Genomic DNA, 55,624 nt, shown 5'->3' on the forward strand with positions numbered 1-55,624 from the left:
CGATGGGGGACACGAGGAGGCGGGCAGGATCGGGAGGATGGACGGAGACGGCGCCGGGGCCGATGTCGTCGGGGCCCGGCATCCGGCTGCCGGGCAAACGCACAGCGGCGGCGCCCCAGGCCAGCGCCCGCGCCAGCGCGTCCGGGCCGCGCCCGCCGCCGGCCAGGAACCCGGCCAGCATGGCGTCGCCCGCGCCGACGGAGCTGCGCGGCTCCGTCGCCGGCGCCTCGCCGTACCAGATGCCGTCCTCCTCGACGAGTACGGCGCCGTCGGCGCCCAGGCTGGCCAGCACCGTGCGCGCGCCCGCGGCCCGCAGCTTGCCCGCGGCCTCCACCACGTCGCCCAGCCGGCGGATGGGCACGCCGGTGGCCGCCGCGAGCTCCTCCAGATTGGGCTTGACCAGGGTGGGGGCCGCGGCGAGCGCGCAGGCGAGCGCCGGCCCGCTGGTGTCGACGGCGACGTGGATCCCGGCCTCCGCGAACCTGCGGCACAGCCGGGCGTAGACGTCGGCGGGGACCTCGGGCGGCAGGCTGCCCGAGGCGACCACCCAGTCCGCCCCCTGCTCGCCGGAGTGCGCGGCGGCCAGCACGGCCTCGGCGATCGTGTCGAGCTCGGCCGCCGACAGCGCCGTGCCCGGCTCGTTGATCTTGGTGACGGTGCCGTCGGGCTCGGCCAGCGTGACGTTCGACCTGGTCGCGCCCGCCACCGGCACGGTGACCATGTCGAGCCCTTCGGCGGCGAGCAGGCGGACGAGCTGCCTGCCCTCGTCCCCGCCGAACGGCACCACCGCGCGCGAGGCGACCCCGTTGGCGAGCAGTGCGCGCGAGACGTTCACGCCCTTGCCGCCCGGGTCGAGATGGGCGGCCGCGGCGCGGATGACCGCGCCCCTGTCCAGCGCGCCGATCTCGATCGTGCGGTCGAGGCTCGGGTTGAGCGTCAGGGTGAGGATCATGCCCTGATCACCTCCGGCCCCGCCGCCGCCACGTCGGCGGCAAGTGCGGCGTCGAGCCCGGTGTCGCTGATCACCACGTCGATCTCGCTCAGCTCGGCGAACGTGGCCAGGTACGTGTTGAAGAACTTCGTGTGGTCGGCCAGCAGCACGCTGCGCTGCGCGGCCTTGACCATGGCCCGCTTGATCGCCGCCTCCGCGGGGTCCGGCGTGGTCAGGCCCCTGGCCGGCGAGCAGCCGTTGGTGCCCATGAACGCCACGTCCACGTTGAGGTGGGCCAGCGGGCGCAGCGCCCAGTCGTCGACCGTGGCGAGGGTCTTGCCGCGCAGCCGGCCGCCCAGCACGATCACGTGCAGGTTGGCGCGGGCGGCCAGGACCGTGGCCAGCGGCGGCGAGTTCACCACGACCGTGAGCTCCCGGTCCGCGGGCAGCACCTGGACCAGCCGCCCCGTCGTGGTGCCCGCGTCGATGATCACCGACCCGTCCTCGGGCAACTCGGCGAGCGCGGCCTTGGCGATGCGCTCCTTCTCGCCCGTCATCACCTCGTCGCGGGCGGCCAGCGCGGGCTCGAACCCCAGCCGCTCCACGGGGATCGCGCCCCCGTGGACCCGGCGCAGCACGCCCGCCCGCTCCAGCGACGTAAGGTCGCGGCGGATCGTCTCGGTGGTGACGTCGAGCTCGGCGGCCAGCGTCACCACGTCGACGCGGCCCGCGGACCGCGCCCTCCGCAGGATCTCCTGCTGCCGCTCCTCGGCGTACATGATGTTGATTCACCGCCGTTTCCGTTTGGTTTCTTCTGTGTTTATACCCGCTTTCGTTGGCGGGTCAAGAGTATGCCGCCCGAATCTGGTAGTTATAGGCGAATGCGAATGAAGCCCCTGGCCGCCGCGGCGGCGGTCGTGCCCCTCGTCGTCGGACTCGCCGTGCCCGTCCAGGCGGCCGCCAAGCCGCCGCGTGTGCCGGCGGGGACCACGGCGGCGTGGGTGGTGTTCGACCGGCAGGCGGGCAAGTTCGTGGCCGCGCGGAACGCGCACCGCAAGTACCGCTCGGCGTCGGTCATCAAGATCCTGATCGCGATCGACTACCTCGAGCGGCGCAAGAGCGTGCCCGCGGCCGACGCGAAGCTGCTGAAGGTCATGCTGCGCTCCAGCGACGACGACGCGGCGTCGGCGTTCTGGGACCGGGGCGGCAAGGGGCGGATCGTCGTCAGGATGGCCCGCAAACTCGGCCTCGCCGACACCGCGCCGCCGCCCGCGTCCAGACCCGGCTTCTGGGGCTACAGCTCGCTCAGTGCGTACGACATCGTCCGCACGTACCGCTACCTGCTGGACACCGCCGACGCCCAGGTCAGGGACACGATCCTGGGCCACCTGCGGCGATCCACGCCGTGCGGCACCGACGGCTTCGACCAGACCTTCGGCATCCCGGACGCGATCCCCAGGCCGTGGGCGGTCAAGCAGGGCTGGTCGGGGTTCGGCACGACGCCGCCGATCCGGTGCGATGCCAGGGCGGTGGCCGCGCCCATCTCGTGGATCGCCCAGCACGCCACCGGCTCGGGCGTGCCCGACTACGGCCGTCCGGTGCTGTACACGACGGGCCTGGTGGGCAAGGGCGAGCGGTACGTCATGGCGATGCTGACGGCCCAGCCGGCGGGCAGCACGTGGAGCGCCTCCGTCAAGCGCATCACCGCGCTGACCAGGGGTCTTTACCGCAGCGTGTCTTAGGTGCTCCGGCTCTGTGCGACCCGCGCCTTGCCGTCGGTGTCTTCTATCTGTTAGATATATCTGCCAGATAGGAGGCTCTTCGATGGCACGACGAGATCAGACGGAGATGGCGGTCCTGGGGGCGCTGAGCATCCAGCCGATGACGGCCTATGCCCTGCGCGAGGCCATCAGGGAAGTGCTCGGCCACTTCTGGAGCGAGAGCTTCGGCCAGATCTACCCCACGCTCAACGCCCTGGAGAAGGAGGGGCACGTCCAGCGCCAGGAGGGCCCGCGCGCCGGATCGTCGATCTTCCAGCTCACCGGCTCCGGCCTGGCCCGCCTGCGCGACCTGCTGAACGAACCGATCAAGGCCGTGCCGCCGCGCAACGGGCTCCTGCTGCGCCTGTTCTTCGGCCGGCAGCTCGGCGTCAGCCGCTGCCGGGAGCTGCTCCAGGAGGCCAAGGCCGACGCCGAGCGGCGGCTGGCCGAGTACGACGCGCTGGTGCGCACGGTCTCCGAGGAGGACCGCGGCTCCCCCCACCTGCCCTACACCCTCATGACCGTCTCCGCCGGCCGGCACGGCGCCGAGGCGGCCATCGCCTGGGCCGAGGAGGCCCTGGCATTGCTCGACACCCTTCCCGAGAACGGAGACTCCCCGTGACCGCCGTCATCCCGGCCCCGCCCGCCGCAGGCCCCTCGCGCCTGCGCACCCGCGTCAACTTCGCCGTCTTCGCCGCCGTCGCCGCGGGCGGCGGCTGGCTGTTCGCCGCCCTGGACCGGGCCACCGGCCAGCTGGCCGGCGCCGCCGACACGACCTCCGCCAGCGGCAGCACACCGGGGCAGGGGCTGTGGCTGCTGGTCCCGGCGCTGACGGCGCTCGGCCTCCACTTCCTCAGCCGGGACGGCGCCGGGCCGCTGGGCCTGACGTTACGGTTCCCAGGCCGCGCCCGCTGGTTCGCCTTCGCGGTCGCGCTCTTCCCGGCCGCGGTCGCCCTGTGCGTGGCGCTCGCGGCTGCCACCGGTGCCGCGACGTTCTCCCTCGCGCCCGCCCAGGGCGAGCCCGCCCTGTTCGAGGCGTTCGCCACCGCGCTGGGGTTCCTGCTGATCAAGAATGTGCTGGAGGAGTTCATCTTCCGCGGGTACGCCACCCGCACCGCCGTGGCGCTCGGCCTGCCCGGCATCGCGCCGCACGCACTCGTCGGCGTGCTGTGGGGGCTGTGGCACCTGCCGCTCTACCTGGTGTGGATGCGCCCGGCCGACTTCGCCGCCACCACGAGCCTGCCCTGGTCGTGGTACCTGCCGACGTTCTTCGCCGGCATGGTGGCCCTGGCCGTCCTGTACGGCGTGATGCGGGTGCGTACCGGCTCCATCTGGCCCGGCGTGGCCCTGCACACGGTGAGCAACGCGCTCGCGACGCCGCTCCTGCTCAACGGCCACCTGCGCCTCGACGGCCACGCTGACGCGTGGTTCGGGATCGCGCCCAACTCGATCGCCTCGATGCTGATCTTCGGGGGTCTCGGACTCTGTCTCTACCGCCGCTCCTCGTCGCCGGTCAAAGAAGCTTAAAGAAACTTTACTAATAGTTGGAAGGCGTGTGATACTCGCCCACCAGAATCCCCGAGAAAGAGGATCACATGCGCCGACGAGAGATCATCATCGTCTTAGGAATGATCGCGGCCCTGGCCCCCGCAGTCCCGGCGGCCGCGGCCGAACCCCCCGTGACGCTGGTCGGCCAGGCCTCCATGCGGTGCCTGACCGTCCAGGGCGCCAGCATCGAACGCGGCGCCAAGGCCATCGTGTGGGACTGCAACGGCAAGACCAACCAGGAGTGGACCTACACCGACGCCCAGGAACTGCGCGTCTACAGCGGCGGCGACGTCAAATGCCTGGACGTCCAGGGCCGCGGCACCGCGCCCGGGACTGCCGTGCAGACCTGGACCTGCACGGGGGCGACCAACCAGAAGTGGGCGCTCAATGCCAACGGGACGATCTCCAGCAGCCACTCGGGCCTGTGCCTGGACGTCACCGGCGGCGGCGCCGGCCCGAACGGCACCGAGGTGAAGATCCAGACCTGCACGACCGGGGCTGAGCAGAAGTGGGCCCGGCCCGCGGCCGATCTTCCCGCCGGCGTCTTCTTCCAGGACACCGGGACTGTGACCGGCTGGAACAACTTCCCGCAGAAACCGCAGAAGCAGGGCGTGCTGCGCACGGTCGGCAGCCCCGCGTACAAGGGGACCACCGCCATCGAGGCCCGGCAGACCTACGTCAACGAGGGCGGGGGATACCATTCCGAGACCGTCCAGCACGGCGCCCAGGCCGTGGGCGAGGACCGTTACTACGGCCAGGCCGTCTACCTGCCGCCCACCTGGCGGTTCCACAACCAGAACGTCACCTTCCAACAGTGGTCGCCCGAGGACCCCGAGGGCCCCTGGGAGTTGATGTACGTCCAGAACGACGAGCTCAGAATCGGCGGTTCGGGCGGTTTCTCGGCCACCCTCGCGAAAATCACGAACCTCCGGGGAACGTGGATCAGGATCGTCACCCGCCTCAAGCTCCACGCCACCTCGGGCGCCTTCGAGGTCTGGGTCAACGGGCAGAAGGTGTGGAGCAGGACCGGGGTCGCGGTGCTGCCCAAGACGTCGCAGACCATCCGGTGGTCGTCGGGCATCTACTGCACCGGCTGGCGTGAGGGCACGCCGAGCGGCCAGAGCGTGCTGTCGATCTACCACGATCACGCCAGGATCGCCTCTTCCTACGCGCTGGCCGAACCCGCCAACTGGTGACGCCCGGGCGCGGCGTGGTCGCGGGCCATTCTGAGGATGATCGACGTTGGCCGCGGTCGGACGTGCCCGGCGGCTGTAGGATCCGCGACTTGGCACGTGAGGGACCTGTGGGGCCCAGGACAGGTACTTGCGGCACACATAAGATGATCGCGTGGAACAGGATGACCGGCTAGTTCTCAGCTCGTCGTTCGGTGCAGCAGCGGCCGCTTACGCCGAGCACCGCCCGGACTACGCGCAGGCCGCGGTGTGCTGGGCGCTTGAGCCCGCGCCCGGGCAGCGGGTGCTCGACCTCGGCGCCGGTACCGGCAAGCTGACCGCGACGCTGGACGCGGTGGGCGTCGGCGTCGTTGCGGTCGAGCCCGACCCGGCGATGCTGGCCGAGCTGCGCCGCGCGCTGCCGGCTGTCCGTGCCCTGCCGGGTAGCGCCGAGGCGATACCGCTGCCGGACGGGTCCGTCGATGCCGTGCTGGCCGGCAACGCCATGCACTGGTTCGACATGGCCGTCGCGGGACCCGAGATAGCCAGGGTCCTCGCACCCGGCGGCATCCTGGCCGGCCTGTGGAACGTCCTCGACGACCGGGTCGACTGGGTTGCCGGACTCGCGCGGGTCAGCGGGAGCGCGGCTGTCGGCCCACGCGACACGCCCACCGGCTGGCGCGCCGAGACGGCCGGCATGCACCTTCCCAAGACGGGCGTGGCCGCCCGGTTCGGCTCGTCGGAGCAGGCGGAGTTCCCGCACGGGCAGCGCCGCACCGCCGACTCCCTCGTCGAGACACTCGCGACGAGGGCGGGGATGCTGGTCATGCCCGAACAGGAACGAGAGGCCACGCTTGGTCAGGTCCGCGCCTACCTCGCGAGCCGACCTGAGACCGCCGACGGCGAGTTCACCCTCCCGATGCTGACCTGCGTGCTGCGCGTCCGGCGGCTGTGAAAGTCATCGACCGTCCGATATCCGTGTATGCGAGTCGCGGTTCGTCGACGAGCAGCACGGCGTCAGAGCGCGCCTGTGAACGTGCCGGCCCGACGTGGTCGGTGCCGGCCCGGCCGGGGGCGTCCCCGGCGCGATGAGTTCCGGCCGGGTCGTGAGTCTGTTCTGATGACCGTCGTAGGAAGTCGTACGTCGCTGCCCGGTACGAGACACCACGGAGGACACCATGACGACCACGCCGAATGACCCGACCACCGCGCTGCCCGGCCGCCCGCCCGTCGTTGACCTGGCCACCTGGCAGGCCGCCCGTGACGAGCTTCTGGTCCGCGAGAAGGCCCACACCCGCGAGGGCGACGCCATCGCCGCGGCCCGCCGCCGGCTGCCGATGGTGGAGCTCGACGGGACGGTCGAGGTCGTCGGACCCGACGGCCCGGTCCCGTTCCTGGACCTGTTCCAGGGCCGCGACGAGCTCGTGGTCTACAAGCACATGTGGTACGACGGCGCGCCGCACCAGGGGCAGTGCGAGGGCTGCACCACCACGGCCTGGCACCTGAAGGACGCCGTCTACCTCAACGCCCGCGGCGTCTCGTTCGCCATTCTGACCACGGGCCCGTGGGACGAGGTGGCCTCCTACGTCGAGTTCATGGGCTACACCCAGCCCTGGTACTCGGTGCGCGACGTGGACGCGCCGGTCGGCGGCAGCATGGGTTCCATCACCTGCTTCCTGCGCGACGGCGACCGCGTGTTCCTCACCTACTCCACGACGGGCCGTGGCAACGAGCCGATCAACGGGTCCCTGGGCCTGCTCGACATGACGCCCTACGGCCGCCGCGAGGCGTGGGAGGACAACCCCGAGGGCTGGCCCGAGGCGCCTCAGGCCGGCTCGCCGGTCGGTGGGCATGGCTCGCCGATCTGCTGGTACTGGCGCTCGGACGCCGACGGCGTCGCCACCTGGGGCCCGACCAGCCGCCCCGTACCGCAGTGGACCCGCCCCGGCGCAACCCCCGTGGAGACCCTCGGCCGGCACGGCCACCACCACTGACGCGTCCTCGTCGACGGCGTCGGCCAAAGGTGTTGGGCGCCGGGCGGAACCTCCAGACGATGCGAACGCCGCCCCGCGGCTTCTTCGTTCCGTCACAACCTGCCGAGCTGTCCGGTCTGAGGGTGCAATGACCGACAACGGGAAGGAGTGCATCATGGCTCTCCTCCACACGGTGGGGGTATCGGTCGGCTGCGTCCTTGCCCTCGCACCGGCCCTGCTGCCCTCCGCACGTCCCACCAGGAGGTGGCCGCACGTCGTCATGGCGCTCGGCATGGCGGCCGGGCATCTGGGCGGCTTGTTCCTCTCCGTCGCGGTGCTCGCGCTGCTGACCGCCGGCTGGCTCTGCGGCTCCCCCTCCCGCCGCGCGGAGACCGGTCATCACATCCAGGACTTCGTGGTCATGCCCATCCTCTTGGTGCTGACGGCGCTCAGCGGACCCCCTCTCGCCGGCGCTCCGTCCGGGCACCCGCATGGAGGCGGTTCGCTGGCCGCAGTGGCCCTGGTCATCGGGCTGGCCTGGACCTGCGCTCGGCTCATCCGCGTTCTGCCCGAGCGGGGCGGGAATCGAAGGGTGCTCGGCCAGGATCTGTGCTCGGCCGGAATGGCGGCGAGCATGGCCTTCATGGCCGCGTTGTCGCTCTGATGGGGTCAGAGCCACGGCGCCAAAGGACAGCGCTCCTACGCCTGGGCCCCGGCGTTCCGGCCGCCGTCAGGGGCCGCCGAGAAGGGCTCGCTCGGCGGCGAGCTGCTGCTCCACGCGCACCTTCTTCGGCACGCACATCCGCCACGCCTCCAGCACCAGCTCGCGCATCTCCTCTGCGTCAAGGGCGGCCATGCGCGCCACCACCCAGTTGAAGCGCAGGTCGGACTCCCTCGGCATGAGGAACTTGTCCGGCTCGGCCGCCACCAGCGCCTCGCGCTCCTCCTTCGGGAACCCGAAGCCCATGAGCGTCTCGTCGCGCGAGAACGCCACGTACACGATCTTGCCTACGCGGAACTTGACGCGGTCCCGGATCAGGTGCTCCGACGAGCGGGGGAGCGTGCGCGCGAACTGGCGTACATCGTCGACTGTGACCACACGGCCACGTTACTGCTCGCCTCTACCGGTTGCCTTCCGCGGCCGAGATGTCGGCGAGCGCCGAGTTCGGGTCGCGCTCGAGCGCGAGGTCGCCGAGGCTGACGATGCCGACGGCACGGCCGTCCTCGACCACCGGCAGGCGGCGTACGGCGTGCGAGCGCATGAGCTGGACGGCCTGGTCGATGCTGGTGTCGGGCCCGACGGCCTCCACGGCCGGGCTGCACGCCTCCCGGATCGGCGTCTGCGGGTCCTTGTCGTCGGCCACCACGCGCACCGCGATGTCGCGGTCGGTGATGATGCCCTGCATGCGCCCGTTGTCGTTGACGATCACGGCGCCGGCGTCGTTCTCGCGCATGAGCGCGGCCGCGACGGACACCGGCTGGTCGGCCTCGACCGTCGCCGGGTGCGAAGTCATGACATCAGCTACGGTTTTCGCCATGGGAAGCCTCCTGTAGGTCGGTCGGTCGAGCCGACCCCCTACCCGGGCGAATGAGCGATTCACGCTCACGGCTGGACGGTCTTGGCCGCCAGGCGGATCTCGTCGAGCAGGACGGCCAGGTCCCGTTCGGTGGTGTCCGGATGCAGGAAGCAGGCCCGCAGCGCCTCGCGGCCGCCCAGCCGGGTGCCGGTGAGGAACGCGTTCCCGCGCGCCTGCACCGCGCCCGGGATCGCCCGGTTGAGCGCGTCCAGCCCGTCACGGCTTTCCTGGCGGTACCGGAAGGCGGTGATCGACGTGGTGACGGGGGCGAGCAGCTCGAAGTCGGCGGCCTCCTCGACCATGGCGGCGAGTGTGCGGGCCAGCCCGGTCGTGTGGTTCACCAGGCGGGCGACGCCCGATCGGCCCAGGTGCGACAGGGTGGCCCAGGTTTTCAGCGCGCGGAACGGGCGGGTCTGCTCGGGCCCGTACTCGGCGAACCAGCCCAGGTCGCCCGCGTTGTCGTCGATCAGGTACGACGGCACCAGGCTGAACGCGGCCCGCGCGGCGGCCGGGTCGCGCAGCAGCGCGCAGCCGCAGCCCACCGGCACGCCGAGCCACTTGTGCGGGTCCAGGGCCAGGGAGTCGGCCCGGTCCAGGCCCGCGTAGTGCGGTGCGGCGCCGCCGGCCAGGACGCCGAGCGCGCCGTACGCGCCGTCCACGTGGAACCAGAGCCCGTGCTCGGCGGCCACGTCGGCGATCTCGCCGAGCGGATCGACGGCGCCGGAGTTGACGGTGCCCGCGCTGCCCGCCACGCAGAACGGCCGCAGCCCCGCCTCGAGGTCCTCGGCGATCATGCTGCGGAGCGCGCGCACGTCCATCCGGTACGCGCCGTCCACCGGCACCGTGCGCACGTGCCGCGTCCCCAGGCCGAGCAGGTGGGCGGCCTTGTGCAGGCAGCTGTGGCCCTCCTCGGTGACGTACAAGACCATGGGCGGCCGTCCGGACAGCCCCTCCTCGCGAGCGTCCCAGCCGTCGGCGAGCGCGGCCCGCTGGCGGGCGGCGGCCAGGCAGATCACCGTGGCCATGGACGCGCCGCTGGTCAGCAGCCCGCCGCCGGGCGGATGCGGGAACCCGACCAGCTCGGCCAGCCACCGCACCACCCCCCGCTCCAGGTGCGGTCCGGCGTGGTCGCCGCCGGCGCAGCTCGGGTTGAGCGCGGCGGCCAGCGGCTCGACGAGGACGCCGGCCGGGTTGGGCGGCGAGTTCACCCAGCCGAAGAAGCGGGGGTGCCCGTTGCCCATCGGGTGCGGCAGCACGTGCGTGCGGGCGTCCTCGAGCAGCTCGTCGAGCGCACGCCCGGTCTCGGGCATGTCCTGGCCGTTCAGCCAGTCCCGCTCCTCGCCCGGCACCGGCTGCCACACCGGCCGGTCGCCGACGCCGGCGAGATGCTCGACCATGATCGCGGCCGCCTTCGCGCCGGCCGCGCGCAGATCATCGCCGTACGAGCCGTCCCCGTTTGCCTCGGCCACGGACAGGCTGTCCCCGTTTGGTCCGGACGCGCACAGCTCATCCATCTCGCGATTCCTTCCGTGGTTCGTGCTGCCCGACCCCGCCCAGCTCCATCGCCAGGTAGTAGACGCAGTCGGTGGCGCCGTCGTTGGCGAAGGCGTGGCGGCAGTCGCCCGGGTAGTAGGCCGAGTCCCCGGCGCCCAGCTCGTACGGCCTGCCGTCGATGGTCAGCCGCAGGCTGCCGTGCTCGACGGCGAGGTATTCCCGCGACCCCGGCGCGTGCGGCATGAACTCGCCCGCGTCCACGCCCGGCCCGATGGTCGTCCGCATGAACTCGAACTCCACGTCCCCGAGCACCGGCGACAGCACCCGCCGCTCCCAGCCCGACGGGTCGCGCAGCACCCGCTGCTCGGCGTGGCGCAGCACCCGCATCGCGCCGTGCGCGGGCTCGTCGAGCAGCCGGGCGATCGACGTGCCGAGCGCCGTGGCCAGCCGGTCGAGCACCAGCACGGTCGGCGTCTTGGCACCCCGCTCCACCTCGGAGACCATGCTCCGGCTGATGCCGCTCAGCTCGGCCAGCCGCTCGATGGACAGCCCCCGCGCCCGCCGTTCGGTACGGATCCGCTGCCCCAGCTCGCCCATCGACAGGCCGCTGGACAGGATCCCTTCGCCTGTCATTCCTCCACTATAGCGGTGAAATATCTGCGATAGTGGAATGTGCCTCTTGGTACGCGGCCAGCACCTGCTTGCGGCGCTTGGCGGGCAGGCGATCGATGTACAGGTAGCCGTCGAGGTGATCGGTCTCGTGCTGCAGGCAGCGTGCCAGCAGCCCGGTGCCCTCGACCGTGACCGGATCGCCGGCCGCGTCGAACCCGTGCACGATGGCGTGGTCGGGCCGGGGGAGCGGCGCGTACTGGCCGGGGACCGACAAGCAGCCCTCGTCATCGGCGTCGAGGCGGCGCTCGCCGACCTCGGGCAGCTCCAGAGCCGGATTGACGACGACGCCCTTGTGGTGCTCGCCGTCGGCGTCCGGGCAGTCGTAGACGAACACGCGCAGCGGCACGCCGATCTGGTTGGCGGCCAGGCCCACGCCCTCCGCCGCGTACATGCTCGCGAACATGTCCTCCACCAGCGCCACCAGCTCGCCGTCGAACCGGGTGACCGGCTCGCACGGGTGATGCAGCACGGGGTCGCCCACGTGCACGATCGGCCGGACCTCTCCCACGACCAACGCCTTCCTCAAAGTCGTGAACCTTGCGCACAAGTCTACGAGCGAATTGATCTCATATGTCAAGACATTTCTTCTTAAATGATGAGACTCAGGCTAGGGTCATCGGCATCGGAACAAACGAGGGAGTTCGCCGATGGACGCCGTCTACACGCATGGCCACCACGAGTCCGTGCTGCGCTCGCACCGCTGGCGCACCGCCGGGAACTCGGCCGCCTACCTGCTGCCCCACCTGAAGCCGCACATGAAGGTCCTCGACGTGGGCAGCGGCCCCGGCACGATCACCGCCGACCTCGCGGCCCTGACCGGGCACGTGACGGCGTCCGAGGTCACCGAGGACGCGCTCGGCCTGGCCAGGGCCGAGGTGGCCGCCAGAGGGCTGGGCAACGTGGAGTTCGCCGTCGCCGACGTCCACGCGCTGCCGTACCCCGATGACACGTTCTGCGTCGTGCACGCCCACCAGGTGCTGCAGCACGTCGGCGACCCGGTGCGGGCGCTGCGCGAGATGCGCAGGGTGACCAGGCCCACCGGGTACGTGGCGGTGCGGGACAGCGACTACGCCGCGTTCGCCTGGTATCCGCGGCTGCCGGAGCTGGACGAGTGGATGGCGCTCTACCAGAAGATCGCGCGGGGCAACGGCGGCGAGCCGGACGCCGGGCGGCGGCTGCTGTCGTGGGCCAGGGCCGCGGGCTTCCAGGACGTGACCGCCACCTCATCGACCTGGTGCTTCGCCACGCCGGAGGACCGCTCCTGGTGGGGCGGCATGTGGGCCGAGCGGATCCTGCGCTCGGCCATGGCCGAGCAGGCTCTGGCGATCGGCGCCGCCACGGAGGGCGACCTGCGACGGATCTCGGAGGGCTGGCTGGAGTGGGCGGCGGCCGAGGACGGCTGGCTGTCCATCCTGCACGGCGAGATCCTCTGCCGCGTCTAAGGGCCTCGCGTCCGCGTCCTTCGCCGCGGCTCAGGGCTCACAGCACAAGGGGCTCAGCGTTACAGCCCAGGGGCCCAAGGGGCTACAGCCCCAGAGTCCGGGCCCGCTGCCACTGCGGGTCTCGGTAGAGGACCATGTCGGTGCCGAGCATCTCGTCGGGTGCCGACAGCATGGTGATCTCACCCGCGACCTGCAACTGCAGCAGCAGGTCGCGCACCCGCGGCCCGACCGGCAGCCGGCCCGTGGGCAGCCCGAGACCGGCGCGGACCGTGTCGGCGATCTCCGACAGGTGGAACGGCCCGTCGAAGCCGGACACGATTCCGCGTACCACGGTCATCGTGATCAGGTGCTCGGCCTCGGCGTAGGCGAGCTGCCAGGTGATCTGCTCCTTGCGCCGCCCGGTCCCCGCGCACGCCGTGCAGTCGCGCGCCACGTCGGGCGCCACCTGCTCCAGCGCGGAGCCTAGGCAGACCGAGCACAGGTTGTTCTCGGCGGCGTGCAGCTCGGCCGTCATGCGGCCGACCAGGACGACGCCGCACTCACAGGCGAACGCCTCACCCATGATGCCGGTCTGTGGGGAGATCGTATGCTTCGTCACCGAGCCGACTCTACCGGGACAAGCTCGCGAGCCGCGGCGCCTTCACGCCGCGACGCGCCCGACGGCCGCTCACGCCGGCACGCGCCCCACCCGCTCACGCTGGGATGCGACCGCCGGTTGAGGAGCGCCTCATGTGCGCAGGTCCGTCAAGCCGCGCAGCCGCCGCAGTGCCTTGCGGGCCGCGGCGGCGACGCGTTCGTCCGGATGGTGGTCGATGAACACCCGCAGCACCGGCCCCGTCCACGGGTGATCCCCGAAGGCCAGGATCGCGATGGTGCCCGCCTGCTCGTCCGAGTTCATCCCCATGGCGATGGACTTGATCACCTCGCCCGCCTCGTCCCCGAACTCCAGCAGCGCCGCCGCCATGTCCACCAGCACCCAGCCGATCTCCTCGGGCACCGGCTGCCGGTCCTGGCGGCCGGTCCTGGCCGCGATCACCGCGCCCAGCTTGGGCTCCTCCAGCAGCCTGGACAGAGCCAGCCGGCCCTCCTCGCCGAAGTCCGACCACAGCAGCTCCACGCCGACCGCCCGGCTCAGCGGGCTCACCGTGCCCAGCACCGAGGCGATCTCCGTCACCGCCGCGTCGGCGTCCCGGCCCTTCAGCCAGCCGGCCAGCTCCTCGCCTCGCTCGGACTCGGGATAGGACCGCAGGCCGTGCAGCAGCCCCGCGGCGTCGCTCTCCGCGAGCGAGCCCATGACCGGGATGTCCTGTCCGGTGGTGTCCGCGATGATCTGCCGCGCCACCCAGAGGCCGAGCCAGCTCAGCGTGTACGGCTCCGCCTGGCGTACCAGCCCGAGGCCCGACAGCGTCTCCGGGACGTCGCCCTTGAGCGGCTCCCGCGACAGGAACAACCTGATCAGCTCCAGCAGCAGGCCCTCGTCGGCGGCCAGCCGCTCGCGGCAGTGATCCGCCCAGGCGGTCAGCACCTCCGCGTCGTCGCCCGCAGGTTTCAGCTCTTCGGCGAGCGGGGCGGCGCGTACGGCCGCGGCGAGCGTGGCCTCGTCGGGCAGCCGGATCGGTGGCTGCAGAGGCAGCGTGTCGTCGTCGTAGGACATCACGAGCCCATCCTGTCGCGATATTTCAGTTAGAGTGCCCTCCGACGCCGAAAAGTCGGAAGAAAGGAGGCGCTGAGATGTTCCGCACTACCCCGGGCGCTCACCGCGCCCGCTTCTACTTCTCGGAGGAATCGTGCATTTCCGTCCCGCGGTCGAGGCCGACCTAGACCGCCTGCTCGGCTGCGTCGTCGACGAGTCCATCAGCTGGGCCCACCCCGACCGCCTCCTGTCGTTCCTGGAGAGCGGCAACTACCGCTACGACCACATCTGGCTTGCTCTCGCCGAGGACGGCGAGGAGATTCTGGCCCGCGCCGTCTGGTGGGGCTTCCCCGGCGGCAAGCCGCTCGCGATGGACTGCCTGTACGTCCATCCGTCCGCCGACGACCGCGTCGACCTGGCCGCCGGGTTGCTGGACCACGCCCACGCCGCCTTCGGGCAGCGGCCCGCGTACCACGTGTTCGTGTCCAACGGCTGGCGTGACAACCCGAAGGCCGCGGCGGCCATCGCCTGGCGGTGGGAGGCCGCCGGCCGGGCCGGGCTGACCGAGGAGCTGGAGCGCCTGCGTTACGAGTGGACGGCGGACGAGCCCGTGCCCGAGTCGCCGGACCGCCTCGTCTTCCACGGGGATGACGACGACGAGGCGTTCGTGGCCGCGTTCCGGCGGGTGGCCGAGGGCACGCTCGACTACTCCACGCGGCAGGCCCTCGTCACCATGGATCCGGAGGCGCAGGCGCGCGAGGACGTCAACGACTACAAGTCCATGCCGGGGGACCGGTCGTGGTGGCGGCTGGCGTACGCGAAGGACGGGGACCTGGTCGGGGTCGCGCTGCCGTCGGCCAACAACGGCGGGCCCGTGGTCGGCTACCTCGGCGTGGTGCCCGAGCACCGCGGCCACGGGTACGTCGACGACCTGCTCGCCGAGATCACCCGCTTCCACGCCGAACGGGGCGTGCAGCGGATCGCGGCCGACACGGACATGGGGAACGCGCCGATGGCCAGGGCGTTCGAACGGGCCGGGTACCGCAATTTCGCCATCCGGCTCGTCCTGTCGGCCAAACCTGAGATCGCGGCCGAGCCCGCGGAGCCAGCGGAGGTCGAGAATCCCGTGAACGCGGGATAGCGCGCGGGCCGTCGTACCCGTCATCGTTGATCACATGACGTGGGACATCGAGAAACTCGACCTGGACGCGTACCTGAGCAGAATCGGCTACGACGGCCCGCCCGCCCCGACGCTGCGTGCCGTGCACCTGGCGCACGTCCAGGCCATCCCTTTCGAGAACCTCGACGTGCTCCTCGACCGGGGCAACCGCCTCGACCTCGGCAGCCTGCAGGACAAGCTGGTGACGGGCGGGCGCGGCGGGTACTGCCATGAGCAGAACCTGCTGTTCGCCGCCGCGCTCGAACGCCTCGGCTTCACCGCAAAACGCCACCTGGCCAGGATCCGGCTCGGCCGCTACCACCTGCCGCGCTCCCACGCCACGCTCACCGTGACGGCCGACGGCCGTACCTGGCTGGCCGACGTGGGGTTCGGCGGTGAAGGGCTGGTCGAACCGATGCCGTTCGAGGAGGACGCCACGCTGGAGTCCGGCGAGTGGCGGTGGCGGCTGGGGCGCGACGGCGACTTCTGGGTGCTGCATTCGGGCGAGACGGAGCTGTACGCCTTCCGCCCCGACGAGCCGCACTATCCGAGCGACTTCGAGGTGGCCAACTTCTTCGTCTCGGAGTACCCGCAGTCGCCCTTCCGGCACCACGTGCTCGTCCAGCGGACCACGGCCGGCACGCGGATCCGGCTGGAGGACCTGCCGGTAGCGACCGTGGAGGAGCTGGTGGCGTCCCTGCGCGACCGCCTGGGCATCGAGATCACACAGGAGGACGCGCAGGCTGTCCTGCCCAAGCTCGCGAACTGACCGTCCACGCTCGTGGGTCAAGAGAGCCGCGGATCGGCAACCGGCCTCCGGAGCCGGGTGCGCAGGCATCTGATCTGCTTAAGGTGTCAGTCCCTTGCTGAAGACGAGGGCTTGCTGGGGAGCGTTCAGCCAGTCCAGGTCCAGATGGGCCCCGCTGTCCATCTGGACGAGAGCCATGGCGCTCGCATGCGACAACCGGGCGAACGGCTCTGGCAGCAGACGGAGAAGGTGATCCAAAGCATGGGGGTTCGAGCCATGAGCCTCGCGTGGATCCAGCCTTGGCATAGTGAGGCGTGGGCGCCCATCAGCGGCGTAGACCAGGCATGAATGGCCGTTAACGTTCCATTCCAGGTGCCACACCCGAGCACCGACGCTGAGACGCTCCAACGGCGCGGACTCGTACGGCGAGAAAAGCCCACCCTCCAGATCAAGGATCATGATCGACGGGCCGACCTCGTCGATAAATGCCTCTAATCCTTCAACGTCCCTCTCCTGGAGCTCAGCATCGGGGCCACCGATCAACTCGGCCACCTCGACGATGTCCATCGGCTCGTCGAGCGGCTGGATGACAGTCCAGGACATGCCGACGTCGAGCCATTGCGCGGCATCGAGAAGGCGCTCGTAGTGCGCAACGACACGGTCCTCCTGTGACATGGAGGGATGATCGCACGAGCAGCGGACAAATTCGCTCGACGAGCCGAGCGGCTGTCACGCTCTCATGCCCAGGCTGACTGCTGGCGTGAAGGGGAGGCCACCTGTTCAGCGAAGGAACGCCTTTTGCAGGCAGTGACGCAGGCAGCCGAGCATCCGGTTGAACGTGTGCCGAAGTGCGCTGGAGTGCCGATCGCCTTCGGCACGCCGGCGGTCGTAGTGGGCTCTGGGTCCGGGTGCTCTCAGGGAGGCGAAGGCCCACACGTAGCCGGTGGCGGCGAGGCACCCGCCGGCCCTCCACCACGACGCCCCCCGATGCCGCCGCCAGCATGCCGTCGACGACCCGGAGCGGGCCATCCCTGCCCACCACGGTCACAGCGGTGCCCTGGTGCCGAGCCGCGCCCGTACCACCAGATCGTGCAGCGCCTCTTCCGCCGTGGCTCGCTCAGGCAGTGCCGAGGCGTCCTGGGCCTCCTCCAGCGTCGCGGTCATCCGCTCCACGTCCGCCTCCAGTCCCGTGACGGACGGCGACCGCCCGTGTTCGGTCTCACTCTTCGCGGCCACCAGCTCGGGCAGGTACGCCGGCCCGTACGCGTAGAGCCGCGTCAGATCGGCCTCCAGCTCCCCGGTACGCATGAGATGCGTCCCCGTGGCCAGCACGCGGAAGGTGTACAGCAGCGGCTTCAGCTCCAGGGTCTTCCCGAACAGCCGCCACTGCGTACGCGCGAACCCCAGGTAGTGGTGGGCGTGATGCCGCGTCAGGCACCCGGGGGCCAGCGCGGCGAGCTCCTCGTGGACCGGTGACGACGCGACGACCAGCGGCGACAGCAGCTGCTCCAGCACGTAGCCGTTGCGGCCGAGCAGCAGTCGGCAGAACTTGGCCAGGTCGTGCGTGACCAGGTCCATCTCCACACCGTCGCGCGTCCACATCCGCTCCAGCGTCTCCGGCCCGGTCCGCAGCCCCGCCACCTCCTCGACCGGCAGCACGTGCACGCCCCGCAGGTCGACGTCGGAGTCCACCGACGGGAACCCGTACAGGTGCGCGCCGCTCACCGTGGCGAACGCCAGCGCGTACGGCTGCTCGCCCGGGATCTCGGAGAGCCAGCCAGGCAGCCCGTTCACAGGTTCTCCTTCCGCACTCCGACCAGGAAATCCTCCACCCGGTCGCGATCCGGTGAAGCGCGCAGGACGCTCGGGGCGGCGGCCAGTTCGGCGGACAGCGCGGCCCGCCAGGCGTCGACCTCGGCCCACGGCAGCTCGCCGCGCTTGATCGCCAGCAGCCGGTCCCGGTGCGGCCCGACCTGGACGAGCGGCTCGCCGTGCCGTACCAGGTGCAGGCCGCTGAGCAGCAGCCGCATCATGTGCATGGCCTGCTTCCACTTGGGCGCGGCCGGGTCGAGGCGGCGGAACTGCGTGTCGGCGTACCCGGCGAAGGAGGCCTGCGCCCGCTCCGACACGAACGCCCCCCGCAGGTCGCGCAGCCGCCGCCCGGCCGGCGTGATCACCTCCACGATGGGGGACCACAGGCACTCGAGGACGGTGGGGTTCGCGTCGAGGGCGAGCCGGCAGAAGCGCTCGACCTCCCACGAGAACTGCTCGGGCAGCGGCCCGTCCCGGTGCGTGGCCGGTTTGTCCAGCCGCCAGAACGCGGCCGTCGGCGCCGCGAACACGCCCCGCCGGTCGGTGTCGGAGTCATCGGTCTCGAGCCCGTACGCCCGGGACCCCATGACGACGGAAAGGATCAGGTCATCGCTCACCCGAATATCTTGCGCCATGGGGCGGGTGACTGGTCTGATCGATAAGTGGGCAGTTATGGCGAGGCTTACCGGCGGAGCATCCAGCAGCCTGACGAATTCTGGGCCGAGGCGGCCCGCGGCATCGACTGGGACGTGGCGCCCGCCACCGTGGCCGGCGACGGCCGGTGGTTCCCCGACGGGTGGCTCAACACCTGTCACAACGCGCTCGACCGGCATGTGGCGGCCGGGCGCGGCGGGCAGGCGGCGCTGATCTACGACAGCCCGGTCACCGGCACCGTACGCACGTACACGTACGCCGAGCTGCTCGACGAGGTGGCGCGGACCGCGGGCATGCTGCGGGACCTCGGCGTGCGGGCCGGGGACACCGTGGTGATCTACATGCCGATGGTGCCGGAGGCGGTGGTCGCGATGCTGGCGTGCGCGCGGCTGGGTGCCGTGCACTCGGTGGTGTTCGGCGGGTTCGCGGCCAGAGAGCTGGCCGTGCGGATCGACCACGCCCGGCCCAAGGTGGTGCTGTCGGCGTCCTGCGGGATCGAGCCCACAAGGGTGGTCGAGTACAAGCCGCTGCTGGACGCCGCGCTGGAGGAGGCCGGGCACCGGCCAGATCGGTGCGTGATCCTCCAGCGGCCGCAGAGCGTCGCGCGGCTCACCGAGGGGCGCGACCTGGACTGGGCGCAGGCCGTACGCGGCGCCGGACCGGTCGCGTGCGTGAGCGTGGCGGCCACCGACCCGCTCTACATCCTCTACACCTCCGGCACGACCGGCTCGCCCAAGGGCGTCGTCCGCGACAACGGCGGGCACGCCGTCGCGCTGCACTGGAGCATGTCCAACGTGTACGGCGCCGCGCCCGGCGAGGTCTACTGGGCGGCCTCCGACGTGGGCTGGGTGGTCGGCCACTCCTACATCGTGTACGCGCCGCTGCTGGCCGGCTGCACGACCGTGCTGTACGAGGGCAAACCGGTCGGCACCCCCGACCCCGGTGCGTTCTGGCGGGTGGTGTCGGCGCACGGCGTGCGGACGCTGTTCACCGCACCGACCGCGATCAGAGCCATCAAAAAAGAGGACCCATCCGGAAATTTCGCGAGAAAGTGGGACCTGTCCGGACTGCGTTACCTGTTCCTGGCCGGCGAGCGCCTCGACCCCGACACCTACCACTGGGCGTCCGACCTGCTCGGCATCCCCGTCATCGACCACTGGTGGCAGACCGAGACCGGCTGGCCCATCGCCGCCGACTGCGTCGGCATCGAGCCGCTGCCGCTCAAGCCCGGCTCGCCCACCAAGCCCGTGCCCGGCTGGGACGTGCGCATCCTCGACGCCGACGGCAAGGACTGCCCGCCGGGAGTCGAGGGCGCGGTCACCGTCAAGCTGCCGCTGCCGCCAGGCGCGCTGCCCACCCTCTACCGCGACGAGGCCCGCTTCGCCCGCTCCTACCTGGAGCGCTACCCCGGCCACTACCTGACGGGCGACGGCGGCCACCTGGACGCCGACGGCTACCTCTACGTCATGGGCCGCATCGACGACGTGATCAACGTGGCCGGGCACCGGCTCTCGACCGGCTCGATGGAGGAGATCCTCGCCTCCCACCCCGACGTCGCCGAGTGCGCTGTGATCGGCGTGGCCGACGAGCTGAAGGGCCAGCTCCCGGTCGGTTTCGTGGTGCTCAAGGCGGGCGCGGAACGCGACCCCGGGGAGCTGGAGCGCGAGCTGGCCGCCCTGGTCCGCGAGCGCATCGGCCCCGTCGCGGCCTTCCGCCGCGCCGTGGTGGTCTCCAGGCTGCCGAAGACCCGCTCCGGCAAGATCCTGCGCGCCACGATGCGGGACATCGCCGACGGAAACCCGTACACCACTCCGTCCACCATCGAGGACCCGGCCGCGCTCCCGGAGATCGCGGAGGCCGTACAAGGAAAATGACGAGGAGCCTGTGTGATCGCGGCAGACGGCGCATGATGGGACAGCCCAGTCCCGGGAGAAGGCCATGATCGAGACTCCTAGCTACGCCGACGCCCTGCGGATTCTCGGATACAAGGACGGCAGGCTCGCCAAGGTGGTCGGGTTCGCCTCGGCCGCGGAGCGCACCGGCTGGGCGCTGGCCGGTGGCGGGCAGCTGACGGCGGGGCTGGCGGGCATGCGCGACGCCATCGTCCGCTACGGCGAGGACATCGTGGGCCGCATGCCCGAGCTGCGCGGCGGCGTCGACCGGCACACCCGCACCCAGCGCCTGGCCGCCGCGCACGCCGTGATCGTCGTCGCCGCCTACTTCGAGGCGCTCGGTGATGCCAAGCTGCCGTTCACGCTGGAGCGGCTCGACCGGACCGACCAGATCTCCCGCGGCGTGCCGACCCCCGAGCGCTTCGCCCGGCTGATGGCGGAGCTGCTCCTCGAACCGCTGCCGACGCCCGAGCCGCACCTGCCGTACGCCGAGACCCGCAAGGCCGTGGAACGTGCCTACGTGCGCATGTCCGAGGCCGTGGCCGGATACGCCGGCGGCCTGGCCATCTGGGAGGAGCTGACCGTGGACGACCAGCTCCTGCTGCCCCGGATGCTCGCCGAGGGGCCGCCCGCGCACGCGCTGCGCATCTACGACGAGGACTACCGGTCGCTGTCGCTGGACAGCCACGAGTTCGGGGTGCGCAGCCTCGTCACGGAGCGGCCGCAGCCGGCCACCGCGCTGTCGCGGGTGGCGTGGCTGCTGGCCGAGCTGGCGCCGCCCCGGGTGGGCGACCGGCCGGTGATCCATCTGGCCAGGATGGCCGCGAACGCCCTCGACCAGCCGCTCCTGCTGGCCGGCAAGCTGCCCGAGGACGTCTACCTGCCGCTGCTCGGCGAGGGTTACCTCACCCCCCGCTGCCGGGTCGCGGAGCTGACCCGCGAGGCCGCGCCCGCGCTGCGCGGCTGGTGGGAGGAGCAGCGGCTGCTGCCCGACACCGAGGCGTTCCTCGTGGGGCACCTCACCTCGCTGCGCGCCACCCAGGCGCCCCTGCTCGTGCTCGGCGAGCCCGGGTCGGGCAAGACCAAGCTGACCGAGGTGCTGGCCGCCCGGCTGGCCCGGTCGGAGTTCCTGCCGATCAGGGTGGAGCTGCAGGGCGTGACGCCGCGGGCGAGCGTCACCGAGCAGATCGAGCAGGCCATCGGCGCGGTCCTGGACGAGGAGGTGGAGTACGGCGAGCTGGTGAGGGCCGCCGACGGGGCGCAGCCGGTGATCCTCTTCGACGGCTTCGACGAGCTGGTGCAGGGCGGCGTCAACCGCTATGACTACCTCGCGCAGCTCCAGGAGTTCCAGCGCCGGGAGGCCGGTCTCGGGCGGCCCGTCGCGGTGATCGTGACCAGCCGCACGGTGGTGGCCGACCGGATCAGGTTCCCCGAAGGGCTGCTGGCGCTGGAGCTCCAGCCGTTCGAGGACGACCAGGTACGCCAGTGGCTGGACATCTGGGACCAGGCCAACCGCGCCCTGCTGGCCCGGCGCGACCTGAAGCCCCTGCCCGCCGAGGCCGCGCTCGCCCACGGCGAGATGGCCAGGCAGCCGCTCCTGCTGCTCCTGCTGGCGCTCTACGACGCCGGCGGCAACGCCCTCCAGCGCGGCACGCCGGGACCGCTCAAGCGCTCCCGCCTCTACGAGGTCCTGCTCAGGGACTTCACCGAGCGGGAGACCGGCGGGGCCCGGCGCGTGCTCATCGACCAGGAGCTGGTCATGCTCGGCACGGTGGCGCTGTCCATGCTGGCCCGCGGCCGCCAGGTCATCACCGACGAGATGCTCAACAGGGACCTGCCCGCACTCTGCCACGGCGGCGAGGACGACCTCGGCGACCTCGGCGGCGAGGACGGTCGCGTCGACTGGGCGCGCAAGGCCACCGAGCGGTTCTTCTTCGTGCGCAAGAACGGCCACGCGTTCCTGCATGCCACGTTCGGCGAGTTCCTGGTGGCCTGGCTGACCATGTACGCCCTGCGCGACCTGGACCGGAGGCGCCGCCAGGCCGGCGACGAGCCGCTCGCCCTGGTGCAGAGCGTGGACGACGACCTGCTGTACGCCGTCACGTCCCATTCGTGCCTGGCCGAGCGCGGGCCGACGGTCGGGTTCATCCTGGAGCTGCTGGACGAGCTGCCGGGCACGGTGCGTGCCCGCTGCGCGGAGCTGCTGTCGGGGCTGCTGCGGCGCTCCCTGCACGAGCGCGGCCGCCGCCACTTCACCGGCTTCCGGCCGGTACGCCACACGCTCGCCCGCCGCCTGGCCGCGTACTCGGCGAACCTCACCCTGCTCATCGTCGCCGCATCCGAGCAACCGGTCGCCGTCTCCACCATCCTCCCTGGCCCCGACTACCTGGAGCGCTGGTTCTCGCTCACCCACCTGTGGAAGGGCCAGCTCGGGGAGGAGGGCTGGAGCGGCCTGGTCACCGCACTGTCGGCGCAGCGGGTGGTCGAGGGAGGCAGGGAGGACGTGGTGCTCGGCGGCACGGAGGGCTCCGGCCTGGGCGACGTCGTCGCCGCCGTCGCCACCGGCCACGGCCCGCGCCACCGGCGGCTGCTCGACCTGCTGCTGCGCGCGCTGGGGGAGGGGCGGACCCTGCCGTACCGCGATCGGGTGGGGATCCTGGAGGAGCTGCTGCGGACGGTGGGGGTCAGGTCGCCGGCCATGTACCGGGCGGCCGGGGCGATGTGGGCGGAGAGCGGCGCCGACCACGCCGAGCTGCGGCCGCTCCTGCACGCCATGCTCGCCGACCCGGCCGACCGCCGGGCGGCCTGGGAGCAGCTCGTCAAGGCAGGCATTCCGGAGACGGCGCTCTGGGACATCCACCAGAGCACCCAGGTCAGAGAGCGGACGGATCCACCGGCAGCTCCACGATGATCGTCAGCCCGCCCTCGTCCCTGGGCCTGGCCGTGACCGTGCCTCCGTGGGCCTCGGCGATCACCCGGACGATCGACAGGCCCAGCCCACTGCCCCGGTCCGAGCGCAGCCGGTCGCCGTGCAGCCGCCGGAACGGCTCGAAGATCGTCTCGATCTCGTAAGGCGGGACCTGCAGCCCCGTGTTGGCCACGACCAGCTCCACCTGCTCGGCCCGCCACCGCGTCGTCACCCACACCTCGCCCCCGGGGTGGTTGTGCCTGATCGCGTTCTCCACCAGGTTCTGCACCAGGCGCTCGACCAGCACCGCCTCGCCCGCCGTCGGGGCGGAGTCCAGCAGCCGGTGCGTGGTCAATTCGCGCCCGTCAGCCTCTTCCGCTGCCTGGTCCAGCACGTGCTCGGCCACATCCCTGAGGTCGAACGGCCGCCGGTCCAGCACCGCCTGCTCGCCCTCGGTGAGCGCCAGCAGGCCGTCGATGAGGCGCTCGTGGCGGGCGTTGACCAGCAGCAGCGACTCGCCCAGGCGCTTGACGTCCTCGGTGGCGTCCGGTCTGCGCACCGCCACGTCCACCAGCGTCCGGTTGATCGTGAGCGGGGTGCGCAGCTCGTGCGAGGCGTTGGCGACGAAGCGGCGCTGGCCGTCGAACGAGCGGGCCAGCCGGCCGAGCATCGTGTCGAAGATGTCGGCCAACTCCTTGACTTCGTCGCGCGGGCCCTGGTGGCCGATGCGCTCGGTGAGGTCGTGGCTCTGGGCCACCCGGCGGGCGGTCTCGGTGACGCTCTTGACCGGCCGCAACACCCACCCGGAGGCCCGCCACCCCAGCCCCAGGGCCCCTATCGCGCCCGCCGCCACGATCAATGCGCCGACGTTGCGGACGTCGGTGAGGGTGTCGCGCTGGTAGAAGGCGCGGACCTGCAGCGCCCGCGCCCGCGCGACCTCGTAGTGGTCCTCGTACCGGTAGAAGACCCCGCGGTTGTGGACGGTGATGTAGTCGGGGGTGAGGATGTCGGCGCGGTATTCGAGGGTCGACCGCACGACGAAATAGACCCCTGCCAGGACCAGGCCGCCGAGCACCAGGAACACCCCGGCGGAGGCCAGGGCGAAACGGAGGCGGACGCTCATGGGATGCGGTACCCCGATCCCGGCACGGTCTCGATGACCTGGGGCTCGCCGAGCTTCTTGCGCAACTTCATCATCGTCGTGCGCACCGTGTTCGTGAACGGGTCGATGTGCTCGTCCCACACCTTCTCCAGCAGGGTCTCCGCCGAGACCACCGCACCCTGGGCACGTAATAACTCGGCCAGCACGCCGAACTCCTTGCGCGCCAGCGGCACGTATCGGCCGTCGCGGAAGACCTGCCGGTGCGCCCAGTCCAGCCGCACGCCCGCCCGCTCCAGCATCGGCGGATCCGCCGCCCTGGCGCGGCGGCCGAGCGCGTGCACCCTGGCCACCAGCTCCTCGAACGCGAACGGCTTCGGCAGGTAGTCGTCGGCCCCGAGCGACAGCCCCGCCACTCTGGATCGCACGTCGGCGGCCGCGGTCAGCATGAGCACCCGCACCAGCCGGCCCCGCTCGACCACGGCCTTGCACACCTCGTCGCCGTGCACCACCGGCAGGTCCCTGTCGAGGATCAGCACGTCGTAGTCGTGCACGTCCAGCCGCTCCAGCGCCGCGTCCCCGTCGTAGGCGACGTCGACGGCCAGCGCCTCGCCGCGCAGGCCCTCCGCGATCGAGTCGGCGAGCATCCGCTCGTCCTCGGCGACCAAAACCCGCACCACGCCCCCAAAAGATCGTAAATGCCTGGCAGTCTCGCGCGATCGGTATAACGCGGGCATAACCACAATCCGTGACGTTCAGGTTATCGGCCACCCGCTGGACTGACGCCCCGCAGGCCGGGATCCGCCCGGCCCTCCCAGGGGGAAGTCATGGCGTCCACGCTCGCACGACCGCGCCTCGAACCTCGCGCCACCGCCCCGGCGCGCGATCATCGCCTGTTCGCGGTCATGCTTCTGCTCGCCGCCGCACTGCGTGTCCTGGTCATGCTCGGTTACGACACGGCGCAGCTCTATTGGTACGACTCGTTCACGTACCTGGACACGGCCGTGCACCTGCGGCCGGCAGGGGCCTTCCACCCAGCGGGCTACTCCTGGTTCCTGTGGGCCCTGCGGCCGTTCCGCAGCGTGGAGCTGATCGCGGGCGTGCAGCACGCGATGGGGCTGGGCGTCGGCTTGCTGATCTACGTGCTGCTGCGCCGCCGGTCGTTGCCCGGCTGGGGCGCCGGACTGGCGGCGGCGCCGGTGCTGTTCGACCCGGCGTTCGTCCGCCTCGAGCACGCCGTGCTGTCGGACATGCTGGTCATCTTCCTCATCATGGCCGCCCTGCTCCTGCTCATGTGGCGGCGCGAGGTGTCCACGCGGGCGGCCGTGGCGGCCGGACTGCTTCTCGCGCTGGCGGGCCTGACCCGGACCGCTGCCGTGCCCCTGATCGGCCTGGCCGCGCTTTACCTGCTGTCGCGCCGCGCCTCGTGGCGGCAGGCCGTGGCCCTGGCGGTGGCGGGCGCGTTGCCGCTGCTGGCCTACGCCGGCTGGTACGCCCAGCACCACGGCAGGTTCGCGCTGAGCGGTTCGGACGGCGTCGCCCTGTGGGCCCGCACCATGACGTTCGCCGACTGCTCGACCATCGAGCCGCCCCGGGAACAGGCCGCGCTCTGCCCGAACGGCACGGTACTCGACGCCGCCTCCGAGTACGTCTGGGACCCACGAGCGTCGCTCAACCGCCTGCCCGGCGACCGGTTCACCCACAACGACCTGGCCCGGTCCTTCGCGCTCAGGGCCATCGCCGCCCAGCCTCTCGACTACCTGCGCGAGGTCGCCAAGGACGTCTCGCTCGCCTTCACCTGGCAGCCCGTCGCCCATCCCGCGCGGGTGAGCCCGGCCACGAACTTCCCGCGAGGCTCATGGCGGCTCCCGGAGGAACACGCCCTCATCGGCAAGGTCCGGCGGGAGTTCGACACGGACATCCGGGGCATGAGCTCCGTCGAGCCCTACGCCTCGATTCTGGCCGCCTACCCGTACCCGTGGTTCCTCCACGGCACCCTCTTCGGCGTCCTGCTCCTGGTGGGCGGGGCGGGCGTGGTGGCGCGCCCGCGCCCGGTGCTGCTGCCGTGGTCGTTCGCGGTGTTCCTGCTCGTCGCGCCGGTGGCCGCGCTGGACTTCGACCACCGCTACGTCCTGCCCGCCATCCCGGTCGCCTGCGTGGCTGCCGCGCTGGCCGTACCCGGCCTGCTGCGGAGGCGGTATCACGCGGCGGGGCAGGAGCGCACTACCGTGCGGACAATGGCCGCGCGGTCGCGGACGGGCTCGCCGTGACCGCCGGGGTCATCACCGCCGCGGCTACGATCATGTTCTGCGTGTTCGCCGCTTTCGGCACGTTCGACGATCGCGCGCTGCGCATCATGGGCGTGGGACTGGCCGCTGCGGTGCTGGTGGACGCCACTGTTGTGCGGCTGGTTCTGGTGCCTGCGGCCATGGAAGTGCTTGGTGAGCGCAACTGGTGGTTCCCGGTCCTGACCTTTCGGAGGCTGACACTCCGGCGGAATGTTACGTAATATCCGAACATCACGAGCGTTGGGGGCGCCAGGGTGCCAGGACAGAGCGTGGGTGTGGTCGTCGATCCGGGAGTATCCCCGGAGGTCGCCGGGTTGCTACGTGCCAATGCCCCGCTGCTGTCGAGGATCAGAGCCGGGTGGGTGCCCCCTGCCGCCGCCGTGCTCCTGCCGCGCCGCAGAAGCCCCTCCAGCGCCCTGCTGCTGGCCGCCACCCCCGTGGTGATCGCTCTCATGGCCGTGCTGCTCGCCTCGCCGTTCGCGGCGGCCGGGTTCGTGCTGCTCGGCACGTACGTCTTCATCGTCCTCGTCAAGATCGCCTCCATGAGCGAGGTGCCCGAGGACGACCGGCCGCACGAGCGCCACGTGTACGAGCAGGCCCGCTGGTACGACGGCCGCTACCTCCTGGCCGAGGACTTCGACCAGGAGGCCAGGGTCGTGCTGACCAGGGCGCAGCGGGCCATCGGCTCGGTGCTGCGGTCCCACGTCAACGCCGAGGGCCTGCTCGACGACGCGCGCAACGCCTTGATGCTGCCCGCGCAGGAGTGGGAGATCGCCCGCCTGCTCGCCAAGCTGTCCGCGCTGCGCGGCGAGCACAAGGAGCTGCTGGCCAGGGGCATCGCGCCGGAGGTCGCCGCGGTCGTCGAGCCGCTCGAACGGGCCCTGGCCAACAGCGAGGCCGCCGTCGTCGCCCGGGTCGAGGCGCTGGAACGTTACGCCGGGCACGTCGCCGAGGCCGAGCGCGCCTACCACGCCCGCGGCCAGATCGAGGAGCTGCGCTCCCGGCTGCCGCGCTACGAGGAGCTGCTGGCCGAGTCGGGGGCCGACTCGCTGGCCGTCCCCGAGATCGAGCGGCTGGCCGAGGACGCTGACATGCTGGAGCGCACGTTACGGCGCAGCGTCAGGTCCGCGCACGAGGCGTTCCGCTACCTGGAAGGCTGACACTCGGACAGACCGGCACATAGGATCAGTAACGTGCCCGGTCGTCATGCGAAAGTGATAGTCGATCCGGAGGTGCCCGACGACGTCGCGGCGCTCTTACGTGACAACCACAGGCTCCTCGCACGCATCCACCTCGGCTGGGCCCCCGAGCACAAGCGTCCCCGTCCTGCCGTCGGCCTGGTGACCAGGGCGGCGGCCACCGTGACGGCCGTGGCGGCCATCGTGTACGGCCTCGACCTCTTCCGCGCCGGACGCTACACCCCCTTCGTCGTGATCATGACCGGCGCCGCGCTGCTGATCGTCGCCATCCTCCTCAGGCCCAGGCCCGACGCCGAGGTGGAGCGGCGCCACGCGCTCGAACGCGACGTCTACGACAAGAGCCGCGAGTACCACGGCCGGTACGTCCTGCGCGAGCACCTCGACGAGCCCGCCCGCACCCTCATGACCCGCGCCCAGGCGGCCGTCGAGCAGGTCATGGAGTCCGGCGTCAACGCCGAGGGCCTCCTGGACGACGCGCGCAACGCCGTGATGCTGCCCGTCCAGGAATGGGAGATCGCCAGGCTGCTGGCCAAGCTGTCCGAGCTGCGCGCCGAGCATCAGGAGGTCGTCGCCGAGGGCGTCACCCCTGAGGTGGCCGCCGTGGCCGAGCCGCTCGCCCAGGCGCTCGACAGCAGCAACCGGGCCGTGCTCGCCCGCGTCGAGGCGCTGGAACGTTACGCCGGGCACGTCGCCGACGCCGAGCGCGCCTACCGCGCCAGGCACCAGATCGAGCGCCTCAGCGCCAGGCTCCCGCGCTACGAGGAGCTCCTCGCCGAGTCGGGCGCCGGCGGATCCGCCGTACCGGAGCTCGGCCGATTGTCGGACGACGCCGGCCGCCTTGAGCAGGCGCTACGCGACAGCGTCAGTTCAGCACACGAGGCTTTTCGCCACCTTAGGGGGTGACTTCGCTTAGTATCCGATTTCGTGGCGGATGTGGTGGTAGACCCCGGAGTGCCGCCGGACGATGCGCAGCTGCTGAGAGAAAGCCGGCGGGTGCTCATCAAGATGCGCCAGGGCTGGGTGCCCCAGGCGCGGCGGCCCCTCTCAGGCAGGAACTGGCGGATGGTGGCCGGCTTCGCCACCGTGGCCTTCTTCGGGCTGCTGCTCGGTTTAGGCTCCTCGGGCAGAGGGCTCGGGCTGCTGATGCTCGTGCTCTTCGGCATCCCCCTCATGATCGTGCTGTTCGTCCGCAACGACCTGCCGGACGAGGACGAGGTGGAGGACTTCGAGCGCGACATCTACGAGCAGCTGCGCTGGTACGAAGGCCGCTTCGTGCTCACCGACGACCTCGACGAGTCCTCCAGGAGGCTGCTCACCCGCGCCCAGCGGGCGATCGCCACCGTGACCGGCTCCCGGGTCAACGCGGAGGGCCTGCTCGACGACGCGCGCAACGCCGTGATGCTGCCCGCCCAGGAGTGGGAGATCGCCCGCCTGCTGGCCAAGCTGTCGGCGCTGCGGGACAAGCACAGGGAGACCGTCTCGCGGGGGCTCACGCCCGAGGTGGAGGCCGTGGCCGCGCCGCTGGGGAGGGCGCTCGACAGCAGCGAGGCCGCCGTGGTCGCCCGGGTCGAGGCGCTGGAACGTTACGCGGCCAACGTCACCGAGGCCGAGCGCGCCTACCGCGCCCACCACCAGATCGAGGAGCTGCGCAGCCGGCTGCACCAGTATGAGGAGCTGGTGGCCGAGACCGGGGCCGACGGGTTCGCCGTACCGGAGCTGGAGCGGCTGGCCGCGGACGCCGATCTGCTGGAGCAGGCGCTGAGGCGGAGCGTGAGCTCCGCCCACGAGGTCTTCCGCTATCTGGACCCGGCGCCGCCGAAAGAGCCCGGCGACGAAGCCTGAGCCCCGCCGCGGGCGGCCTCCAGGAGCACGTCGCACAGGGCGTCGGCGGCGTCCACGCGGCCCAGCTTCGCCGCGGCCTGCGCCATCGCCGCCCGCAGCCCCGGATCGGCCAGCAGCGGCATCAGCTCGGCCAGCAGCTGCTCGGCCGACGGACGCGGCTCCAGCAGCGCGCGGGCCGCACCCGCCTCGGCCAGGTAGGCCGCGTTCTTGCGCTGCTCGTCGCCGCCGGTAGGGATCAGCGGGATCAGCACGGCGGGCTTGCCGATGGCGGTCAGCTCCGACACGGTGCCGGCCCCGCTGCGCGCGATCACCACGTCGGCCGCCGCGAACAGGTCGGCCAGCTCCCCGCCCACGTACGGCACCGGATGGTAGCGGTCGGCCAGGTCGGCGGGCACTTCGACGGCCCGCATCTGGTCGATCCAGGCCGGCCCGCACTGGTGCACGACCTGCGCGTGCGGCAGCAGCCGCGGCAGGATCTCCGCGATCAGCGTGTTGATCTGCTTGCTGCCCTGCGCGCCGCCGGTCACGTAGATCAGCGGCACCTCGAACGTCAGCCCGAACAGGTCGTACGCCGCCGCCCGGTTCCCCTGCAGCAGCTCCGGCCTGATCGGGTTGCCCGTCACCACGGCCTTCTTCCTGGCCGACGCGGGCAGGTAGGCGAGCGACGACTCGTGCGACAGTGCGATCCTGGTCGCCAGCCTGGCCAGGATCCGGTTCGCCAGCCCCACCACGGTCGTCTGCTCGTGCATGACCAGCGGCCGCCGGATCAGCTTGGCCGCCACCCCGATGGGCACCGCCACGTAACCCCCGGTCGACAGCACCACGTCGGGCAGGTAGCGGGCGGCGTGCACGATCGCCTGGCACACCCCCACGGGGATGCGGAACACGTCGGCGATGTTGGTGCCGAGCTCCTTGAGGTTCGGGCGGCGGCGCAGCTTCCCCGTGGTGATCGCCTTGAACGGGATGCCGTGCTCGGCCGTGATCCTGGCCTCCAGGCCGTTGGCCGTGCCCACCCAGAGCACGTCGTGCGGCACCTGACGTCGCTGGACGGCCGACAGGGTCGTCAGGGCCGGATAGGTGTGACCACCGGTGCCGCCGCCGGTGATCAGCAGTCGCAGGGTTCGTGACATGCGATCAGAGTATTGCCGCGCAGCGGAAACCGGTGTGCCCGGTCGAGGAGTCCGGTGTGTTGGAGGTGCGGGCGGCCACCCGGTAGCGGTTGCAGTAGGAGTCGTGGCACAGGTATGAGCCGCCGCGGATCACCTTCGCCGTGCCCTCCGCGGGCCCGGCCGGGTTGTCGGCGTACGGCTCCCACGTCGTGCCCCACCAGTCGGCGGTCCACTCCCACACGTTGCCGGCCACGTTGTACAGGCCGTATCCGTTCGGCTGGAACGACTTGACCGGCATCGTGCCCTTGCTCGGCGCGGCCGGGAAGCGGCCCTGCCAGATGTTGCACCGCTGCCGCCCCTTGGGAGCCAGCTCGTCGCCCCACGGGTACCGCTTGCGCTCCAGCCCGCCGCGGGCCGCCATCTCCCACTCCGCCTCGGTGGGCAGCCGCTTGCCGGCCCACGCGGCGTACGCGGTGGCGTCGTTCCACGACACGTGCACGACCGGGTGGTTCTGCCGGTCGCCGATCGCCGATCCTGGACCCTCCGGCGAGCGCCACGTGGCCCCCTCCACGCCTGCCCACCAGGGCGCCCCCGGCACGGTGGCGTCCATCACGCCGCCCGTGGCGAACCGCGCGAACACGAACGACCAGCCGATCCGCTCGGCCTCGGTGACATATCCGGTCTCCTTGACGAACGTGGCGAACTGCGCGTTCGTCACGCACGCCGGATCGATCACGAACGGGTCCAGCCGCACCTCCCGGACCGGCCCCTCGCCGTCCTCGGGCCGGCCGTCGGGGTCGTCGCCGCCCATGAGGAACGTGCCGCCGGGAACGCGCGCCATCCCGCGCGGCGGCGTCCGCCGCCGCACCATGATCTCGGCGGGCTCCTGGTAGGGCCCGGGGGCGGCGTCCCTGCTCGGACCACAACAAGCGCTCAAAGATCCCCCCACACGTGTCACGACACCAAGGAAGGGTAGTGCCTGGAGCGTGCCGACCATCACCCGGCCGCCTCGGTTCACGCCCGCGCAGACGCTCGCCCCGGCGGCCATACTGGCGCTGCCCGCCGTCGCGCAGGGCCTCATCATGCGCCGCCCCCTCGCGGTGCGGCTCGCCGGGCTCGCCGACGCCGCCTACCGGTCGCCCGCCCTGCTCGCATGCGGACTCCGTTTCACCCTGAAACCGGCAGAACGGTAGCTTTTTCCCATGCGACTCGGCGTGCTGGACATCGGCTCGAACACCGTCCATTTACTGGTCGTCGACGCCCACCGTGGCGCCCGCCCCATACCCGCCTACTCACACAAGGAGGGGCTCCGTCTGACCGAGTACCTCCGCAAGGACAACAGGTTGGCGGAGGAGGGCGTCGAGCGGCTGTGCGCCTTCGTCGAGGAGGCCGTTCACCTGGCGGAGGACAAGGGGGTGGAGGACCTGCTGGCCTTCGCCACCTCCGCCGTGCGCGAGGCGGCCAACGGCGAGCAGGTGCTCGCGCAGGTCGAGGAGCGCTGCGGCGTCAAGATCGAGGTGCTGTCCGGGCGCGACGAGGCCAGACTGACGTTCCTGGCCGTGCGCCGGTGGTTCGGCTGGTCGTCGGGGCGGCTGCTGGCGTTCGACATCGGGGGCGGCTCCCTGGAGATCGCCGCCGGCGTCGACGAGGAGCCCGACGTTGCCGTGTCGCTGCCGCTGGGCGCCGGGCGGCTGACCCGCGACTGGTTCACCGCCGACCCGCCGCCCGCCGAGGAGGTGCGCAAGCTCCGCAGGCACGTACGCACCGAGATCGCCCGCACGGTCGGCGACATCGTCAGGAACGGCGAGCCCGACCGCGCGGTGGCCACCTCCAAGACCTTCAAGCAGCTGGCCAGGATCGCCGGGGCGGCGCCCTCCAGCGACGGCCCGTACGTCCCGCGCTCGCTGTCCCGGCAGGACATGGCCGACTGGGCGGTCAAGCTCACCACCATGGACGCGGCCGAGCGGGCGCAGCTGTCCGGCGTGTCCGAGGGCAGGGCCGCGCAGCTCGCGGCGGGGGCGTTGGTGGCCGACGCGGCCATGGACCTGTTCGAGGTGGACCGGCTGGAGGTGTGCCCATGGGCGCTGCGCGAGGGAGTGATACTGCGCCGCCTCGACCTCCTGCCCGGACGTCACGACCAGTCCACCACTGGGTCCGAGTAAGAGTGATATATCCCTAAAAAATCGGCATTGAAAAATCGGCATAACCTCCTGGTGGGTGGGCACTTTCCGGCCAATGTTGGATGTTCTCGGCACCATAGGGTCGTTGGTGGTCGTCCTGCTGCTCGTCGCCCTGGCCACGCTCGTCATCTCGGCGTTCGCCCTGATGACGTTCGCGGCCATGGCAGGGTCGATGACCAACTGGCGCAGGATGTGGCGGCGGCTGACCCGCCGGCAGGCGCGGCTGAGGCTGAGGCTCAGCGGAAGCGCGGTGCCCGAACGGCGGCGGGCGGAGCTGAGCGGGAGCACGCCCCGGCTCAGGCGGCGCTTCCGGCTCGGCGGTGCGGCGGCGCGGAAACGCCGGCGCCTCGGCCCGGCCCCGCGCCGCTCCGCGCCCCGCGACCACCGGCCGGCGGAGCGGGGTTCGAAGCTCTGGCTCGGGTGGCCATGAGGGGTGAGCTCAGGTGGTCATGAGCTGCGGCCCGGCCGATCCTGGCGCGTACCGCAGGCGCTTTTCCAGGCTGACCATAGCCCCGTTCTCACGTTTGTTGGTGAACTGGATGTCGTCGGCGAGCGCGCGCATGATCTGCAGTCCTCGCCCGTGCTCGGCGCCGGGCTCGGGATCGATCACCTTGCGCGGGTCGAAGCCGTTCCCCGTGTCGACGACCCTGATGACGCACAGGTGATCGTGGACGGCGGCGCTGACGGTGTACTCGTCGCCGGGCGCCGCATGCTTGATCACGTTGGCGCAGGCCTCGGTGAGCATGAGCTCGATGTCGTCGCGGATCTGCCGCTCGACGCCCAGCGACCGCAGCGTGCCCTCCAGCATCTGCCTGATCATGGGGACGCTCGCCGCATCCCTGGGCAGCCGGAGCGCTATCGTGGCCTCCACTGCGCCTCCTCCCGTCTGGATGCGTGGGAGCCCCCTGCCCCCGATCCGATGCCCCAACCGTCCCTTTCGGGATCAGGAGTCCGGAAAGGCCACGAACTGCCGCAGGGAGCGGTTTGTGCACCTACAGGTCCAGGAGCCGCCTGGCCACCTCCATGGACGCCTTGTCGATCTCGTCCTCGGTGAGGTCGCCCCGCGCCGGATCGGCCGCGTGCAGCCACTTGCCCGCGTGCAGCGCGAACAGCGCCAGCGACCGGCTGATCCGCTCCACCGGCGTGGCCCCGGGCTCGCTCATCTCCGTCGTCAGCGCGAGCATCGTCTCGCGCATCCTGGCGAGCTTCGGATGGTTGCGCAGCGCCGTCTGGTTGCGCTCCAGGAACCTGGCCACCTCCAGATGGCGGGGATGCCGGAGGTTCTGGGCGTAGCGCTCGAGCAGCTCGCGGCGCATCTCCGGCGTCTTCGGCTGGGTTTTCACCCAGTCGAGCAGTTCCTCGATCTCGGCGACGCGGAGGTCGACCAGGCTCGCGACGATGTCGTCCTTCGTCTTGAAGTGGTAGTAGAGGGCCGCCTTCGTCACGCCGAGCTCCTCGGCGATCTCTCGCAGTGAGGTCGCCTCGTACCCCTGCTCGGTGAAGAGCCTCAGCGCGATCTCCTGGATCCGGGTTCGCGTGTCTTCCCGCACTTTGCACCTATTCCGACTTGACGGCCGACAAGTAAGTATTTACCTTATTCTATGCTTGCCGGGCGGCAAGTAAGCAAGATCTTCATGCATGGGGGTGTGTGGTGGCGGAGGCAATCGGGCGGCGCCGCGAGGTCATGGTCGTCCTGCCGGGGCTGATGCTGGCGATGGCCCTGGCGATGCTGGACAACATGATCGTGGGCACGGCCATGCCACGCATCGTGGGGGAGCTCGGGGGCCTGTCGCAGCTGTCGTGGGTCGTCACGGCGTACGTGCTGGGCACGACCGTCTCGACCCCCATCTGGGGGAAGATCGGCGACCTGTACGGCCGCAAGACCATCTTTCTCATCTCGATCGTCATCTTCATGATCGGCTCCGCGCTCTGCGGCATGGCCGGCTCGTCGCTGCTCGGCGGACCGGACGGTGGCATGGCCGAGCTGATCGCGTTCCGCGCGATCCAGGGGCTCGGCGCGGGCGGCCTGATCGTGAACGTCATGGCCATCATCGGCGACCTGGTGCCGCCCCGCGAGCGCGGCCAGTACCAGGGCATCATGGCCGGCGTCATGTCGCTGGCGATGATCGCGGGCCCGCTCGTCGGCGGCTTCATCACCGACCACCTCGACTGGCGCTGGGCCTTCTACGTGAACCTGCCCGTCGGCGCGGTCGCCCTGTTCCTCATCGTGGCGAACCTGCGCCCGCCCAGGCTGCACAGCAAGGTGCGCATCGACTGGGCGGGCGCGATCCTGCTGTCGATCAGCATCACCGCGATGGTGCTCGTCACCACCTGGGGCGGCAACGAGTACGCGTGGGGCTCCTGGCAGATCCTCGGCCTGGCCGCGCTCGCCGTGCTCACGCTGGGCGTGTTCGTGCTGGCCGAGCGGAAGGCCGCCGAGCCGATCATGCCGCTGCAGCTGTTCCGGATCCGCAACTTCACGCTGATCTCGGCCATCGGCTTCCTGCTCGGCTTCGCCATGTTCGGCATGATCAACTTCCTGCCGCTTTTCCAGCAGACGGTGCAGGGCGCCAGCGCCACCAACTCCGGCCTGCTGCTCCTGCCGATGATGGGCGCCGCCATGGTGGTGTCGCTGTTCGTGGGCAAGGCCATCACCACCACGGGCAAGTACAAGATCTATCCGGTGATCGGCGGCGTCGGCATGGCGGTGGGCACGTGGCTGCTGTCCACGATGGGCGTCACCACCCCCGCGTGGCTGACCGGCGTCTACATCGCGGTGCTCGGCCTGGGCATGGGCTTCCTCATGCAGACCACCATGCTGATCGCGCAGAACAGCGTGGAGCAGCGCGACCTGGGCGTCGCCAGCAGCGCGAGCACGTTCTTCAGGTCGATCGGCGGCGCGTTCGGCGTCTCGCTGTTCGGCGCGATCTTCAACAACAACCTGCTGTCGGAGCTGACCGCCAGGGTCGGGCCGGAGGCGGCGGAGAAGATCGTCACGGGCGGCGGCAGGATGGACCCCGCGGCGCTCGCCCAGCTGCCGGCACAGCAGCGCACCGGGGTGCTCGAGTCGCTGGCCACCTCGATCTCCGGCGTCTTCTGGTGGGCGATCGCGTTCGCGATCGTGGTGCCGGTGCTGGCGGCGTTCATCAAGGAGATCCCGCTGCGCGGCGCCGGACCGGTGGACGCCGCCGCCTCCGCCGCCGACGAGGCCGTCACCCCGGCGGCAGGGTGAACAGCTGGTCGAGCGCGGTCATCTTGAACAGGCCGCGCAGGTAGGGCGTCAACGCCACCACCTGCACCACGGCGTCGGCGTCCGCGGCCCGCAGCTGGAGGCGCACGAGCGCGGCCAGGCCTGAGGAGTCGATGAAGGTGAGCGCCGACAGGTCCACGTCGATCCTGCTGTAGCCCTCGGCGAACGTCAGGGCCGCGAGCTGGGACACCGAGTCGTGGTCGAGGTCGCCGCTGAGCGCGAGTGCGACGATCGTCGCGCCGGGCGCGGCGACCTCGATGCGCAATGGCATCCTGTCGAGCACGGGACACAGCTTAGCGAGCGGCGCGCAGCCCGCGGAAAGCAGGGCGAAAGCGGGAGGCGGACCGGCAGGCGAAAATGGGAGGCGCGCCGCGGGCGATCGGTGGACAATCCACCCCATGCACACCATCAGGCGGCCCCGGTTGGAAGACGCCGCGGCCATTCACGAGCTTGTCGCGGCCTATGACACCTCGGTGATCGGCCGGCCGGACATGACTCTGGACGACATCGCCGACGAGCTGGTCGAGCCCGGCTTCGACCGCGACAAGGACGGCTGGCTGGCGTACGACGCCGACGGCACCCTCGTGGCCTGGGCCTGGGCGTGCGCCAACGGCGACAGCGACCTGGTGGAGATCGAAGTGATCACCCGTCCGGGTGTCGAGGGGCTGGCGGATGAGCTGCTGGGCACGGTGACCGGGCGTGCCCGCGAGCTGGCCGCCGAGCGCGGCCACGACGGGGTCACGGCGGACCTCGGCATCTACCGCGTCGACCAGGCCAAGCAGGTTCTGGCCAAGGCGCACGGGTTCGAGCCCGCCACCAGCTTCCACCGCATGCGCATCGACCACGAAGGCCCGGTGGAGCCGCCCGCCGTACCGGCCGGGGTCACGCTGCACACCGGGGAGAGCGAGGAGGTGCGGCGCGAGGCTCACCGGGTGCAGCAGGAGGGGTTCGCGCAGCACTTCGGCTTCGTCAAGGCCGACTACGAGCAGTGGTACGAGCGCCGGCAGGCGCAGAGCGTCACCGACTGGAGCCAGCTCACGCTCGCCCGGCTCGACGGGCGGCCGGCGGCGGTGCTGATCGGCACCAACCAGTTCCTGGCCGACGAGGACTGCGGATACGTGCTCACGCTCGCCGCACTGCCCGAGTTCCGGGGGCGGGGGCTCGGGCGGTTCCTGCTCCGCAACGCCTTCGCCGCCGACGCCGCCCGCGGGCGCAAGGGCACGATCCTGCACGTGGACTCCAACAACACCACGCCGGCGTTGGGGCTGTACGAGTCGGCGGGGATGCGCCCGGTCATGGTCATCGACGTCTGGCGCCGCCGCCTCTGACCGTTTCGGTGCCCCGCGCACAGCCCCACCCTGCTCAGCGCCCCATGCCGGCGCGCCCCACGACGCACCGCCCCGCGCCCGGCCTGCCCGGTCCGGCGTGCACGCCCTAATGCCTGCATGCCCTGCGGCGCGTCTGCGGTCTGCGGCATCCCGCGCCGTTGGGGCCGGTCCGGCGGACGGCGGGTTAGACGCGGTGCCGGGACAGGTGCTCCAGCACCGACTGGTTGGCCTCCCACCCGTCCGGGAACTTCACCGGCACCCCCAGTTGCACCGGCTCCGCCGACGGATGGGCGTCCAGCAGTTCGGCGATCCCCGCCCGGGCCACCACCACGCACGCGTGCCGGTGCCGCGAGGCCAGCACGCACAGCCGTCCCGACTCCAGGTGGAAGGCCGTCGCGTCGCGGCGCCCCGACAGCGGGTGCAGCACGATCGTCACGTCGTACTCGCGCCCCTGCAGCCGGTTCGCGGTGTCCACGGTGATCTCCGGCGGCAGCCCGGCGGCGCGGATCGCCGCCACCTGGTCGCGGTGCGCGGCCCCGACCGCGATCCGGTCCGCCGTCACCGGCCCCTCGCCCTGCTCGCTGCTCGCCACCGCCCCCCGCTGCAGCAGCCGCTCGGCCAGCTGCGCGACCGCCCGCACGGCCTCCCCGTCGGTACGGACGGTGTGCCGGTTCGGCAGCTCCAGCAGCGCCCACCCCGACCGGGCCGCCTCCTCCAGCGCACGGTCGTGCACGGTCCCCATGCCGCCCGTGACCAGCTCAAGCCGCCGATCTCCATGGCCGGTCCCCGACCGGAACCCGGTGAACGGGTAGAACGCCTGCGACACCACGGGCGCCGCCGACGCCGGCAACCGCCACGACACCGGCAACCGGTGTACGGGCAGGTCCGGGTTGTGCCGCAGCAGCACCGCCACCGCGCTCTGCAAGGGGTCCCACGACAGCCCCGACCAGCGGTCGCCGTCCACGATCGAGAACGGGTCGAGCTGCCCCGGATCGCCCACGAACAGCGCCCGCTCGAACAGCCCCGCGATCCGCAGCAGCTTGTCCGAGCGCATCTGGTACGCCTCGTCCACGATCGCCCACGGCCACACCCGGTCGCCGATCCACGCCCACTTGTCGGCCGTGGCGATGACGATGTCCGGGTCGCCGAGGTCCTGGATCCTGGTGCCGAACCGGACGCCGGGCAGCTCCAGCATGCGCAGCGGCGGCACGTACCCGCTCGCCGACAGCCGTCCCACGGTCAGGCGCGGGTGCTTGCCGGAGATCCTGGCCACCAGATCGTCGACCTGCTCGTTCGTCTGGGCGACGATCATCAGCGGCTCGCCGGTGGCCGCGATGTGCGCGGCGGCGCGTACGACGAGGGTGGACTTGCCCGCCCCCGGCGGCGAGTCGACGACCACGCCCCGATGCCGGGGCAGGTCGGCCAGCACGTTCGCGATGACCTGCTCCGGGCTGCCGGTCACGACCACTCCTCCTGGGCGTCCTCGTCGTCGGGAACGTACTCCTGCGGCGGCCCGCCGTGCGTCCACGGCGTGGCCTCGGAATCGGGCAGGTTGGGCGAGCCCTGGAAGTCGTCGGTGAGCGAGGTGTAGCAGACCCGCTCGCCGACCTCGGGCACGGCGCCGGGCGTGGCCGTCTTGCCCCGGCCCATGCCCTTGGTGATCTTCACGGTGACCAGGCCGCCGTCCGCGGACACCAGCTCGGCGCCCTGGGTCCGGCGCTGCGGAGTGCCGAGCGACGTGCCGGGCGCGAGACGTACCGGGTCGTCGGTCTTGATCACCACTAGCGGCCGGAGCTTGCGTGAGCGGCCCTCGCCCTCGACGTTGTCCGGGACGGTCTCGATCACCTCGCCCGCGAACGCCTCACCGGTGATCCGGTACTCGGCCATGACCAGCGGGTCGTCGTAGGCGCGCTGCACGTCGTACGCGGCCTGGGCGCGCTCCATGCGGGCCAGCTTGGCGGCGGCGGCGACCGCGCCGTCCCGGCGGGCCTGCGGCGGCGACCCCTCGGCGACGTGCGCCGCCATCCCGCTGAACGAGCCGCGGTCCTGCTCCCACCGTTGCGCCACGCTCGCGCCCGCCTCCAGGCCGGCCAGCAGGTCGATCGCCTGCCACATGAGCCGCCAGGTGGGCTCCAGCTGGGTGCGCAGCGCCTCGGTGACGCGCTCGGCCGCCTCGCTCTCGATGGCGGGCGCGAGCACCTCCGCGTCGAACCCCGGGTCGGTCGCGGGCCCGGCGGGCGGCCAGATCAGCGGGTCCTCCGCGTCGTCGCTCGGCCCCTCGGTGATCCAGCCGAGCAGCGCGGCCAGGTTGGCGTCCTCCAGCGAGCTCTGCCCGCTCGCCCAGTGCCGCCCCAGCTCCTCGGTCGCGGCCGGCATCAGCGACGAGCCCGGGTACGCGGCCCGCTCCCCGAAGTACGTCAGCCACCGCCCCAGCAGCGGCACCCCCTCGGGCACCGGATAGGGCCCGTCGGCACGGCGGAACCGCGTCGAGCGCCCGAGCAGCCTGGTGAAGGCCACGCCGCCGGCGTTCGGCACGATGAGCTGCGGCGCGTCCAGGACCCGCTCGTACGGGTCGGCGCCCCGCCGCTCCACCGTCTCGGTGGCACCCAAGAACCCCTCGATGTACGGCACCAGCACCCCGGCCAGCTCGGCGGCCCAGGCGAAGCGCAGGTCGCGGTTGCGCGGCTGGGTCACCGCGAGCAGCCGCGGCCGGTCCCGGTCGGTGCCGAGCATGGCGGCCAGCGGCGCGGCGGCCTCGCCCGACAGCTTCAGCGGGATGAACACCATCGGCCGCTCCGACAGATGGCAGTGCCGGACAGTCGCGACGGGCTGCGCGATGCCCTCGTCCAGGGCCCGCAGCCGGGCGAGCGAGGTCAGCAGGCTCACGTCCGGCACCTCCGCAGCACAGGCGGCGCGGGACGTGAGGTCGGCGGGCTCACGTCAGGCACTCCCTGCGCAGGCGTTCGGCGTTGCGGAGCAGCCGGGCGATCTCCTCCTGGCCCTCGGCGGGATCCCGTACGCCGTCGGCCAGGCCCAGCGCCTCGGCCACCGAGGCGACCCCGCCCAGCTCGTCGCGCACCTGCCGCCCCAGCAGGTCGGACGTGCCCTCCTGCCGGGCCTCGTCGCGGCAGAAGAAGCACATGTCGCACGTGGACAGGCAGTCGGGCGCGTACCGGGCGGTCGTCCTGCGCAGCGCGTCGGCCAGCTCGGCGACGGGCCTGGTGGGCCGGCCGTCCTCGTCCGGCCGCAGGTCGAACGTGAGGTCCTCGGGCAGCCCCGCCAGCAGCCGGTCGAGCGTGGTCATCCTGGTGAGCTGGCGGCGCAGCACGGCCAGCTGCCTGCGCACGTCGACGAGTGTCGCGACCGGACGGTTGGCGAAGTTCTCCGGGCAGACCAGGACCACCTCGTGCGACACCTTCAGCGGGTCATGACCCAGGTCCTCCAGCAGGGCGCGCAGCGCCAGCACATACACCGCCGCCTGCCGCGCGGCCGCCGCCACCGCCGCCGGGTCGGCCTGCCCGTCGATCACCGAGAACGACTTGATCTCCACGATGTGGAAGCGGCCGCCCAGCTGGAAGGCCACCACGTCGGGCTCCAGGTAGGCGGTGTGCCCGGCGATCTGGAGGGTGAGCAGCGGGTGGTCGTAGAGCGTGCCCGCGTCCTGGGCGTCGGAGGCCGCGCGGTCGATCAGCGCGCGGGTGTGGGCGTGGCGCAGGTGGGCGCCGACGTTCTCCACGTCGTGGTAGGCCACCTCGGCGATCGGCAGGCCGAGCAGCTCGCGCAGCATCCGCAGCAGCTCCGCGCAGCCGTCGGCCTTGACCAGCGCCTCGAACACGTTGCCGCGCGTGATCGCGAACGGCGACTGCCCGAACGGCGCCGGGAACCCCAAGTGCTGGGCCGCGGCGTCCTTGTCGACGCCGGCGCCGTCCATGAGCGCCCGGCGGCTGCAGCCGGGGTTGGCGGCCAGGGCCGCGATGGCGCGGGCGTCGTGCGGCCGCGGCGGGGTCGTGCCCCGCAACGCCTCGAGCCGGTGCTCCGTGTTCATGGCCTCACTCCGTTCGGCGGCTCGGTCGCCATACGCCGCCGCCTGCTCATGGCCTCACTCCGTTCGGCGGCTCGCTCGCCATACGCCGCCGCCTTCCCCCGCTCTGGTCGCTCCGCTCCCGCCGCTCCTCCAGACGACGGCACTCCCTCGCGGCCCCCGCTCTGGTCGCTTCGCTCCCGCCGCTCCTCCAGGCGACGGCACTCCCTCGCGGGCGCCCTTCGCGCTTCAAGCCGCTCACTTGACGTACTCCTTCTTGATCGTGCTCAGCGTAGCGGCGCCGAACAGGCGGGCGACGTCATCCAGTTGCGTGACGGCGCGTCGCGCCAGCTCGGCGCGGTCGCGCGTGTCGCGCTCCGCGTGCACGGCGAGCTCGGCGCGGGCCGCCGCGATCACCCGCTCCGGGTCGGGCGGGCCCAGCGCGCCGGAGCTCGCCCCGGTGGCGCCGGGGATGTTCCTGGCCATCCTGACGAGTAACCGGGCCGCCCGCTCGTCGCCCGTCTGGTGCGAGGCCACCGCGATGGCGCAGGTCAGGAAGTCGACGCGGAGGCTGAGCGGGCCGACCACGCGCCGCTGAGGCGGCCACGCGCTCAGCGTGAGCAGGCCGCGCGCGGGGGAGAGGCGGTCGGTCAGGGCCGCGCACAGGTAGTACGGGCGGCTGTACGGCGCGGACCGGAACGAGCGCTCCTCGTCTCTTCGCAGGCTGGTGAGCTGGTTGCTGCGGATCGTGCCGCCGAGGAACGCCTCGCTGACGGCCACGATCAGCCGCGGCTGGGCGCTCGCGCCGAGCAACCGCAGCCCCTGGTGCACCTGCTCGCGCACGGTGACCAGCCGGTGCTGCTCCGGCGCGGCCTGCGGTCGCTCGCCGCTGACCAGGGCGTCCCAGGCGCGCTCGGCGGTGCGGAGTTCGGCGCGCAGGGCGCGGGCCGTCGCGCCGTCCCTGGCCCGCATCGCCTTGCGCACGTCGGCCCGCAGCTCGTCGATCCGCCGCTCGAGATCGTCCAGCCGGTCACTCATGGCGGCGAGCGTACCAACAGTCCCAGTATTTTCCAGTAATTTCGCGACATCGACGCGAGGCTGTGATCTACATTGTAAAGGTGCGCGGCTTATGATGCCGCGAGCACCCATGTACGGTCCTCGGTGAGGAACCGCTCCAGCCGCAGCCCCACGGCGGCGAGCTCGGCCGCCAGATCATGGTCGGTGAGCCGCTTGGAGGAGAACGACTGGGTCCACACCTTGTCGTCCCCGTACGTGTAGCGCATGGTGGCGTGGAAGATCCCGGGGGAGACCTCCTCCACGGCCGCCATCGTGATCGTCATGTCGCCGTCGGACCGGATCGGGCCCACGCGCCAGGCGTCGTGGCGCTCGGCGGTCATCCACTGGATCAGCACCGCCCCGCCGGGCTTGACGTGCCGCGCGCAGGTGTCGAGCAGTTGCCGCCTGACCGCGTCGTCCGCGGTGTTGACCAGCTGGGAGGCCATCATGACCGTGTCGAAGCGCTGGTCGAGCCGCAGCTCCTCGATCCGCGCCGGCACGGTGCGGGCGCCGCGCACGCGGGCCAGCATCTCGGCGGACTCGTCGACGGCCACGACCTCGAAGCCGAGGCCGACGAGCGGATGCGTCACCCGGCCCACGCCGGAGCCCAGCTCCAGCACGGAGCCGCCGGGCGGGGTGACCTGGGCGACGAGCTCGGGCTCGCCGAGGGGCTTGAGGAGGCTGTAGAACTCGACAGGGGATCCATCGGGGGTGATGGGGCCGGGGCCCGTACCAGTTTTCGCCATGATCTGACGCTAACCCCCGCGATCCGGGCAACGTGGGTGACAGACCCAGGCCTCATCGTCCCTGAGGCCTGGGTGTGTCGGAACGTATTGGCGCCCCAGCCGGGAAGCGACTGGGGCGATGTCGAGATTAGGGCTTTTAGTCCCGTTTGTATAGATTTGCCGACGGCAATTTGGCGGGCCTCACGGGATCTCCTGCAGCCTGGGGCATCGGGGAGGTGCCGCGCACCCCGTGACACGCACGGCGAACTCGCGCCCAGAGACCTGCCGCGGTCGTCTGAGAGAGCGTCTCCTCACGCGCGGCAGCCCGGTGAGCCGGAAGCTTCTGTCCGATACCACGAACACGCTGCCGGGCGTGCTGCCGCCTGATTGGCTGGGGGTTCCCTCGGGTCAAGCTGCGACTGGTCGGGGAGACCGTACGCAGGGAGACCGGCAGTCTCGGACCCCCATTCCGCCCGGAGAACCCGGCACTGATCACCGCAGGAGGCAGAGATCAACCAGCACAAAGACCGTGAGGGGACATCTGCCGGCACTCGCCGTCACGAGCTCCTGGAGCCCCTGGAGCCCCTGGAGACTCGGGAGACGCGGGAGACTCGTCATCTGGTCGGGGCGGCCGCCGGGCTGGCTGCGCTCGTCCCCGTCTACTACCTGACCGAGGCGGGCGCCAAGGCCCTGCGTACGGGCGCCGCCGCGTTCGGCCCGGCGCCGGCGGGCCTGGGCTACCTGGCGGCGGTGGCGCTGATCGTCACTGTCCTGACCGTTTGGCCTGCGGCGGCGCTGGCGTGCGGCGTGCCGCTGACGGCGGCGGGCGTGCTGTTCGCGCTGGACGCCGAGGCCGCGCTGGGAATGGCGGGCACCCTGCCGTGGGCGCGCGCGGGTGGCCTGCCGTGGTCGCCGGACGGCCTGCCGTGGGCGGAGCTGGCCGAGCCGCCCGGCACGCTGGCCGGCCTGACAGGTCTCTACGCGCTCATCGGCGCCGTGCTGGTGATCTCCGCGCTGCTGCCCGCCCGTCTGCGATCTATCCTGGGCAGGTGAGCGGACGGGACCCGGGTCGGCGCAGGGCGCTGCTGGACGCCGCGGACCTGGTCATCTCCAGCGAGGGGCCGGAGGTGTCGATGGCGGCCATCGCCGCCGCCGCAGGCGTCACCAAGCCGATCCTCTACCGGCACTTCGGTGACAAGAGCGGCCTGTACGAAGCGCTCGCCGACCGGCACGTGCGCACGGTGATCGCGCAGCTGCGGCCCAGGTTCGCCGAGGCCGGGGCGGACCTGCGCGGCCGGGCCGGCGCGACGATCGGCGCCTACCTGGACCTGATCTCGGCCAACCTCAACCTCTACCGGTTCCTGTTCCACCGGGCCAGCGCCGAGGACACCAGGATCCGCTCCCACATGACCTCGCTGGTGCGCAGCCTGGGCGAGGAGCTGGGCGGCATGCTGGCGGCCGAGCGGATGGTGCCGGACCCGGTGCGGGCGCAGGTGCTGGGGCACGCGTTCGTCGGCATGGTGCAGTCGACCGGCGACTGGTGGCTGGAGCACCCCGAGGTGGACCGGGCGCAGGTGGTGGAGGGCCTGGTGGACGTGATCGCGGCAGCGCTCATTCCCCGAAGCGGGAGAGCTTCCCATGCCGCCGGGCGTACCTGAGCGCCCACGCGAACAGCCCCAGTGTCGCCGCCAGGTAGCCGACGTTGAGCGCGGCCGCCCAGAGCAGCCGGTCCCACGGCACCGCGCCGCCCGACATGACCGTGCGCATGCCCTCGAACACATGGGAGGCGGGCAGGAACCACGACACGGCCTGCAGCGGCGCGGGCAGCACGGAGACCGGGTAGAAGATCCCGGCCAGCGGCTGCACCACGAACACCAGCGACCAGGCGATGACCTGGGCGTTCTCGCCGAAGCGGAGCACCGCCGCGATGCCGACCAGGCCGAGTGACCAGCCGAGCACGAGCAGCACGCCCATGAACGGCACCAGCCCCACGCCCAGGCTCGTCACCCCGAACCCGTAGAGGCCGAGCGCGAGCCCGGCCATCACCGCGACCGCGAACGCCACCTTGCCCAGCGAGAACAGCACGAGCCCGACCAGGTATTCGACGCTGGACAGCGGGCTGACCTGCACGTTGAGCAGGTTGCGCGACCAGATGTCCTCCAAGAAGGCGATCGAGATCTCGTTGCTCGCCTTTTGCAGGACCTGCCACAGCAGCACCGCGCCGAGCAGGAACGACACCACGAACGGCACCCGCTGCGCCTGCAGGAACAGCGTGACGAACCCCCACAGCACCAGCTCGACGGTCGGCCAGAAGAGGATCTCGAACATGCGGATCGGGCTGCGCCGCAGCGCCGCGAAGTCGCGCCGGACGACGCCGAGAATGCGCGTGCGCCGGGCGGCCAGGCTCAGGGGAGGCAGGGTCAGGGTCGTCATCCGCGTGCCACCTTCAGGAACACTTCTTCCAGGTCCTCGGCCCCGTAGTGACCGGCCAGCTCCGCCGCGCTGCCGGCCGCCACGACGAGGCCGTCCGACATGAAGTGGATGCGGTCGCACATGCGCTCGACCTCGCGCATGTTGTGCGAGGTGATCAGCATGGCGCTGCCGTTCTCCCTGGCCAGGCCGGACAGCAGGCTGCGGATGCGGTCGCCGGCGTCGGGATCGAGGTTGGCCGTGGGCTCGTCGAGGACCAGCAGCCGGGGCGCGTTGAGCAGCGCCTTGGCCAACTGGACGCGGGTGCGCTGCCCGGACGACAGCGCCATCACCTGCCGCCTGCTGATCGGGCCCAGCTCGAACAGCTCGATCACCTCGGCGACCCGCTCGCGCGGGTGGCGTACGGCGTAGAGGCGGGCGAACGCGTCGAGCACCTCGCGCACGTGCAGCACGCCGGGGAGGTCGACGTAACTGGCGGCGAAGTTGACCTGGCTGAGCACCTCCGTCCGGTGGTGGGCCAGCTCGAGCCCGAACAGCTTGATGCTGCCCGCGTCGGGGGTGATCAGACCGAGCAGCATGTGCAGGGTGGTCGACTTGCCGGCGCCGTTGGGGCCGAGCAGCCCCACGACCTCGCCTTCGCCGACGGTGAGGCTGAGGTCGCGGACGGCCGTGACCGATCCGAACCGTTTGAGCAGATGGGACGCCTCCAGGATGGCCACCGCTCCAGCCTGCGGTTTCCGGCCGGGCTAAGGCAACGCATTTTCCCGCAGCATCCGCAGCAGGTCCCACTCGTTCTCGCACACGCGGCGCCCGATCGCGGCCAGCTCGACCGAGCGGGCGCCGCCGCGCAGGTGCCGCATGGTCTGCATGACGCAGATGATCCCCCACTTGAGCACCCCGAACGTCTCCCACCACCGCAGCGCGTCCCGGTCCACGTGGTCCCCGCCGGCCTCCTCGTAGGCGTGGACGAGGTCGTCGTACGTGCCGAACCCGCCGACCGGCAGCGGCGATCCGAACCGCCACGCCTTCGCGCACAGCCACCCGAGGTCCTCCAGGGGGTCGCCGACGTGGGCCAGCTCCCAGTCGAGCACCGCCCTGATGCCCTCGGGACCGACGATCAGGTTGCCGTTGCGGAAGTCACCGTGCACGACCACCTGCCGCCCGCCACGCGGCCGGCTCGCCTCCAGCCGCCGCAGGGCCAGCTCGAACACCGGATGCGGCTCGCCCAGAGCGTCGAGCACGTCGCGCCAGCGCCGCAGCGGGTCCTCCTGCGGGTCGTGCGCCACGCAGGACAGCGGCATCCGGTGGACGGCCGCCAGCGCCTGCCCGCACTGGGCGGCCAGCCGGGGCCGGGCGGTCGTGTAGGCGTCGTCGCGCAGGATCTTGCGCGGGATGGTCTCGCCGGGCACGCGCGTCATGAGGATGTACGACTCGCCGGAGGCGACGATCCGCGGCACCGGCACCCCGGCCTCGAACGCGGCCCGCATCAGCACGGCCTCCGCCGCCAGCGTGGCGCCCGCCTCCAGGGCGGCGCCGGGGGAGTCCAGCCGCAGGACCAGCTCGTGCCGCGTCCCGTCAGGCGCGGCGACGTCCAGCGCCCACGTCTCCCGCGACGCCCCGCCGGGCAGGCGCGCGCTGTACGGGATCGCCGTCCCGGGCCCGAACACCGCGCCGACGATCTCCCCGACTGAGGTCATCGCAGACCGAACTCCCAGTTGCCGCCCGCCGCGTACACGCCCAGGATCCGCCGCCCCACCGAGTCGATGTGCACCTCGTCGGGCCCGTCGTAGATCCGCCCGGCCCGCGCGTGCCGGTACATCCGCTCCAGCGGCGTGTCCGGGGTCAGCCCCGCGGCCCCGTACACCTGGATGGCGCGGTCGATCACGTTGTGCAGCATGCGCGCCCCCACCACCTTGATCGCCCCGATCTCCACCCGCGCCTCGGAGCCGGCGTCGATGGCCTCGGCGGCGTTGAGCGTGAGCAGCCTGGCGGCCTGGATCTCGGCGTAGGAGTCGAACACGTGCTGGCGCATCAGCTGCTTCTCAGCCAGGGGTTCGCCGAACGCGGTCCGCTCGTGCAGCCGGCGGCACATCAGGTCGAACGCCCGCTGCGCCTGTCCCAGCCAGCGCATGCAGTGGAAGATCCGGCCGGGTCCCAGGCGCTTCTGCGCGATGACGAACCCCTGCCCGCGCGGCCCCAGCAGGTTCTCGGCGGGCACCCGGACGTCCTCGTACCGCACCTCGCAGTGCGCCCCGTCCAGCCCCAGCACGGGCGTCTCGCGGACGATGGTGTAGCCGGGCGTGTCCGTCGGCACCAGGATCATGGAGAACGCCAGGTGCCGGAGCTCGGGCGGCGCGTCCTGCTCGGTCCGGCACATCACGGTCGTGTACGCGGCCCGCGACGCCCCGGTCGTGAACCATTTGTGCCCGTTGATCAGCCATTCTCCGCCGTCGAGCACGGCGGCGGTCTGGATCTGGGTGGGGTCGGAGCTGGACACGGACGGCTCGGTCATGGCGAAGCTGGGCCAGATGTCGCCCCGCACGAGCGGCTCCAGGTAGCGCTCGCGCTGCTCGGGCGAGGCGTGCTCGTGCAGCATCAGCGAGTCCTGCAGTGTGAACGTGCCCAGCGCGAGCTGCCCGAACTCGCTGCGCCCCTGCACCTCGTTGACGTAGGCGTAGTCGAGGAACGGCAGCCCGCCGCCGCCCAGCTCGCGCGGGTGGCCGAGCGCCCACAGGCCCTCCTTCTTGGCCTCATTGCGCAGCTCGTCCAGCGCGGCCGCGGCGGCCGGACCGCCTCCGTGCAGGACCGGCTCGGCGGGCTCGACCCGCTCGGTCATGAACGCGTGGACGGCGTCGCGGATCGGCCGGACGCTCGCGGGCACGGTGAAGCTCATGAAACGATCACAGCCGAGAATCGTTGCCCAGTCAACGGTGTCAGGGCAGCCAGCTGACCCGGCCGCGCAGGAACGCGTACCCGACGAAGGCGACGGTGTCGATGAGGGTGTGCGCCACCACCAGCGGCGTCGCCCGCCCCCACCGCTGGTACAGCCGCCCGAACACCACCCCCATCACCACATTCCCGGCGAACCCCCCGAACCCCTGATAGAGGTGGTACGACCCCCGCAGCAGTGACGACACTGCGACGGCCCGCCACGGTCCCCACCCGGCCTGCCCGAGGCGGTGCAGCAGGTATCCGGCGACCAGCACCTCCTCCAGCACGCCGTTCTGCGCCGCCGCGAGCACCAGCACCGGCACCTGCCACCACACCTCCGGCAGCGCCCCAGGGACGACCGTCAGGTTCACCCCTGAGGCCCAGACCGCGAGGTAGAACGCCAGCCCCGTGCCGCCGATCGCGGCCGCCAGCAGCGCCCCGCGCACCAGGTCGCGCCGCGGCTCGCGCAGGTCGGCGCCGATCGTCCGCACCGACTCCCCGGACCTCACCAGCAGGTACGCCACCAGCCCCACCGGCGCCACCGAGATCGCGATCTGGACGAGCTGCAGCGTCAGGTCCAGCCAGGGCCGTCCAGGGGCCATCGATCCGACGAGCACGGCCTGCTGGCTCTTCAGCTCCTTCGGCGCGGTGAGCGCCCCGATCAGCCGCACGAACGCCACCAGGGCGCTGGCGCCGAGCGAGACCGACAGCACGACGAAGATCTCGGCCCGGATGAGCCCGGGCCCGAGCACCGGGACGGGTGCGGGAGGAGACTGTGCGCTCATGGGCGCAGAGTAGCCCCTACATGATCGGACCCGGATAAAGCCCCCCGTATCATCGCTCGGGCACCCGGAGAGCGTTGGGAGCCGGCTCCGGGTCTGCTAGGCAGGTCTCATGACGCGAACAGACCCGTCCCCGCACGACGTGCCCACGGCGGCGCAGCTCGTGGCCGCCGTACGCGACTTCCTCCAGACCGACGTGCTGCCGGCCGCCGAGGGCCGGGTGCGCTTCCACACCCGGGTCGCGATCAACGTGCTCGGCATGGTCGAGCGCGAGATCGAGCTGGGCCCCGCGCAGGCGGAGGAGCACGCCGCCCGGCTCGCCGGCCTGGGCGTGGCCGGCGACGCCGAGCTGGCCGCCGCCATTCGCGAGGGCCGGGTCCCCGACGACCACGCGCTCGTCACCGCCCTGGAGCAGGCCGTGCGCGCGAAGCTTGCGGTCGCCAACCCCGGCTACCTCGCGGAGGGGTGACGGGCGCACGGCCCGCCCCAGTCTCAGGAGGGCGGGCCGTGCGGGTCAGTGTGAACCGGTCAGGTCGAGCCGGTCAGGTCCAGGTCCTTGACCTTCGGGTCGCCCTCGTCGGCGAAGTAGTCGCCGCGCGAGGTCGCGTCCTCGCCGTCGGCCACCTTGGCCGCCCGGAACAGCAGCGTGCCCACTGCCGCCACCACCAGGTTGACGATCAGCGCCACGAACCCGACGTAGATCGTCATCTTGGTGTCGAACCCGAGGTTGGACAGGCTGAACGCCGACCCGCCGAAGTGCAGCTTCCCGGTTGCCGGTGGGCCGGGGACGGTGTACAGCATCCACATGCCCGCCGCCAGGCCGGCCGCCCAGCCCGCGATCAGGCCGCCCCGGTGGAACCAGCGCGTGTACAGGCCGAGCGCCACCGAGGGCAGCGTCTGCAGGATGAGCACGCCGCCGATGAGCTGCAGGTCGATGGCGAACTGCAGGTCGAGCAGGAGGATGCACAGCACCGCGCCGACCTTGACCACGAGCGAGACCAGCTTGGAGACCTTGGCCTCCTGGGCGTCCGTGGCGTGCTTGTTGAGGTACTCGCGGTAGATGTTGCGGGTGAACAGGTTCGCCGCCGCGATCGACATGATCGCCGCCGGGACCAGAGCGCCGATGCCGATCGCCGCGTAGGCCACGCCCGCGAACCAGTCGGGGAACATCTGGTCGAACAGCTGCGGCACGATCGTGTTGTTGTCCCCGGTCTTGCCGTCCGGGTTCATGACCGGCTTGGTGCCGGCCGCGATCGCCATGTAGCCGAGCAGCGCGATCAGGCCGAGCAGGAGGCTGTAGGCGGGCAGCGCCGACATGTTGCGCTTGATCACGTTGCGGTTCTTGGAGGCCAGCACGCCGGTGAGGCTGTGCGGGTAGAGGAACAGCGCGAGCGCCGAGCCGAAGGCCAGGCTGATGTACTGCAGCTGGTTGGCGGCGTTGAGGGTGATCCCGTCGCCGGGCGGGGCGGAGGCGTCGAACTTGGCCTTCGCCGCGTCGAAGATCGACCCCCAGCCGCCCAGCTTGGCCGGGATGTAGATGACCGCCGCCAGGATCACGATGTAGATCAGCGTGTCCTTGACGAACGCGATCAGCGCGGGAGCGCGCAGGCCCGACTGGTAGGTGTAGGCCGCCAGGATCGCGAACGCGATGATGATCGGCAGGTGCCCGGTGACGCCCATCGACTTCAGCACGGCCTCGATGCCGACCAGCTGCAGCGCGATGTACGGCATGGTCGCCACCAGCCCGGTGATCGCCACCACCAGCGCCAGCGTGGGCGACCCGAAGCGGGCCCGCACGAAGTCGGCGGGCGTGACGAACCCGTGCACGTGCGACACCGACCACATCCTGGCCAGGATCAGGAACACCAGCGGATAGATGATCACGGTGTACGGCACGGCGAAGAAGCCCATGGCTCCCGCGCCGAACACCAGCGCGGGCACCGCGACGAACGTGTACGCGGTGTACAGGTCGCCGCCCACCAGGAACCAGGTGATCCAGGAGCCGAAGTTCCGGCCGCCCAGACCCCACTCGTTCAGGCTTTCGATGTTGTCGGGCCGCCGCCAGCGAGCCGCCACGAAGCCCATGCCGCTGACGATCAGGAACAGGACGGAGAAGACGACCAGCTCGGTCGTGTGCTGGCTCATTTCGTCATCCTGTAGACGATGGTCGTGGACACGACGCCGACCCCGATGAAGGCCAGCTGCAGCCAGTAGAAGAGCGGGAAGCCGAACAGGCGGGGCTCGTCGGCGTTGAACAGGAACGTCAGCAGGGGCAGCACGATCGGCAGGACCAGCAGCCAGTTCCACGGGCTGCGGTCGGTGCGTGGCTGTCCGGGTTCCCCGGTGGACATCGACCCTCCGATGCATGGATCAGGAGCCCGCGGTGACCGGCTCCTGACAGGTAGTCAATGGAGGGAGAGTAGCTTTACGGGGGTATTAATCCCAATTACCGTTATGTTACGTTTTGGCCTAAATGTCGAGATGACTTCTCAGCCTGTGGGACAAGCAGGCACGACCTCGCAGGTCCCGCCCTCGCACCTTAGTTACCGGGACGTAGCCGGGAGATCGCCGATCGCCGAATGGTCGGTTAAACGCGCCGAACGGTCAGCTCGCCGGTGAGGTCCTGTCGGCCGCCGTCTTCGGCTCGTGCCGCACGTCGCCGGGCCGCCCGACCCGGCGCGTCCACGCGGCGAACTCGACCAGCACGCCGTCGGGGTCCTTGAAGTAGATGGACCGGACGAACACGCCGTCGTGCATCTCGGGCGCCACGCCGAATTCGCTGTCGTCGTGGTTGAGCAGCACGCCCACGTCGATGCCCTTGGCGACGAGCCGGTCGCGGTACTCCTCGATCTTCTCCGGCGGCACGTCGAAGGCGATGTGGTTCATCGAGCCGACAGCCGACAGCAACTCGCCCCGGTCGGGCAGGTTGCGCGGCGCCGACACGCCGGGCACGCCGTCGGGCGCGTCGGGGAACCAGAAGAAGGCCAGCGCGTTGCCGCCGCCGCAGTCGAAGAAGAAGTGCTGGCCCCAGCCCATGGGCAGCTCGATCGTCTTGATCAGCGGCATGCCCAGCACGCCGGAGTAGAAGTCGACCGTCTGCTTCATGTCGGAGCAGACCAGCGCGACGTGGTTGACCCCGCGGAGCTCGAATTCGCTGTTCATGGTAACTCCCTACTTATCACAGGGTTTTGGTGAAAAACATGACATGAGGTGTCCTCTTTTCCGGGGACGATCGGTCCCATGATTGCTTTGGTGGCGGGGGCGACCCGCGGCACGGGACGGGGAATCGCGGTCGCGCTGGGCGCGGCCGGCGCGACGGTCTATTGCACGGGCAGGAGCACGCGCGAGCGGCGGTCGGAGATGAACCGGCCGGAGACCATCGAGGAGACGGCGGAGCTGGTCACGGCGGCCGGCGGCACGGGCATCGCCGTCCAGGTCGACCACCTGGCGCCCGAGGAGGTGGAGGCGCTGGCCGGGCGTGTGGACAAGGAGCAGGGCCGGCTCGACGTGCTGGTCAACGACGTGTGGGGGAGCGACCACCTCTGGGAGTGGAGCACCCCCGTGTGGAAGCACGACATGGACAAGGGGTTCCGGCTGCTCAGGCTGGCCATCGACACCCACATCATCAGCAGCCGGTACCTGCTGCCGTTGCTCATCAGGAACGAGGGCGGGCTGGTCGTGGAGGTCACCGACGGCACCTGGGGGTTCAACGAGACCCGCTACCGGGAGAACGTCTACTACGACCTGGCGAAGATGTCGGTGAACCGGCTGGCGTTCGCCTGGTCCAACGAGGTGCGCCCGCACGGCGGGACGGCGGTGGCGATCACGCCGGGGTTCCTGCGCTCGGAGGCGATGCTGGACAACTTCGGCGTCACCGAGGACAACTGGCGCGAGGCGAAGGTGGACAGCGCCTGGCAGGTCTCCGAGACGCCCGCCTACGTCGGCCGCGGCGTGGCCGCGATCGCCACTGACCCGGACAAGCGGCGCTGGTCGGGTAAGTCGGTGGAGAGCGGCGAGCTGGCCGAGGCGTACGGCCTCACGGACGTGGACGGCAGCCGCCCGCAGGTGTGGCGCTACATCACCGAGGTGGTCGAGACCGGCAAGGAGGCCGACCCCGCCGACTACCGATGACCGTCGTAGGTGCGGACACCGCTACCTGCGGTGGTCCGCTGGACGCGGCCCACCGTAGAGGGCGGACATGCGGGTGGCGGCCTCGGCGGCCATCGCCCGCAGGTCCGGCGGATCCAGCACCTCCGCCTCCGGCCCGAACCGCAGCACCTGCGAGTACGCCACCTCCAGCGACTCCACGGCCAGCCGCACGGTCCCGTCCGGCCGCAGCGAGGCGAGCGCGTCGTCGACCGCGGCCGGGTCGGCGATGTGCCGCAGCATGCGGACCCCGCGCTCGCTGAGCCGCAGCGTGACCACGTCGCGCAGCAGCGAGCGGGTGAACTGCGCCGATCGCTCCACCCAGAACGCGGCCAGGTCGAAGTCCGCGTCCCGGTCGAAGGGCTCGGGTAGCACGGTGATCTCGCCGAACCGGTGCACCCGGAAGATCAGGAACCGCGTCCCGAGCCGCGCGGCCAGGTACCAGGCGCCTGCCTTCAGCACCAGCCCGTACGGCTCCAGCGCCCGCACGTTGCCCTTGTACTCCGCGCGCACCCGGCGGTCGCTCCACACCGCCCGGGCCAGCGGCGCGAGCGCGGGGGGCGGCGGGTCGCCGCCGGCGAACCAGCCCGGCGCGTCCAGATGGAAGCGCTGGGCCGCGGTCGCCGGCGCGTCCCGCAGGGCGGGGGACAGCGCGGCGGCCGCCTTCAGCCGGGCCGTCGCCGCCACGTCCTGCAGCCCCATCTCGCGCAGCGCGGCGGGCACGCCCGACAGGAACAGGGCCTCGGCCTCGGCCCGGTCCAGCCCGGTCAGCCGGGTCCGGTAGCCGTCGAGCAGCCGGTAGCCGCCGCCCCGCCCGCGGTCGGAGTACACCGGCACACCGGCCTCCGAGAGCGCCAGCACGTCGCGGTGCACGGTGCGCTCGGAGACCTCCAGCTCCTTGGCCAGCTCCGCCGCCGTCATCCCGCCCCGGCCCTGCAGGAGCAGGACCAGCGACATCAACCTCGAGGCGCGCACAGCGGCAGCACCACGGCGGAGGGGCGGTCGGGGGAGTGGAACACCTCGACGTCGTTGGGCACCATCGGGCCGCCCGCGCCGAGTGGATCGCCGGTGCCCGGGTTGCGGGCGATCGTCGGGTACGCCCCGGCCGCCACGTGCACCCGGATCCGGTGGTCGCGCCGGAACCGGTGCGCGATCGGCCACAGGTCGACCTCCACCCGCCGGACATCGCCGGCGGAGGGTCCGAGGCGGCGCACACCCTCGCACACGTTGAACGACCGCCCGTCCGGCCACACGTCGCACACGCGCACCACTACGTCAACGTATGGGGTGCTGGAGCGCACGAACAGCTCCGCGCGTACCGGGCCGATCATCTCCACGTCCGACTCCAGCGCGGGCGAGCTGTAGACCAGCACGTCGCGGCGCTGCTCCAGCCGCCGCTGGTCGCGCGGCCGGGAATCGCCCAGCAGCACCGGGCCGCCGATCACCGGCGTCGGATGATCGGGATGGTAGCGGAACCGGTCGGGCCCGGCCGCGCGCGGCCCGTCCACACCCAGCCCGAACCCGTGCTGCAGGTGCCAGCGCTGCTCCCGCGTGCCCGGCACCGGCCAGTCGGGGTAGTCGCGCCACTCCTCGGCCCCCGTCACGTAGATCCGCACGGGGTCGGGCCGCAGCCGGGACATGTCGCCCATCAGGTGCGCGCGGAACCACGCCGACGCCTCGATCATTGTGGGCCGGGCGTGCCGCGTGTCGATGTGGTACCAGGGCCCGATCGTCAGGTACGGGCGCCGGCCCGCCGCCCGCAGTGCCGCGTAGTCCTTGAGCTGCCACGGCAGGAACACGTCGTACCAGCCGCCGAGCATCGTGACGGCCGCGTCCACCTCGCCGACCTTCGGGGAGAAGTCA

Annotated in this window: 60 protein-coding genes (1 of these 60 cut by a window edge); 26 read left to right on the forward strand and 34 right to left on the reverse strand. The window is 71.6% G+C overall.

Annotated features, from left to right (window positions below; translation table 11 throughout):
• Together pfkB and EJK15_RS12025 are read right to left on the reverse strand one after the other, a co-directional pair.
• The coding region (gene pfkB / locus EJK15_RS12020; protein ID WP_138710471.1) for a 1-phosphofructokinase at positions 1–952 on the reverse strand (952 nt) is incomplete at its 3' end.
• Positions 949–1,710 (reverse strand): DeoR/GlpR family DNA-binding transcription regulator, encoded by a 762-nt coding sequence (locus tag EJK15_RS12025; protein ID WP_138710472.1) that lies wholly within the window; start codon positions 1,708–1,710, stop codon positions 949–951. The genes pfkB and EJK15_RS12025, both read right to left, overlap by 4 nt.
• Before the next feature lie 102 nt (positions 1,711–1,812).
• On the opposite strand from EJK15_RS12025, the gene EJK15_RS12030 reads away from it, so the two are divergent.
• The 7 genes from EJK15_RS12030 (at position 1,813) to EJK15_RS12060 (ending at position 8,048) form a co-directional block, all read left to right on the forward strand.
• Positions 1,813–2,673 (forward strand): D-alanyl-D-alanine carboxypeptidase family protein, encoded by an 861-nt coding sequence (locus EJK15_RS12030; RefSeq protein WP_138710473.1) that lies wholly within the window; start codon positions 1,813–1,815, stop codon positions 2,671–2,673.
• A gap of 82 nt (positions 2,674–2,755) precedes the next feature.
• Complete coding sequence (locus EJK15_RS12035; RefSeq protein WP_138710474.1) at positions 2,756–3,313, forward strand: PadR family transcriptional regulator; 558 nt, start codon at positions 2,756–2,758, stop codon at positions 3,311–3,313.
• Entirely contained in the window at positions 3,310–4,218 is a 909-nt protein-coding gene (locus tag EJK15_RS12040) for a CPBP family intramembrane glutamic endopeptidase (RefSeq protein ID WP_171074252.1), read from the forward strand. The genes EJK15_RS12035 and EJK15_RS12040 overlap by 4 nt, the downstream gene beginning before the upstream one ends.
• A 101-nt stretch (positions 4,219–4,319) precedes the next feature.
• Positions 4,320–5,435 (forward strand): RICIN domain-containing protein, encoded by a 1,116-nt coding sequence (locus tag EJK15_RS70455; protein WP_206060804.1) that lies wholly within the window; start codon positions 4,320–4,322, stop codon positions 5,433–5,435.
• A 151-nt stretch (positions 5,436–5,586) separates the two neighbouring features.
• Positions 5,587–6,366: a class I SAM-dependent methyltransferase gene (locus tag EJK15_RS12050; RefSeq protein WP_138710477.1), complete on the forward strand. Its 780-nt coding sequence runs from the start codon at positions 5,587–5,589 to the stop codon at positions 6,364–6,366.
• A 223-nt stretch (positions 6,367–6,589) separates the two neighbouring features.
• Positions 6,590–7,405, forward strand: a complete 816-nt coding sequence (locus EJK15_RS12055; protein ID WP_138710478.1) for a DUF899 domain-containing protein — start codon at positions 6,590–6,592, stop codon at positions 7,403–7,405.
• Between the two features lie 154 nt (positions 7,406–7,559).
• Positions 7,560–8,048: a hypothetical protein gene (locus EJK15_RS12060; protein WP_138710479.1), complete on the forward strand. Its 489-nt coding sequence runs from the start codon at positions 7,560–7,562 to the stop codon at positions 8,046–8,048.
• Positions 8,049–8,114: 66 nt separating this feature from the next.
• Here EJK15_RS12060 and EJK15_RS12065 read toward each other — a convergent pair whose 3' ends face one another.
• The 5 genes from EJK15_RS12065 to def form a co-directional block, all read right to left on the reverse strand.
• Positions 8,115–8,483, reverse strand: coding sequence for an MmcQ/YjbR family DNA-binding protein (locus tag EJK15_RS12065; RefSeq protein WP_138710480.1), 369 nt, complete (start codon positions 8,481–8,483; stop codon positions 8,115–8,117).
• A 22-nt stretch (positions 8,484–8,505) separates the two neighbouring features.
• Entirely contained in the window at positions 8,506–8,922 is a 417-nt protein-coding gene (locus EJK15_RS12070; protein ID WP_138710481.1) for a CBS domain-containing protein, read from the reverse strand.
• Between the two features lie 65 nt (positions 8,923–8,987).
• The gene (locus tag EJK15_RS12075) at positions 8,988–10,475 is read right to left on the reverse strand and encodes a pyridoxal phosphate-dependent decarboxylase family protein (protein WP_138710482.1); all 1,488 of its coding nucleotides are present in this window, start codon (positions 10,473–10,475) and stop codon (positions 8,988–8,990) included.
• The gene (locus EJK15_RS12080; protein WP_240776919.1) at positions 10,468–11,088 is read right to left on the reverse strand and encodes a helix-turn-helix domain-containing protein; all 621 of its coding nucleotides are present in this window, start codon (positions 11,086–11,088) and stop codon (positions 10,468–10,470) included. The genes EJK15_RS12075 and EJK15_RS12080 overlap by 8 nt, the downstream gene beginning before the upstream one ends.
• 7 nt (positions 11,089–11,095) lie before the next feature.
• The gene (gene def, locus EJK15_RS12085) at positions 11,096–11,653 is read right to left on the reverse strand and encodes a peptide deformylase (RefSeq protein WP_240776920.1); all 558 of its coding nucleotides are present in this window, start codon (positions 11,651–11,653) and stop codon (positions 11,096–11,098) included.
• 121 nt (positions 11,654–11,774) lie between these two features.
• Here def and EJK15_RS12090 point away from each other — a divergent pair, with 121 nt between their 5' ends.
• Entirely contained in the window at positions 11,775–12,569 is a 795-nt protein-coding gene (locus EJK15_RS12090; protein WP_138710484.1) for a class I SAM-dependent methyltransferase, read from the forward strand.
• An 82-nt stretch (positions 12,570–12,651) separates the two neighbouring features.
• Here EJK15_RS12090 and EJK15_RS12095 read toward each other — a convergent pair whose 3' ends face one another.
• Positions 12,652–13,167: a hypothetical protein gene (locus tag EJK15_RS12095; protein ID WP_138710485.1), complete on the reverse strand. Its 516-nt coding sequence runs from the start codon at positions 13,165–13,167 to the stop codon at positions 12,652–12,654.
• 129 nt (positions 13,168–13,296) lie between these two features.
• Positions 13,297–14,226, reverse strand: a complete 930-nt coding sequence (locus EJK15_RS12100; protein WP_138710486.1) for a hypothetical protein — start codon at positions 14,224–14,226, stop codon at positions 13,297–13,299.
• Between the two features lie 130 nt (positions 14,227–14,356).
• On the opposite strand from EJK15_RS12100, the gene EJK15_RS12105 reads away from it, so the two are divergent.
• A complete protein-coding gene (locus EJK15_RS12105; RefSeq protein WP_138710487.1) occupies positions 14,357–15,343 on the forward strand; it encodes a GNAT family N-acetyltransferase in 987 nt (328 codons plus the stop codon).
• A gap of 34 nt (positions 15,344–15,377) precedes the next feature.
• On the forward strand, positions 15,378–16,130 hold the full coding sequence (locus tag EJK15_RS12110; RefSeq protein ID WP_138710488.1) for an arylamine N-acetyltransferase family protein: 753 nt from the start codon (positions 15,378–15,380) through the stop codon (positions 16,128–16,130).
• 78 nt (positions 16,131–16,208) lie between these two features.
• On the opposite strand, the gene EJK15_RS12115 is transcribed toward EJK15_RS12110, so the two are convergent.
• The 3 genes from EJK15_RS12115 to EJK15_RS12130 form a co-directional block, all read right to left on the reverse strand.
• The gene (locus EJK15_RS12115) at positions 16,209–16,784 is read right to left on the reverse strand and encodes a hypothetical protein (protein ID WP_138710489.1); all 576 of its coding nucleotides are present in this window, start codon (positions 16,782–16,784) and stop codon (positions 16,209–16,211) included.
• A 369-nt stretch (positions 16,785–17,153) separates the two neighbouring features.
• Positions 17,154–17,903 (reverse strand): nucleotidyltransferase domain-containing protein, encoded by a 750-nt coding sequence (locus tag EJK15_RS12125; protein ID WP_138710490.1) that lies wholly within the window; start codon positions 17,901–17,903, stop codon positions 17,154–17,156.
• On the reverse strand, positions 17,900–18,538 hold the full coding sequence (locus EJK15_RS12130) for a nucleotidyltransferase domain-containing protein (RefSeq protein WP_240776921.1): 639 nt from the start codon (positions 18,536–18,538) through the stop codon (positions 17,900–17,902). The genes EJK15_RS12125 and EJK15_RS12130 overlap by 4 nt, the downstream gene beginning before the upstream one ends.
• Before the next feature lie 45 nt (positions 18,539–18,583).
• Between EJK15_RS12130 and EJK15_RS12135 the strand changes: the two genes are divergently transcribed.
• Together EJK15_RS12135 and EJK15_RS12140 are read left to right on the forward strand one after the other, a co-directional pair.
• The gene (locus EJK15_RS12135; RefSeq protein WP_138710492.1) at positions 18,584–20,449 is read left to right on the forward strand and encodes a propionyl-CoA synthetase; all 1,866 of its coding nucleotides are present in this window, start codon (positions 18,584–18,586) and stop codon (positions 20,447–20,449) included.
• A 64-nt stretch (positions 20,450–20,513) separates the two neighbouring features.
• Complete coding sequence (locus EJK15_RS12140) at positions 20,514–23,378, forward strand: NACHT domain-containing protein (protein ID WP_138710493.1); 2,865 nt, start codon at positions 20,514–20,516, stop codon at positions 23,376–23,378.
• Here EJK15_RS12140 and EJK15_RS12145 read toward each other — a convergent pair.
• Complete coding sequence (locus tag EJK15_RS12145) at positions 23,341–24,498, reverse strand: sensor histidine kinase (RefSeq protein ID WP_138710494.1); 1,158 nt, start codon at positions 24,496–24,498, stop codon at positions 23,341–23,343. The two genes, EJK15_RS12140 and EJK15_RS12145, sit on opposite strands and share 38 nt — an antisense overlap.
• A complete protein-coding gene (locus EJK15_RS12150) occupies positions 24,495–25,151 on the reverse strand; it encodes a response regulator transcription factor (protein WP_138710557.1) in 657 nt (218 codons plus the stop codon). Before EJK15_RS12150 ends, EJK15_RS12145 begins: the two co-directional genes overlap by 4 nt.
• A gap of 150 nt (positions 25,152–25,301) precedes the next feature.
• Between EJK15_RS12150 and EJK15_RS12155 the strand changes: the two genes are divergently transcribed.
• The 5 genes from EJK15_RS12155 to EJK15_RS12175 are packed head-to-tail and all read left to right on the forward strand — an operon-like array spanning position 25,302 to position 29,803.
• Entirely contained in the window at positions 25,302–26,744 is a 1,443-nt protein-coding gene (locus EJK15_RS12155; RefSeq protein WP_138710495.1) for a hypothetical protein, read from the forward strand.
• Positions 26,741–26,983 (forward strand): MMPL family transporter, encoded by a 243-nt coding sequence (locus EJK15_RS12160; RefSeq protein ID WP_206060805.1) that lies wholly within the window; start codon positions 26,741–26,743, stop codon positions 26,981–26,983. The genes EJK15_RS12155 and EJK15_RS12160 overlap by 4 nt, the downstream gene beginning before the upstream one ends.
• 48 nt (positions 26,984–27,031) lie before the next feature.
• The gene (locus EJK15_RS12165) at positions 27,032–27,922 is read left to right on the forward strand and encodes a hypothetical protein (protein ID WP_240776922.1); all 891 of its coding nucleotides are present in this window, start codon (positions 27,032–27,034) and stop codon (positions 27,920–27,922) included.
• A gap of 54 nt (positions 27,923–27,976) precedes the next feature.
• Positions 27,977–28,864 carry a hypothetical protein gene (locus EJK15_RS12170; RefSeq protein ID WP_138710496.1) on the forward strand — a complete coding sequence of 296 codons (888 nt, stop codon included), beginning with the start codon at positions 27,977–27,979 and terminating at the stop codon, positions 28,862–28,864.
• 21 nt (positions 28,865–28,885) lie between these two features.
• Complete coding sequence (locus EJK15_RS12175; RefSeq protein ID WP_240776923.1) at positions 28,886–29,803, forward strand: hypothetical protein; 918 nt, start codon at positions 28,886–28,888, stop codon at positions 29,801–29,803.
• Here EJK15_RS12175 and EJK15_RS12180 read toward each other — a convergent pair.
• On the reverse strand, positions 29,758–30,933 hold the full coding sequence (locus EJK15_RS12180) for a UDP-N-acetylglucosamine--N-acetylmuramyl-(pentapeptide) pyrophosphoryl-undecaprenol N-acetylglucosamine transferase (RefSeq protein ID WP_138710497.1): 1,176 nt from the start codon (positions 30,931–30,933) through the stop codon (positions 29,758–29,760). The two genes, EJK15_RS12175 and EJK15_RS12180, sit on opposite strands and share 46 nt — an antisense overlap.
• Positions 30,934–30,937: 4 nt before the next feature.
• Positions 30,938–31,783 carry a formylglycine-generating enzyme family protein gene (locus EJK15_RS12185; RefSeq protein WP_240776924.1) on the reverse strand — a complete coding sequence of 282 codons (846 nt, stop codon included), beginning with the start codon at positions 31,781–31,783 and terminating at the stop codon, positions 30,938–30,940.
• 115 nt (positions 31,784–31,898) lie between these two features.
• On the opposite strand from EJK15_RS12185, the gene EJK15_RS12190 reads away from it, so the two are divergent.
• The 3 genes from EJK15_RS12190 to EJK15_RS12200 all read left to right on the forward strand — a co-directional run bounded on the left by EJK15_RS12190 (position 31,899) and on the right by EJK15_RS12200 (position 33,522).
• On the forward strand, positions 31,899–32,105 hold the full coding sequence (locus tag EJK15_RS12190) for a hypothetical protein (RefSeq protein ID WP_138710498.1): 207 nt from the start codon (positions 31,899–31,901) through the stop codon (positions 32,103–32,105).
• Between the two features lie 9 nt (positions 32,106–32,114).
• A complete protein-coding gene (locus tag EJK15_RS12195; RefSeq protein WP_138710499.1) occupies positions 32,115–33,074 on the forward strand; it encodes a Ppx/GppA family phosphatase in 960 nt (319 codons plus the stop codon).
• Between the two features lie 73 nt (positions 33,075–33,147).
• Positions 33,148–33,522, forward strand: a complete 375-nt coding sequence (locus EJK15_RS12200) for a hypothetical protein (RefSeq protein ID WP_138710500.1) — start codon at positions 33,148–33,150, stop codon at positions 33,520–33,522.
• A 9-nt stretch (positions 33,523–33,531) separates the two neighbouring features.
• Here EJK15_RS12200 and EJK15_RS12205 read toward each other — a convergent pair whose 3' ends face one another.
• The gene (locus EJK15_RS12205; protein WP_138710501.1) at positions 33,532–33,963 is read right to left on the reverse strand and encodes an ATP-binding protein; all 432 of its coding nucleotides are present in this window, start codon (positions 33,961–33,963) and stop codon (positions 33,532–33,534) included.
• Between the two features lie 121 nt (positions 33,964–34,084).
• Positions 34,085–34,642 (reverse strand): TetR/AcrR family transcriptional regulator, encoded by a 558-nt coding sequence (locus tag EJK15_RS12210; RefSeq protein WP_138710502.1) that lies wholly within the window; start codon positions 34,640–34,642, stop codon positions 34,085–34,087.
• A 101-nt stretch (positions 34,643–34,743) separates the two neighbouring features.
• Between EJK15_RS12210 and EJK15_RS12215 the strand changes: the two genes are divergently transcribed.
• Positions 34,744–36,324: an MDR family MFS transporter gene (locus EJK15_RS12215; protein ID WP_240776925.1), complete on the forward strand. Its 1,581-nt coding sequence runs from the start codon at positions 34,744–34,746 to the stop codon at positions 36,322–36,324.
• Here the strand turns inward: EJK15_RS12215 and EJK15_RS12220 are convergent.
• On the reverse strand, positions 36,305–36,625 hold the full coding sequence (locus EJK15_RS12220) for an STAS domain-containing protein (protein WP_171074253.1): 321 nt from the start codon (positions 36,623–36,625) through the stop codon (positions 36,305–36,307). The two genes, EJK15_RS12215 and EJK15_RS12220, sit on opposite strands and share 20 nt — an antisense overlap.
• Positions 36,626–36,740: 115 nt before the next feature.
• Between EJK15_RS12220 and EJK15_RS12225 the strand changes: the two genes are divergently transcribed.
• A complete protein-coding gene (locus EJK15_RS12225) occupies positions 36,741–37,670 on the forward strand; it encodes a GNAT family N-acetyltransferase (RefSeq protein WP_138710504.1) in 930 nt (309 codons plus the stop codon).
• Positions 37,671–37,854: 184 nt separating this feature from the next.
• Here EJK15_RS12225 and EJK15_RS12230 read toward each other — a convergent pair whose 3' ends face one another.
• The 5 genes from EJK15_RS12230 to EJK15_RS12250 form a co-directional block, all read right to left on the reverse strand.
• Entirely contained in the window at positions 37,855–39,132 is a 1,278-nt protein-coding gene (locus tag EJK15_RS12230) for an AAA family ATPase (protein WP_138710505.1), read from the reverse strand.
• On the reverse strand, positions 39,129–40,556 hold the full coding sequence (locus EJK15_RS12235) for a serine/threonine-protein kinase (RefSeq protein WP_138710506.1): 1,428 nt from the start codon (positions 40,554–40,556) through the stop codon (positions 39,129–39,131). The genes EJK15_RS12230 and EJK15_RS12235 overlap by 4 nt, the downstream gene beginning before the upstream one ends.
• Before the next feature lie 49 nt (positions 40,557–40,605).
• Positions 40,606–41,715, reverse strand: coding sequence for a hypothetical protein (locus tag EJK15_RS12240; RefSeq protein WP_138710507.1), 1,110 nt, complete (start codon positions 41,713–41,715; stop codon positions 40,606–40,608).
• A 234-nt stretch (positions 41,716–41,949) separates the two neighbouring features.
• Complete coding sequence (locus tag EJK15_RS12245) at positions 41,950–42,729, reverse strand: hypothetical protein (RefSeq protein ID WP_138710508.1); 780 nt, start codon at positions 42,727–42,729, stop codon at positions 41,950–41,952.
• A gap of 89 nt (positions 42,730–42,818) precedes the next feature.
• Positions 42,819–43,493, reverse strand: a complete 675-nt coding sequence (locus EJK15_RS12250; protein ID WP_138710509.1) for a class I SAM-dependent methyltransferase — start codon at positions 43,491–43,493, stop codon at positions 42,819–42,821.
• Between the two features lie 729 nt (positions 43,494–44,222).
• Here EJK15_RS12250 and EJK15_RS12255 point away from each other — a divergent pair.
• Together EJK15_RS12255 and EJK15_RS12260 are read left to right on the forward strand one after the other, a co-directional pair.
• Positions 44,223–44,525, forward strand: a complete 303-nt coding sequence (locus EJK15_RS12255; protein ID WP_138710510.1) for a hypothetical protein — start codon at positions 44,223–44,225, stop codon at positions 44,523–44,525.
• On the forward strand, positions 44,522–45,130 hold the full coding sequence (locus EJK15_RS12260; protein WP_138710511.1) for a TetR family transcriptional regulator: 609 nt from the start codon (positions 44,522–44,524) through the stop codon (positions 45,128–45,130). The genes EJK15_RS12255 and EJK15_RS12260 overlap by 4 nt, the downstream gene beginning before the upstream one ends.
• Here EJK15_RS12260 and EJK15_RS12265 read toward each other — a convergent pair.
• From EJK15_RS12265 to EJK15_RS12285, 5 genes are read right to left on the reverse strand one after another with little or no spacing between them, the layout of a single operon-like run.
• Positions 45,084–45,905: an ABC transporter permease gene (locus EJK15_RS12265; RefSeq protein WP_138710512.1), complete on the reverse strand. Its 822-nt coding sequence runs from the start codon at positions 45,903–45,905 to the stop codon at positions 45,084–45,086. The two genes, EJK15_RS12260 and EJK15_RS12265, sit on opposite strands and share 47 nt — an antisense overlap.
• A complete protein-coding gene (locus tag EJK15_RS12270; protein WP_138710513.1) occupies positions 45,902–46,621 on the reverse strand; it encodes an ABC transporter ATP-binding protein in 720 nt (239 codons plus the stop codon). Before EJK15_RS12270 ends, EJK15_RS12265 begins: the two co-directional genes overlap by 4 nt.
• A 27-nt stretch (positions 46,622–46,648) precedes the next feature.
• Positions 46,649–47,599, reverse strand: a complete 951-nt coding sequence (locus EJK15_RS12275; protein ID WP_138710514.1) for a phosphotransferase family protein — start codon at positions 47,597–47,599, stop codon at positions 46,649–46,651.
• A complete protein-coding gene (locus EJK15_RS12280; RefSeq protein ID WP_138710515.1) occupies positions 47,596–48,795 on the reverse strand; it encodes an acyl-CoA dehydrogenase family protein in 1,200 nt (399 codons plus the stop codon). The genes EJK15_RS12275 and EJK15_RS12280 overlap by 4 nt, the downstream gene beginning before the upstream one ends.
• Positions 48,796–48,835: 40 nt before the next feature.
• Positions 48,836–49,618, reverse strand: a complete 783-nt coding sequence (locus EJK15_RS12285) for a CPBP family intramembrane glutamic endopeptidase (RefSeq protein WP_138710516.1) — start codon at positions 49,616–49,618, stop codon at positions 48,836–48,838.
• A gap of 109 nt (positions 49,619–49,727) precedes the next feature.
• On the opposite strand from EJK15_RS12285, the gene EJK15_RS12290 reads away from it, so the two are divergent.
• On the forward strand, positions 49,728–50,084 hold the full coding sequence (locus EJK15_RS12290; RefSeq protein WP_138710517.1) for a DUF6285 domain-containing protein: 357 nt from the start codon (positions 49,728–49,730) through the stop codon (positions 50,082–50,084).
• A 59-nt stretch (positions 50,085–50,143) separates the two neighbouring features.
• Here EJK15_RS12290 and mctP read toward each other — a convergent pair whose 3' ends face one another.
• The 3 genes from mctP to EJK15_RS12305 all read right to left on the reverse strand — a co-directional run bounded on the left by mctP (position 50,144) and on the right by EJK15_RS12305 (position 52,777).
• The gene (gene mctP / locus EJK15_RS12295) at positions 50,144–51,760 is read right to left on the reverse strand and encodes a monocarboxylate uptake permease MctP (RefSeq protein ID WP_138710518.1); all 1,617 of its coding nucleotides are present in this window, start codon (positions 51,758–51,760) and stop codon (positions 50,144–50,146) included.
• The gene (locus tag EJK15_RS12300) at positions 51,757–51,966 is read right to left on the reverse strand and encodes a DUF3311 domain-containing protein (RefSeq protein ID WP_138710519.1); all 210 of its coding nucleotides are present in this window, start codon (positions 51,964–51,966) and stop codon (positions 51,757–51,759) included. The genes mctP and EJK15_RS12300 overlap by 4 nt, the downstream gene beginning before the upstream one ends.
• A gap of 253 nt (positions 51,967–52,219) precedes the next feature.
• Positions 52,220–52,777 (reverse strand): VOC family protein, encoded by a 558-nt coding sequence (locus EJK15_RS12305; RefSeq protein ID WP_138710520.1) that lies wholly within the window; start codon positions 52,775–52,777, stop codon positions 52,220–52,222.
• 78 nt (positions 52,778–52,855) lie between these two features.
• On the opposite strand from EJK15_RS12305, the gene EJK15_RS12310 reads away from it, so the two are divergent.
• The gene (locus EJK15_RS12310) at positions 52,856–53,746 is read left to right on the forward strand and encodes an SDR family oxidoreductase (protein ID WP_138710521.1); all 891 of its coding nucleotides are present in this window, start codon (positions 52,856–52,858) and stop codon (positions 53,744–53,746) included.
• A 21-nt stretch (positions 53,747–53,767) separates the two neighbouring features.
• Here the strand turns inward: EJK15_RS12310 and EJK15_RS12315 are convergent, their stop codons facing one another.
• Together EJK15_RS12315 and EJK15_RS12320 are read right to left on the reverse strand one after the other, a co-directional pair.
• On the reverse strand, positions 53,768–54,736 hold the full coding sequence (locus EJK15_RS12315; RefSeq protein WP_171074255.1) for a helix-turn-helix transcriptional regulator: 969 nt from the start codon (positions 54,734–54,736) through the stop codon (positions 53,768–53,770).
• Positions 54,718–55,624, reverse strand: the 3' portion of a protein-coding gene (locus EJK15_RS12320) for a CocE/NonD family hydrolase (RefSeq protein WP_206060806.1). It continues 671 nt past the right edge of the window; only the last 907 of its 1,578 coding nucleotides appear in the window; the start codon falls outside the window, past its right edge — the gene reads right to left on this strand; it ends in the stop codon at positions 54,718–54,720. The genes EJK15_RS12315 and EJK15_RS12320 overlap by 19 nt, the downstream gene beginning before the upstream one ends.

It is taken from the genome of Nonomuraea basaltis (assembly GCF_005893125.1).
Taxonomy (GTDB): Bacteria; Actinomycetota; Actinomycetes; order Streptosporangiales; family Streptosporangiaceae; genus Nonomuraea; species Nonomuraea basaltis.

Coding starts and splice junctions, on each gene's coding strand:
- EJK15_RS12115 (WP_138710489.1), bottom strand. CDS start 16,784: ATGTCACAGGAGGACCGTGTCGTTGCGCACTACGAGCGCCTTCTCGAT.
- EJK15_RS12060 (WP_138710479.1), top strand. CDS start 7,560: ATGGCTCTCCTCCACACGGTGGGGGTATCGGTCGGCTGCGTCCTTGCC.
- EJK15_RS12075 (WP_138710482.1), bottom strand. CDS start 10,475: ATGGATGAGCTGTGCGCGTCCGGACCAAACGGGGACAGCCTGTCCGTG.
- EJK15_RS12275 (WP_138710514.1), bottom strand. CDS start 47,599: ATGACCTCAGTCGGGGAGATCGTCGGCGCGGTGTTCGGGCCCGGGACG.
- EJK15_RS12280 (WP_138710515.1), bottom strand. CDS start 48,795: ATGAGCTTCACCGTGCCCGCGAGCGTCCGGCCGATCCGCGACGCCGTC.
- EJK15_RS12185 (WP_240776924.1), bottom strand. CDS start 31,783: ATGGTGCGGCGGCGGACGCCGCCGCGCGGGATGGCGCGCGTTCCCGGC.
- EJK15_RS12055 (WP_138710478.1), top strand. CDS start 6,590: ATGACGACCACGCCGAATGACCCGACCACCGCGCTGCCCGGCCGCCCG.
- EJK15_RS12195 (WP_138710499.1), top strand. CDS start 32,115: ATGCGACTCGGCGTGCTGGACATCGGCTCGAACACCGTCCATTTACTG.
- mctP (WP_138710518.1), bottom strand. CDS start 51,760: ATGAGCCAGCACACGACCGAGCTGGTCGTCTTCTCCGTCCTGTTCCTG.
- EJK15_RS12155 (WP_138710495.1), top strand. CDS start 25,302: ATGGCGTCCACGCTCGCACGACCGCGCCTCGAACCTCGCGCCACCGCC.
- EJK15_RS12110 (WP_138710488.1), top strand. CDS start 15,378: ATGACGTGGGACATCGAGAAACTCGACCTGGACGCGTACCTGAGCAGA.
- EJK15_RS12290 (WP_138710517.1), top strand. CDS start 49,728: ATGACGCGAACAGACCCGTCCCCGCACGACGTGCCCACGGCGGCGCAG.
- EJK15_RS12285 (WP_138710516.1), bottom strand. CDS start 49,618: ATGAGCGCACAGTCTCCTCCCGCACCCGTCCCGGTGCTCGGGCCCGGG.
- EJK15_RS12070 (WP_138710481.1), bottom strand. CDS start 8,922: ATGGCGAAAACCGTAGCTGATGTCATGACTTCGCACCCGGCGACGGTC.
- EJK15_RS12080 (WP_240776919.1), bottom strand. CDS start 11,088: ATGACAGGCGAAGGGATCCTGTCCAGCGGCCTGTCGATGGGCGAGCTG.
- EJK15_RS12025 (WP_138710472.1), bottom strand. CDS start 1,710: ATGTACGCCGAGGAGCGGCAGCAGGAGATCCTGCGGAGGGCGCGGTCC.
- EJK15_RS12265 (WP_138710512.1), bottom strand. CDS start 45,905: ATGACGACCCTGACCCTGCCTCCCCTGAGCCTGGCCGCCCGGCGCACG.
- EJK15_RS12145 (WP_138710494.1), bottom strand. CDS start 24,498: ATGAGCGTCCGCCTCCGTTTCGCCCTGGCCTCCGCCGGGGTGTTCCTG.
- EJK15_RS12225 (WP_138710504.1), top strand. CDS start 36,741: ATGCACACCATCAGGCGGCCCCGGTTGGAAGACGCCGCGGCCATTCAC.
- EJK15_RS12310 (WP_138710521.1), top strand. CDS start 52,856: ATGATTGCTTTGGTGGCGGGGGCGACCCGCGGCACGGGACGGGGAATC.
- EJK15_RS12090 (WP_138710484.1), top strand. CDS start 11,775: ATGGACGCCGTCTACACGCATGGCCACCACGAGTCCGTGCTGCGCTCG.
- EJK15_RS12250 (WP_138710509.1), bottom strand. CDS start 43,493: ATGGCGAAAACTGGTACGGGCCCCGGCCCCATCACCCCCGATGGATCC.
- EJK15_RS12305 (WP_138710520.1), bottom strand. CDS start 52,777: ATGAACAGCGAATTCGAGCTCCGCGGGGTCAACCACGTCGCGCTGGTC.
- EJK15_RS12245 (WP_138710508.1), bottom strand. CDS start 42,729: ATGAGTGACCGGCTGGACGATCTCGAGCGGCGGATCGACGAGCTGCGG.
- EJK15_RS12180 (WP_138710497.1), bottom strand. CDS start 30,933: ATGTCACGAACCCTGCGACTGCTGATCACCGGCGGCGGCACCGGTGGT.
- EJK15_RS12140 (WP_138710493.1), top strand. CDS start 20,514: ATGATCGAGACTCCTAGCTACGCCGACGCCCTGCGGATTCTCGGATAC.
- EJK15_RS12300 (WP_138710519.1), bottom strand. CDS start 51,966: ATGTCCACCGGGGAACCCGGACAGCCACGCACCGACCGCAGCCCGTGG.
- EJK15_RS12200 (WP_138710500.1), top strand. CDS start 33,148: ATGTTGGATGTTCTCGGCACCATAGGGTCGTTGGTGGTCGTCCTGCTG.
- EJK15_RS12240 (WP_138710507.1), bottom strand. CDS start 41,715: ATGAACACGGAGCACCGGCTCGAGGCGTTGCGGGGCACGACCCCGCCG.
- EJK15_RS70455 (WP_206060804.1), top strand. CDS start 4,320: ATGATCGCGGCCCTGGCCCCCGCAGTCCCGGCGGCCGCGGCCGAACCC.
- EJK15_RS12035 (WP_138710474.1), top strand. CDS start 2,756: ATGGCACGACGAGATCAGACGGAGATGGCGGTCCTGGGGGCGCTGAGC.
- EJK15_RS12030 (WP_138710473.1), top strand. CDS start 1,813: ATGCGAATGAAGCCCCTGGCCGCCGCGGCGGCGGTCGTGCCCCTCGTC.